56 protein-coding genes, 2 tRNA genes and 1 riboswitch (2 of these 59 only partly in view) are annotated in these 57,671 nt (G+C 61.7%); of the genes, 48 read left to right on the top strand and 10 right to left on the bottom strand.

Features of this window, described 5'->3' with window-relative positions:
• The 24 genes from purM to recO all read left to right on the top strand — a co-directional run.
• Positions 1-512 carry the 3' end of a phosphoribosylformylglycinamidine cyclo-ligase gene (gene purM, locus V4529_09315; GenBank protein ID MES2358527.1) on the top strand. The gene continues 547 nt to the left of window position 1, outside the view, so the window shows 512 of its 1,059 coding nt (coding positions 548-1,059); its start codon lies off the left edge, out of view; its stop codon occupies positions 510-512.
• 18 nt (positions 513-530) lie between these two features.
• Entirely contained in the window at positions 531-1,541 is a 1,011-nt protein-coding gene (locus V4529_09310) for a hypothetical protein (protein MES2358526.1), read from the top strand.
• 4 nt (positions 1,542-1,545) lie between these two features.
• Entirely contained in the window at positions 1,546-2,565 is a 1,020-nt protein-coding gene (gene ribD, locus V4529_09305; protein MES2358525.1) for a bifunctional diaminohydroxyphosphoribosylaminopyrimidine deaminase/5-amino-6-(5-phosphoribosylamino)uracil reductase RibD, read from the top strand.
• A gap of 3 nt (positions 2,566-2,568) precedes the next feature.
• Positions 2,569-3,174, top strand: coding sequence for a riboflavin synthase (locus tag V4529_09300; GenBank protein MES2358524.1), 606 nt, complete (start codon positions 2,569-2,571; stop codon positions 3,172-3,174).
• On the top strand, positions 3,167-4,396 hold the full coding sequence (locus V4529_09295; GenBank protein ID MES2358523.1) for a bifunctional 3,4-dihydroxy-2-butanone-4-phosphate synthase/GTP cyclohydrolase II: 1,230 nt from the start codon (positions 3,167-3,169) through the stop codon (positions 4,394-4,396). Before V4529_09300 ends, V4529_09295 begins: the two co-directional genes overlap by 8 nt.
• Positions 4,397-4,440: 44 nt before the next feature.
• Positions 4,441-4,920, top strand: a complete 480-nt coding sequence (gene ribH, locus V4529_09290; protein ID MES2358522.1) for a 6,7-dimethyl-8-ribityllumazine synthase — start codon at positions 4,441-4,443, stop codon at positions 4,918-4,920.
• Positions 4,910-5,320: a transcription antitermination factor NusB gene (nusB, locus tag V4529_09285; protein MES2358521.1), complete on the top strand. Its 411-nt coding sequence runs from the start codon at positions 4,910-4,912 to the stop codon at positions 5,318-5,320. The genes ribH and nusB overlap by 11 nt, the downstream gene beginning before the upstream one ends.
• A 3-nt stretch (positions 5,321-5,323) precedes the next feature.
• Complete coding sequence (locus V4529_09280; protein ID MES2358520.1) at positions 5,324-6,427, top strand: glycosyltransferase family 4 protein; 1,104 nt, start codon at positions 5,324-5,326, stop codon at positions 6,425-6,427.
• 1 nt (position 6,428) lies between these two features.
• Positions 6,429-6,743, top strand: a complete 315-nt coding sequence (locus tag V4529_09275) for an HPF/RaiA family ribosome-associated protein (protein ID MES2358519.1) — start codon at positions 6,429-6,431, stop codon at positions 6,741-6,743.
• Positions 6,740-7,711 carry an HPr(Ser) kinase/phosphatase gene (hprK, locus tag V4529_09270; GenBank protein MES2358518.1) on the top strand — a complete coding sequence of 324 codons (972 nt, stop codon included), beginning with the start codon at positions 6,740-6,742 and terminating at the stop codon, positions 7,709-7,711. The genes V4529_09275 and hprK overlap by 4 nt, the downstream gene beginning before the upstream one ends.
• Positions 7,712-8,104: a hypothetical protein gene (locus tag V4529_09265; protein ID MES2358517.1), complete on the top strand. Its 393-nt coding sequence runs from the start codon at positions 7,712-7,714 to the stop codon at positions 8,102-8,104.
• On the top strand, positions 8,105-8,596 hold the full coding sequence (locus V4529_09260) for a PTS sugar transporter subunit IIB (protein MES2358516.1): 492 nt from the start codon (positions 8,105-8,107) through the stop codon (positions 8,594-8,596).
• Positions 8,593-9,288 carry a PTS sugar transporter subunit IIC gene (locus V4529_09255; protein MES2358515.1) on the top strand — a complete coding sequence of 232 codons (696 nt, stop codon included), beginning with the start codon at positions 8,593-8,595 and terminating at the stop codon, positions 9,286-9,288. Before V4529_09260 ends, V4529_09255 begins: the two co-directional genes overlap by 4 nt.
• Positions 9,285-10,070: a PTS system mannose/fructose/sorbose family transporter subunit IID gene (locus V4529_09250; GenBank protein ID MES2358514.1), complete on the top strand. Its 786-nt coding sequence runs from the start codon at positions 9,285-9,287 to the stop codon at positions 10,068-10,070. The genes V4529_09255 and V4529_09250 overlap by 4 nt, the downstream gene beginning before the upstream one ends.
• Positions 10,070-10,336: an HPr family phosphocarrier protein gene (locus tag V4529_09245; protein MES2358513.1), complete on the top strand. Its 267-nt coding sequence runs from the start codon at positions 10,070-10,072 to the stop codon at positions 10,334-10,336. The genes V4529_09250 and V4529_09245 overlap by 1 nt, the downstream gene beginning before the upstream one ends.
• Positions 10,337-12,139, top strand: coding sequence for a phosphoenolpyruvate--protein phosphotransferase (gene ptsP / locus V4529_09240; protein ID MES2358512.1), 1,803 nt, complete (start codon positions 10,337-10,339; stop codon positions 12,137-12,139).
• A gap of 91 nt (positions 12,140-12,230) precedes the next feature.
• Positions 12,231-13,403 (top strand): methionine adenosyltransferase, encoded by a 1,173-nt coding sequence (gene metK / locus V4529_09235; protein ID MES2358511.1) that lies wholly within the window; start codon positions 12,231-12,233, stop codon positions 13,401-13,403.
• Positions 13,404-13,482: 79 nt separating this feature from the next.
• A complete protein-coding gene (locus tag V4529_09230; GenBank protein MES2358510.1) occupies positions 13,483-14,001 on the top strand; it encodes a bifunctional nuclease family protein in 519 nt (172 codons plus the stop codon).
• 25 nt (positions 14,002-14,026) lie between these two features.
• Positions 14,027-14,947 (top strand): hypothetical protein, encoded by a 921-nt coding sequence (locus V4529_09225; protein ID MES2358509.1) that lies wholly within the window; start codon positions 14,027-14,029, stop codon positions 14,945-14,947.
• A gap of 37 nt (positions 14,948-14,984) precedes the next feature.
• Positions 14,985-15,100: riboswitch (cobalamin riboswitch) on the top strand.
• A gap of 108 nt (positions 15,101-15,208) precedes the next feature.
• The gene (locus V4529_09220) at positions 15,209-16,186 is read left to right on the top strand and encodes a helical backbone metal receptor (protein MES2358508.1); all 978 of its coding nucleotides are present in this window, start codon (positions 15,209-15,211) and stop codon (positions 16,184-16,186) included.
• The gene (locus V4529_09215) at positions 16,183-17,169 is read left to right on the top strand and encodes an iron ABC transporter permease (GenBank protein ID MES2358507.1); all 987 of its coding nucleotides are present in this window, start codon (positions 16,183-16,185) and stop codon (positions 17,167-17,169) included. Before V4529_09220 ends, V4529_09215 begins: the two co-directional genes overlap by 4 nt.
• Positions 17,166-17,948, top strand: coding sequence for an ABC transporter ATP-binding protein (locus tag V4529_09210; GenBank protein MES2358506.1), 783 nt, complete (start codon positions 17,166-17,168; stop codon positions 17,946-17,948). Before V4529_09215 ends, V4529_09210 begins: the two co-directional genes overlap by 4 nt.
• A gap of 19 nt (positions 17,949-17,967) precedes the next feature.
• Complete coding sequence (locus V4529_09205; GenBank protein MES2358505.1) at positions 17,968-19,956, top strand: TonB-dependent receptor; 1,989 nt, start codon at positions 17,968-17,970, stop codon at positions 19,954-19,956.
• A gap of 63 nt (positions 19,957-20,019) precedes the next feature.
• A complete protein-coding gene (recO, locus tag V4529_09200; GenBank protein ID MES2358504.1) occupies positions 20,020-20,799 on the top strand; it encodes a DNA repair protein RecO in 780 nt (259 codons plus the stop codon).
• Between the two features lie 916 nt (positions 20,800-21,715).
• Here recO and V4529_09195 read toward each other — a convergent pair.
• Entirely contained in the window at positions 21,716-22,090 is a 375-nt protein-coding gene (locus V4529_09195) for a hypothetical protein (GenBank protein ID MES2358503.1), read from the bottom strand.
• Between the two features lie 13 nt (positions 22,091-22,103).
• Entirely contained in the window at positions 22,104-22,334 is a 231-nt protein-coding gene (locus V4529_09190; GenBank protein MES2358502.1) for a hypothetical protein, read from the bottom strand.
• Between the two features lie 155 nt (positions 22,335-22,489).
• Here V4529_09190 and V4529_09185 point away from each other — a divergent pair, with 155 nt between their 5' ends.
• The 3 genes from V4529_09185 (at position 22,490) to tadA (ending at position 26,012) form a co-directional block, all read left to right on the top strand.
• Positions 22,490-22,783, top strand: coding sequence for a hypothetical protein (locus V4529_09185; protein ID MES2358501.1), 294 nt, complete (start codon positions 22,490-22,492; stop codon positions 22,781-22,783).
• 171 nt (positions 22,784-22,954) lie between these two features.
• Positions 22,955-25,561, top strand: a complete 2,607-nt coding sequence (gene clpB / locus V4529_09180) for an ATP-dependent chaperone ClpB (GenBank protein ID MES2358500.1) — start codon at positions 22,955-22,957, stop codon at positions 25,559-25,561.
• Positions 25,545-26,012 carry a tRNA adenosine(34) deaminase TadA gene (tadA, locus tag V4529_09175; protein ID MES2358499.1) on the top strand — a complete coding sequence of 156 codons (468 nt, stop codon included), beginning with the start codon at positions 25,545-25,547 and terminating at the stop codon, positions 26,010-26,012. The genes clpB and tadA overlap by 17 nt, the downstream gene beginning before the upstream one ends.
• Before the next feature lie 93 nt (positions 26,013-26,105).
• Here the strand turns inward: tadA and V4529_09170 are convergent, their stop codons facing one another.
• On the bottom strand, positions 26,106-26,741 hold the full coding sequence (locus V4529_09170; protein MES2358498.1) for a PEP-CTERM sorting domain-containing protein: 636 nt from the start codon (positions 26,739-26,741) through the stop codon (positions 26,106-26,108).
• Between the two features lie 377 nt (positions 26,742-27,118).
• Between V4529_09170 and V4529_09165 the strand changes: the two genes are divergently transcribed.
• The 5 genes from V4529_09165 (at position 27,119) to V4529_09145 (ending at position 31,333) form a co-directional block, all read left to right on the top strand.
• Positions 27,119-27,205, top strand: a tRNA-Ser gene (locus V4529_09165).
• Positions 27,206-27,282: 77 nt separating this feature from the next.
• A tRNA-Ser gene (locus V4529_09160) sits at positions 27,283-27,369 on the top strand.
• A gap of 253 nt (positions 27,370-27,622) precedes the next feature.
• On the top strand, positions 27,623-29,041 hold the full coding sequence (locus V4529_09155; GenBank protein MES2358497.1) for a hypothetical protein: 1,419 nt from the start codon (positions 27,623-27,625) through the stop codon (positions 29,039-29,041).
• A gap of 17 nt (positions 29,042-29,058) precedes the next feature.
• Complete coding sequence (locus tag V4529_09150) at positions 29,059-29,535, top strand: hypothetical protein (protein MES2358496.1); 477 nt, start codon at positions 29,059-29,061, stop codon at positions 29,533-29,535.
• A gap of 1 nt (position 29,536) precedes the next feature.
• Positions 29,537-31,333, top strand: coding sequence for a multicopper oxidase family protein (locus V4529_09145; GenBank protein MES2358495.1), 1,797 nt, complete (start codon positions 29,537-29,539; stop codon positions 31,331-31,333).
• An 86-nt stretch (positions 31,334-31,419) separates the two neighbouring features.
• Here the strand turns inward: V4529_09145 and V4529_09140 are convergent, their stop codons facing one another.
• Entirely contained in the window at positions 31,420-32,091 is a 672-nt protein-coding gene (locus tag V4529_09140; GenBank protein MES2358494.1) for a Tat (twin-arginine translocation) pathway signal sequence containing protein, read from the bottom strand.
• Between the two features lie 265 nt (positions 32,092-32,356).
• Here V4529_09140 and V4529_09135 point away from each other — a divergent pair, with 265 nt between their 5' ends.
• Complete coding sequence (locus V4529_09135; GenBank protein ID MES2358493.1) at positions 32,357-33,619, top strand: PAS domain-containing sensor histidine kinase; 1,263 nt, start codon at positions 32,357-32,359, stop codon at positions 33,617-33,619.
• On the opposite strand, the gene V4529_09130 is transcribed toward V4529_09135, so the two are convergent.
• The 6 genes from V4529_09130 to V4529_09105 form a co-directional block, all read right to left on the bottom strand.
• Positions 33,616-35,226 carry an Ig-like domain-containing protein gene (locus tag V4529_09130; protein MES2358492.1) on the bottom strand — a complete coding sequence of 537 codons (1,611 nt, stop codon included), beginning with the start codon at positions 35,224-35,226 and terminating at the stop codon, positions 33,616-33,618. The two genes, V4529_09135 and V4529_09130, sit on opposite strands and share 4 nt — an antisense overlap.
• A 43-nt stretch (positions 35,227-35,269) precedes the next feature.
• Positions 35,270-37,195, bottom strand: a complete 1,926-nt coding sequence (locus V4529_09125; GenBank protein MES2358491.1) for a nucleoside-diphosphate sugar epimerase/dehydratase — start codon at positions 37,193-37,195, stop codon at positions 35,270-35,272.
• A gap of 86 nt (positions 37,196-37,281) precedes the next feature.
• Entirely contained in the window at positions 37,282-38,376 is a 1,095-nt protein-coding gene (locus tag V4529_09120; GenBank protein ID MES2358490.1) for a glycosyltransferase family 4 protein, read from the bottom strand.
• Positions 38,373-39,344 (bottom strand): NAD-dependent epimerase/dehydratase family protein, encoded by a 972-nt coding sequence (locus tag V4529_09115; protein MES2358489.1) that lies wholly within the window; start codon positions 39,342-39,344, stop codon positions 38,373-38,375. Before V4529_09115 ends, V4529_09120 begins: the two co-directional genes overlap by 4 nt.
• The gene (locus tag V4529_09110) at positions 39,341-40,579 is read right to left on the bottom strand and encodes a glycosyltransferase family 4 protein (GenBank protein MES2358488.1); all 1,239 of its coding nucleotides are present in this window, start codon (positions 40,577-40,579) and stop codon (positions 39,341-39,343) included. The genes V4529_09115 and V4529_09110 overlap by 4 nt, the downstream gene beginning before the upstream one ends.
• Positions 40,580-40,597: 18 nt before the next feature.
• Positions 40,598-41,323, bottom strand: a complete 726-nt coding sequence (locus V4529_09105; GenBank protein ID MES2358487.1) for a methyltransferase domain-containing protein — start codon at positions 41,321-41,323, stop codon at positions 40,598-40,600.
• Between the two features lie 285 nt (positions 41,324-41,608).
• Between V4529_09105 and V4529_09100 the strand changes: the two genes are divergently transcribed.
• The 15 genes from V4529_09100 to V4529_09030 form a co-directional block, all read left to right on the top strand.
• Positions 41,609-42,601, top strand: a complete 993-nt coding sequence (locus V4529_09100; protein ID MES2358486.1) for a GNAT family N-acetyltransferase — start codon at positions 41,609-41,611, stop codon at positions 42,599-42,601.
• A 48-nt stretch (positions 42,602-42,649) separates the two neighbouring features.
• Positions 42,650-43,741 (top strand): GDP-mannose 4,6-dehydratase, encoded by a 1,092-nt coding sequence (gene gmd / locus V4529_09095; GenBank protein ID MES2358485.1) that lies wholly within the window; start codon positions 42,650-42,652, stop codon positions 43,739-43,741.
• 2 nt (positions 43,742-43,743) lie between these two features.
• The gene (locus V4529_09090) at positions 43,744-44,685 is read left to right on the top strand and encodes a GDP-L-fucose synthase (GenBank protein MES2358484.1); all 942 of its coding nucleotides are present in this window, start codon (positions 43,744-43,746) and stop codon (positions 44,683-44,685) included.
• 121 nt (positions 44,686-44,806) lie between these two features.
• Positions 44,807-45,808, top strand: a complete 1,002-nt coding sequence (gene pseB / locus V4529_09085) for a UDP-N-acetylglucosamine 4,6-dehydratase (inverting) (protein MES2358483.1) — start codon at positions 44,807-44,809, stop codon at positions 45,806-45,808.
• 7 nt (positions 45,809-45,815) lie between these two features.
• The gene (gene pseC, locus V4529_09080) at positions 45,816-46,988 is read left to right on the top strand and encodes a UDP-4-amino-4,6-dideoxy-N-acetyl-beta-L-altrosamine transaminase (GenBank protein MES2358482.1); all 1,173 of its coding nucleotides are present in this window, start codon (positions 45,816-45,818) and stop codon (positions 46,986-46,988) included.
• A gap of 55 nt (positions 46,989-47,043) precedes the next feature.
• Positions 47,044-48,072 carry a UDP-2,4-diacetamido-2,4,6-trideoxy-beta-L-altropyranose hydrolase gene (gene pseG / locus V4529_09075; protein MES2358481.1) on the top strand — a complete coding sequence of 343 codons (1,029 nt, stop codon included), beginning with the start codon at positions 47,044-47,046 and terminating at the stop codon, positions 48,070-48,072.
• Positions 48,069-48,590: a GNAT family N-acetyltransferase gene (locus tag V4529_09070; protein MES2358480.1), complete on the top strand. Its 522-nt coding sequence runs from the start codon at positions 48,069-48,071 to the stop codon at positions 48,588-48,590. Before pseG ends, V4529_09070 begins: the two co-directional genes overlap by 4 nt.
• 15 nt (positions 48,591-48,605) lie before the next feature.
• Positions 48,606-49,664 carry a pseudaminic acid synthase gene (gene pseI, locus V4529_09065; GenBank protein ID MES2358479.1) on the top strand — a complete coding sequence of 353 codons (1,059 nt, stop codon included), beginning with the start codon at positions 48,606-48,608 and terminating at the stop codon, positions 49,662-49,664.
• Positions 49,665-49,667: 3 nt separating this feature from the next.
• Positions 49,668-50,543, top strand: coding sequence for an aldo/keto reductase (locus V4529_09060; GenBank protein MES2358478.1), 876 nt, complete (start codon positions 49,668-49,670; stop codon positions 50,541-50,543).
• A complete protein-coding gene (locus tag V4529_09055; protein ID MES2358477.1) occupies positions 50,540-52,600 on the top strand; it encodes an aminotransferase class III-fold pyridoxal phosphate-dependent enzyme in 2,061 nt (686 codons plus the stop codon). Before V4529_09060 ends, V4529_09055 begins: the two co-directional genes overlap by 4 nt.
• A 31-nt stretch (positions 52,601-52,631) precedes the next feature.
• Positions 52,632-53,447, top strand: a complete 816-nt coding sequence (locus tag V4529_09050; GenBank protein ID MES2358476.1) for a hypothetical protein — start codon at positions 52,632-52,634, stop codon at positions 53,445-53,447.
• A 434-nt stretch (positions 53,448-53,881) separates the two neighbouring features.
• The gene (locus tag V4529_09045; protein MES2358475.1) at positions 53,882-54,247 is read left to right on the top strand and encodes a hypothetical protein; all 366 of its coding nucleotides are present in this window, start codon (positions 53,882-53,884) and stop codon (positions 54,245-54,247) included.
• A gap of 34 nt (positions 54,248-54,281) precedes the next feature.
• Positions 54,282-55,682 (top strand): MBOAT family O-acyltransferase, encoded by a 1,401-nt coding sequence (locus V4529_09040; GenBank protein MES2358474.1) that lies wholly within the window; start codon positions 54,282-54,284, stop codon positions 55,680-55,682.
• Positions 55,682-56,851 carry an SGNH/GDSL hydrolase family protein gene (locus V4529_09035; protein MES2358473.1) on the top strand — a complete coding sequence of 390 codons (1,170 nt, stop codon included), beginning with the start codon at positions 55,682-55,684 and terminating at the stop codon, positions 56,849-56,851. The genes V4529_09040 and V4529_09035 overlap by 1 nt, the downstream gene beginning before the upstream one ends.
• Positions 56,852-57,185: 334 nt before the next feature.
• Positions 57,186-57,671: the 5' end (the start) of a hypothetical protein gene (locus V4529_09030; GenBank protein ID MES2358472.1), read on the top strand. The gene runs 1,041 nt beyond the window's last position; only the first 486 of its 1,527 coding nucleotides appear in the window; it begins with the start codon at positions 57,186-57,188; its stop codon lies off the right edge, out of view.

Genomic DNA, 57,671 nt, shown 5'->3' with positions numbered 1-57,671 from the left:
GCGTTCGCGACGGCGACGCACTTGTAGCTCTGGCAAGCACGGGCTTGCATACGAACGGATATTCGCTCGCGCGACGCATCGTTCACGACCGGATGAAGCTTCGGGCCACCGATGCGTTTCCCGGGATGGACGTGACAGTCGCCGATGCGCTGCTCGCCGTGCACGCGTCGTATCTTGCCGCGGTCGGTCCGGTACTGGATCGGGTGCACGCAATGGCACACATAACAGGCGGCGGTATTCCCGGCAATCTGGACCGCGCTCTGCCGCCCACGCTGGACGCGATCGTAAGCCTCGCCAGCTGGGAAGTGCCAGTGCTGTTCCGCGAACTGGGACGTGCGGGAGATGTCCCGGTCAGCGAGATGTTCCGATCGTTCAACATGGGTGTCGGGATGGTCGTGGTGTGTGACGGCAGCGAGGTAGCGCCAGTCATTCAACACGCAGCGCGCGCGGGAATTGCTGCATGGAGACTCGGCGAAGTTCGTCCGGGCTTCGGACGCGTTATTCTCGAATAGGTCCCGTCAGGAGAGTCAATGAAGCTCAAGTCATCGAATATCGGGCCGCTCATCGCGGCATTGTTGCTCGTCCCCTCTGTGCCGATTGCCGCGCAGACAACCGTGAACGCGCAGTGCTCTTCCGTCGTAACCCAGGATGCGTGCCAGAAGGCGATCGACGTCTTCCAGTATCTCGCGCCGCAATTGGGCGTCATCATTTCCGGTGGTAACGCGACGCTCGGCGTAGGCGGCACGCTCGGTGGCCTCGGTCACATCTACATCAGCGGGCGCGCGAACGTGGTCAATTCGAACATCCCGCGCGTCGACCAGGTCACACCTGCGACGACCGGTGCTCGTTCGGATGAATATCCGACACAGTCGCAGATTGCAGGCATCCCACAGGCCGACGTCGCGATCGGACTGTTTCGTGGACTTCCGCTTGGCGTTACGAACGTCGGCGGAATCGACCTGCTCGGCAGCGTCAGCTATCTGCCTTCACTCGATGCGTCCGGCGTGCATATCACCACACCGAACGGATCCGTGAAATTCGGTGGCGGTGTGCGCGTTGGAATCATTCAGGAAAGCATACTGTTCCCTGGGATCTCGGTCACGTATCTGCATCGCGGCCTTCCAACAGTCGACCTTGCAGCCAACGACGGCGGCGGCGACACGCTCAATCTCAAGAACATCGATGTCAACACCGATTCCTACAGGCTGGTTGCGAGCAAGAGTCTCCTCATGCTCGGCCTCGCAGCGGGCGTGGGACAGGACCGCTACAGCTCCAGCGCAACCGGAAGCGGCTACGTTGCTGCACGTGGCGTGGCGGGCGTGGGTACACCTGGCGAATCGCTCGGCCCGATATCCATGAAGCAGAAGCTCACCCGCACGACGTACTTCCTGGACGCGACACTCAACTTCCCAATCATCAAGTTCATAGGCGAGATTGGCCGCACGAACTCGGTAGACGTTCCGACGTACAACTCGTTCGCAGGCGCTGCCCCCGGCTCGGCTCAGACCTACGGCGCACTTGGCGTTCGATTCGGAATCTGAGCGCATGGCCGATGCGCGCGACGAACAGTTCATGCGTCGCGCGCTGGCACTTGCAGAGCGTGGCTGGGGACAGACTGCGCCCAATCCATTGGTCGGCGCAGTCGTGGTGCGCGACGGCGAAATAGTCGGTGAGGGGTGGCACGAGCGGTACGGCGAAGCGCATGCCGAGGTCAACGCGCTCGCGCGCGCTGGAAGTGCCGCACGGGCCGCGACGATGTACGTCACGCTCGAGCCGTGCAATCACACGGGCAAGACGCCGCCATGCTCCGATGCGGTGATTGCAGCGGGGATTGCGCGCGTCGTCATAGCTGCGCGCGATCCCGGCGCGGATTCTGGCGGTGGGGCGGAGAAGCTGCGCGCAGCCGGCATCGACGTCGAGGTCGGTTTGCTGGAGCATGAAGCGCGGGAGTTCAACGCGCCATTCTTTCACTCGTACGTGTCGGATCGTCCGTGGGTGACGCTCAAGCTGGCGCTCTCCATCGACGGCGCGATCGCGGACTCCAAGCGCACCCGAGCCTGGCTCACGAACGAGGAGTCGCGCGCCGAAGTCCATCGTATTCGCGCCAACGTGGACGCAATCGCCGTCGGGGCCACGACCTACGCCACGGACCATCCATCGTTGACGGTGCGTGGCCCGATCCAACCGAGAGTGCCGCCTGTACGCGTGGTCTTCGACCCAGACGCCAGGTTGTCGGCCGGTCGAACGTCCGTTCTAGAAGAAACGGACGCCGTTACGTTCGTTCGCGTGGCTGATCTTGCCGCATCGCTCCGAGCATTACGGGCACGCGGCATCCGCTCGCTGCTCGTCGAGGGCGGCGCATCACTCGCGTCGGCGCTGCTCGACGCGGAGCTGGTGGACAGGCTGGTTATCTTTCAGGCACCAATAGTATTGGGTGGAGGCGCGTTGGCGGCATTCTCTTCGACGTCGCCTCGCCGAGCGGAGAACGTCCGCCGGATCCCGGTACTGCGTCGCCAGGCCTTTGGCGACGACCTGATGACTATTTATGCCCTGCACGCTGTTTGAAGAATGTTTACTGGACTGATTGATGAGGTCGGAACCATCGACCGCGTCGCCGATACGGACGCGGGTCGGGAGTTTCGGATTCGTGCTGGTTACGAAGCCCTTGTCTCTGGTGAGAGCATAGCGGTGAACGGAGCCTGTCTCACGGTGCGAGAATCGGGCGATGGATGGTTCACCGCCGCGGCGATCGTCACCACGCTTGGCCGCACTGCGATCGACGGCTGGACTGTCGGCACACGCGTCAATCTCGAGCGCGCCATGCGGCTCGGCGACCGCCTCGGTGGCCACCTGGTCCAGGGACATGTGGATGAGGTCGGCGTCGTGCGCGAAGTACGGCGTGACGCCGATGCTCTCCTAATCGACATCGATGTGTCGGCTGACATGTTCGCGTCGTTCGTTCCCGTCGGCTCCGTCGCGGTGGATGGCGTCAGCCTCACCGTCAATGCTCTGCCGGCGGATCGCGTTCTTCAGATATCACTCATCGACTTCACGTTGCGCCACACCACTCTTGGCGATCTGCGCCCCGGTGCGCGCGTTCACATTGAAGCTGATATGATCGGGAAGTACGTGCGGCGGCTGTTGACCCCATATACGGAGACGGTCGATGCCTGAGTCCGAATTGCCTGAACCCAGATTTGGAACCATCGAGCAGGCGCTGCGCGACATCGCGGCGGGCAAGATGGTGATTGTAGCTGACGACGACGATCGCGAGAACGAAGGCGATCTGATCTGCGCCGCCGAACACATAACGGCTGAAGGCGTGAACTTCATGATTCGGAAGGCGGGCGGACTCATCTGTCTCGCGTTGACTGGCGAACGAGCCGATCATCTCGACCTTCCGCAGATGAGCGACTTCAATACCGAGGAGCAACGCACTGCGTTCACTGTCAGCATCGATGCTGCGCCTCGCTTTGGCGTCACGACCGGCATCAGCGCGCACGATCGCGCCGCGACGATCAGAGTCGCGGTGGATCCGAGCACGACACGTGGCGATCTCAGACGTCCGGGCCACGTATTTCCGCTGCGTGCACGCGAGGGTGGCGTGCTGCAACGCGTGGGTCACACCGAGGCGGCCATCGATCTTGCGCGGCTTTCCGGCATGCGTCCCGCTGGAGTCATCTGCGAGATACTCAACGAGGACGGAAGCGCGGCTCGGAGGCCACAGCTGGAGCTCTTCGCTCGCAAGCACGGGCTCACGTTCGTCACGGTTGCGCAGCTCGTCGCGTACCGCTTGCGCACCGAGCGACTGGTGCATCGCATCGCGGAGGCACGCCTTCCGACGAATTATGGCGAGTGGCGCATCATCGGCTATCGCAACGACGTCGATCAACACGAGCACGTGGCGCTCGTACATGGACATGTACTGGGCGAGTCGGGCGTGCTCGTCAGAATGCACTCCAAGTGCCTTACCGGCGACGTGTTCCACTCGCAGCGCTGCGATTGCGGCTGGCAGCTCGACACGGCGATGGAGATGATCCAGGCGGAAGGGCGGGGTGTCATCGTATATCTCGATCAGGAAGGGCGCGGCATCGGCCTGCTGAACAAGCTCAAGGCCTACCAGCTACAGGACGAGGGCAAGGACACCGTCGAGGCGAACGAGGCGCTCGGCTTCGGTCCCGACCTGCGCAACTACGGAATTGGCGCGCAGATACTGCTCGATCTCGGCCTGCGCTCGATGCGCGTGATGACGAACAATCCGCGCAAGCTCATCGGACTGGAGGGATACGGGCTCACGGTCGATGACCGAGTGCCGATAGTGCCACCGTCCACCAGCGAAAACGCGCATTATCTGAAGACAAAGCAGGCGAAGCTCGGGCATCTGCTCGCGTCGTAACTGCGACGGCCTGCAACTGCGTGCAACGCACCTAAACGAAATCAATGGCAGAGTTCAACGGAACACCGCGCGGCTCGGGGCGACGTGTAGTGGTCGTCGCGAGTCGCTTCAACGAAACGATCACACGTCCGCTCGTCGACGGTGCCCTGGAGGCGCTGGTCGCGCACGAGGTGGCATTCGACGACATCGATGTGGTCTGGGTGCCCGGCGCGTGGGAGCTGCCGCTCGCCGCGCGCCGCGCGCTCGAGAGCGGACGCTACGATGCGCTCGTCGCACTTGGCGCGGTCATCCGGGGCGATACACCGCACTTCGATTTCGTTGCGGGTGAGGCGTCTCGCGGCCTCGCGCTGGTGTGCATCGATGCCGGAATCCCGATCGGTTTCGGGCTGTTGACCTGCGACACCATGGATCAGGCGCTCGCTCGCGCTGGAGGCGTACACGGAAACAAGGGCTGGGATGCCGCTGTAGCGGCGCTCGAGACGACCGACGTCCTGGATCAGATCGAGCCAGCCGATGAGGGTTGAGTCGCGCGCGCGCTCACGCGCGCTGCAGGCGTTGTATGCGTGGGACATGCGCGATGGCACCGCTTTGGATCGCGTTGCGCAGCAGGTGTGGGACGACCTCGTCGTATCACAGGAAGAGCAACAATTTGCCGGATTCCTCGTTCGCATCCTGATGGCACGCGGCGAGGAGATCGACAGGTCGCTGAGTGCCGTAACGACGAACTGGCGGCTGAGCCGCATCGGCGCGATCGAGCGATCGGTGCTGCGACTCGCGATCGCCGAACTGTTGCAGGGCACCACGCCACCGCGCGTCGTGATCAAGGAATCAGTCCGGCTTGCAGAGCGTTACGGGAGCGAGCAGAGCGCGCGCTTCGTGAACGGAGTGCTCGACGCGTACGCGCGCCAGCAGGGTATGCTCTGACCGTTGCGCATCCTCGTCATCAACTGGCAGGATCGTGAGAACCCGCATGCTGGTGGCGCGGAGCTGCATCTGCACGAAGTATTCGGCCGCATAGTGGACAGCGGTCACGAAGTCGATCTGTTGTGCAGCGGGTTCGCCGGCGCTGCGACCGACGTCATACTGGATGGAATTCACGTCCATCGCGTCGGCTCGCGTTTTTCCTTCCCGCTTCACGCCCACAGTGCATACCAGGCGCTGGTCGCGAAACACGACTACGACATCGTCGTCGAGGATCTGAACAAGATTCCGCTCTATACGCCGCGGTGGAAGCCGCGCAAGCTCGTGGTCATCACGCACCATCTGTTCGGCACGACTGCGTTCCGGGAGGAGTCGCTGCCGGTTGCCGCGGCGACGTGGCTCGCCGAACGCCCCCTGGGCATCGGCTACCGTGGCGTTGCGTTTCAGGCAGTCAGCCAGAGCACCCGCGACGACCTGGTAGTTCGCGGCATCCCCGCCGATCGCATCGAGGTCATATACAACGGAGTCGATGTCGAGACCCTCACGCCTGATCCGAACGTACGTTCGGAAACTCCCTTATTCTCCTATCTGGGCAGGTTGAAGCGCTACAAACGGGTCGATCTCGTTGTGAGAGCCTTCGCCTTGCTCGATGCGCGCGAAGCTCGCCTGGAGATTGCAGGCAAGGGTGATGATCGTGACCGGCTGGAATCACTCGTGACCAAACTCAACATCGAGGACCGGGTTCGGTTCCTGGGGTATATCACGGAAGTGGGAAAGCGGGATCTGTTGCGGCGTTCATGGGCGACTGTTCTTGCCTCTCCCAAAGAGGGCTGGGGAATCAGTAACTTGGAGTCAGCAGCGTGCGGTACACCGGTGATCGCCGCGGACTCGCCTGGCATCAGGGAGTCGGTGGTTGATGGCGATACCGGTTTTCTTGTTCCGGGTTCGGATGTGGCTGCATATGCGGCTGCCATGAGAGGGTTGCTTGATTCACCAGAGCTCGTCACGACCTTAGGAGCCAACGCGCGCCGTTTCGCCGAAACCTTCACATGGGAACGCGCAGCGGCAGAGACGTTGGCACATCTCCAACATGTAGCCAGGGGAGCGTAGCATGGATATCCAATTCCACGGACATCAGGCCGAGATCACGGACGGGCTTCGCATGAAAGCGGAGGAAGGAGTTCAGAAGTTGATGGAGCATCTCGGCAGACCAGTCGACGCCGACGTCTGGGTGAGCGAGGACGGCGTCAAGAAAACCGTGGAACTGGTGCTGCGTGCACCGCACTTCGACAATCTCGTCGCAAAGGGTGAAGGGAAGTATCACGAGCCGGCGTTGACCAACGCGATCGCCAAGCTGGATGCGCAGATTCGCCGCCTCAAGACTGCGAAGAAGAAACAGGTTCACGAGGCCGAGCTGCGCGCGTGACGCGCCATCCCACTGTCGGCGAGCTGTTTGAACGGCTCGCCGACCCGCTGCAACTCGATGATCTGGGCGGCGGCGTGGGACTCCAGCGCCATCTACCGGGACCGGAAATTTCCAGTCCCGGCCTGGCGCTGTCGGGTTACGTCGGACGCTTCGTATCGGATCGGCTTCAGGTACTCGGCGAGACGGAGGTGAGTTATCTCAACTCGCTCGATTCCGCGCGGCGCGAGGAGATCATCAAGCTGTTCTTCTCCTTCCATCTTCCGGCCGTATTCATCACCAAGGGCCAGGAGCCACCGGACGGATTGCGCGAGCAGGCGCGTGATGCCGAAACGGCGCTGATTCGGACGGCACTATCGACGGCACAATTCTACAGTGGCGTGAAACCGGCGCTGGAAGAATTATTTGCTCCGACAACCACGCTGCATGGCTCGCTCGCTGACGTTTACGGAGTGGGCCTCTTCTTTACCGGCGCGAGCGGAATCGGGAAATCGGAGTGCGTGCTGGATCTCGTCGAGCGGGGCCATCGTCTGGTTGCCGACGATCTGGTAATCGTATCGCGGCGCGGCCACGACCTGCTCATCGGCCGCGCGCACGAGATGGCGGCACACCACATGGAAATTCGGGGCGTCGGGCTCATCAACATCCCGTCCATCTTCGGCATTCGCTCGGTGCGGCAGCAGAAGCGCATCGAAGTTGTGGTGCATCTCGAGACCTGGGATCGCAACGCGCCGGTGGAACGCACCGGTCTCGACACCTCCACGGCGAGCATCCTGGGCGTCGAGATTCCCAAGATCACCATACCGCTGAATCCCGGAAAGAACATCACGGTCATAGCGGAGGTGATTGCAATGAACCATCTTCTGCACTACTCCGGAATAAATCCGGCGGAACAGTTCAACGAGCGCCTGATTCAACGGATGCAGAAGGCATCAGCGATCCGGCGCTACCTGCAGGAGGATGTCGAGTAGATGGATCCTGACGTCGCGCCGCGCGCGATTGTCGCCGGACACGGCGCACTTCCAGGCGGTCTGGTCTCGGCGGTCGAACAGATAACCGGACGCGGCAATGCTCTCATTCCTTTCTCCAACGTCGGGTTGGGACGCGCGGAGATCGAGAGCGGGCTGCGCGATCTGCTGGCATTGCACGGCGTGAACGTGGTGTTCACTGACCTGCCCGGCGGCAGCGCGACATTTGCCGCGCGCCGCGTGCAGCACGATACCCCGGGCCTCATCGTCGTAACCGGCGTCAGCCTTGCCGCGCTGATGGACTTCGTTTTCTGCGACGCGCAGATGCCCGCGGGTGAATCGACCGCACGTGCGGTCGAGAAGGGGCGCGCAGCCATTGCCTCCGTCGGGATCTGAATGCCGATAGCGCTCTACCGAATCGACGACCGATTGATACACGGACAGGTCGTCGTTGGCTGGGGGCAGCCACTGGATCTTGGCTTCATCCTTCTGGTCGACGACGCGGTCGCAGAATCCGACTGGGAACAGGAGCTCTACCGCCTCGGTGTTCCGCCGAGCATGGATGTGTATTTCGCGTCAACGAGCGACGCGGCGCGCGAGATCGCGAAATACGCGTCCGATCGGCGCACGGGAATGGTGCTCACGGGAACCGTGGAAGCGATGTTGCAGCTTGCGCGCACTGCGGCGCTGCCGATCACGTCGGTCAACGTTGGCGGCATTCATCACCGTGAGGATCGCACGCAGAAGATGCGCTACGTGTTCCTCACCAAAGGCGAAGAGCAGGATCTGCGCAGCATGGCCGAGCTGGGCGTGGTCGTCACCGCGCAGGACGTTCCATCTGCGCCCAGTCACTCGCTGGAAGAGTTGCTGCGCGGATGCATGACGTGACAGTCGAATCCATCCTCTTCAGCATAGTGCCTGTATCGCTGCTGGGAGCTGTGACGGGGTTGGACATGGTAAGCTTTCCGCAGATGATGTTGTCGCGCCCTCTTGTATCAGCCACGCTTGGCGGCGCGTTCGTCGGACGGCCGGCGGCGGGACTCCTGATCGGTGCGGTGCTCGAGCTGATCGCGCTCGAGACCCTCCCATTCGGCGCATCGCGTTACGCAGAGTGGGGAACCGCTGGTGTCGTGGGCGGAGTGGTGATGGCTGGCCAGCCGGCAGGCGCGGCGGGCGCACTTCCAGTCGCGATGTTCACGGCGCTCGCGACCGCGGTATTCAGCAGCCGAAGCATGGTGTGGGTGCGAACCTGGAATGCACATCAGGCGCGCCAACTGCGCACCGCGATCGATGCCGGCTCGGCATTGGCCGTTGACAATCTGCAATTGCGCGGCCTCACGATGGACCTGGTGCGCGGCTTCGTCGTGACGTTCGTCGCGCTCATTGTGCTATTTCCGCTGTCGGAGGAGATCGTCGCGATCTGGGGCGTCGATGCGATTCATTCGCGCGCTGTTGTGACAGCGCTCGCGGCCACAGTTGCCGCCGGCGCGATCTGGACGCTCACACACCGTGCGGCGCGCGCGGGTTGGCTCTTCGTGCTCGGGCTCGGCGCCGGCACCGCACTGTTGCTGCTGCAATGACGGCACCACAGCTGCACAAATGGGCGCGTCGCGATCCTGGAACTCCGGCGCCGGTCGGTAAGGCGGCCATCGCCGCGGCGTTCATCCGGCTCTTCGCGGTGCAGGGCTCGTGGAACTACGAGACGATGGTCGGCAACGGGATCGCGTTCAGCATGAAACCCTTGCTCAAGGATCTACCCGAAGATCGATACCACTCCGCGATGGCCCGCCAGGCGCGCTACTTCAACGCGCATCCGTACCTCGCAGGTGTGGCCGTGGGATCGCTCGCGCGGGCGGAGCTGGATGGCGAGAACCCCGCCCGCATCGAGCGATTCAGGACCGCTCTCTGTGGTCCGCTTGGCAGCGTAGGTGACCAGCTTGTCTGGGCCGGCTGGCTCCCGCTGTGCTCGCTCATCGCTCTGGCAGCGTTCGCGCTCGGAGCCGGCCCGCTGGCGGTGGTGTGTATCTTTCTTGGCGTCTACAATGTTGGCCATGTCGCGCTGAGGGCGTGGGGGCTTCGTGTCGGACTCAGAAGCGGAATGCGTGTCGCGCCCGCGCTTGCCAATCCGGTTTTCAGAGAGTGGCCCGCCGCGCTGGCACGAATTTCGGCGGTGCTTGCCGGACTGATCCTGCCACTCGCATTGCAGCGCATCATTGGACCGGGGCGCGTTCTCGCCGGTGGTGTTGCAGTCGTCGCGGTGATTGGCGCCGTCATTCTTGCTCGTTTCGGCGCACGTGCAACGGGTTGGCGCGCCGCGCTCGGAGTGCTGGCGATCTTTGTCCTCTACTCGGTGGCACGTTGATGGCGGAGCGAACGGTTACGATCGTGAACAAGAACGGAGTCCACGCGCGACCTGCCGCCGAGATCGTCAAGACGGCCGGAAAGTTCGCCAGCAATGTTACAATCGTACGCGACGATCTCGAGGTGAACGGCAAGAGCATCATGGGAGTGATGATGCTGGCCGCCGAGTGCGGCTCGGAGATAATTCTGCGCGCTACGGGACCGGATGCGGACGCCGCGATCGATGCGCTGGCGGAACTCGTGGCGACAAAGTTCGGGGAACGGTAGGTGCCGCGCGCCATTGTCGGTCTGCCTGCCTCGCCAGGGATCGTCGTAGGACCGGTACATCTTCTCCGCTGGGAAGTACCACAGGTGCGGCAGCGCATCATCCCGGACGAGCAGGTCGGTCCCGAAATCGCTCGATTCGAAGACGTGGTCGCGCGGGCGCGGACGCGCCTTGGCCAGATCCGGGACCGCGTCAGCGCGCACGCAGGCGAGGAGGAGGCTGCCATCTTCGATGTGCAGCTCGCAATGCTCGCCGACGTCGAACTGCTGGACAACGTGCGCGCTCTGATTCAACAGAATCTCGGAGCGGAGAAGGCGTTCGACCTTGTAATGGCGGACTGGCGCCAGAGCTTCGCGCGACACACGCATCAGATGCTGCGTGAGCGCGTCGCCGACCTCACCGATGTGCACATCCGCGTGTTGTCGATGCTGCTCGGTCTTGCGGACCGCGATCCGGTGGACCTGCCGAAGGGCTCCAATGCGATACTCGTCACGCACGATCTGACGCCCAGTCTCACCGTGCAGCTGGATCGCGACGCGATAGCCGCGATCGCGACCGACGCCGGTACGCGAACCTCGCACGTTGCAATTCTCGCGCGGTCTCTGGGTCTCCCCGCGGTGGTTGGCCTCCGCGACGCCACAACGCAGTTGCATCCGGGAGATCGCGTAATTCTCGACGGCTCGCTGGGCGTCGTCGTTCCGAATCCAACCGAAGCGCAGATTGCGGCGTACGCCGAGCGTGCGGTGAGGGATGCGTCGGATGACGCGGCGATGCGCGCGATCGCGACCGCGGAACCGGTCACGCTGGACGGAGTGCGAATCATACTGCGCGCGAACGTCGACCTGCCGGACGAGGCGGCCGCCGCTGCCGGGAGTGGTGCGGAAGGTGTGGGATTGATGCGCACCGAATTCCTCGCCGTCGGTCGCGCAACGATGCCGGACGAGGAAGAGCAGTTCCGCGCGTATCAGGGCGTCGTGCGCGCATTCGGAAACCATCCCGTCGTCATTCGCACATTCGACGTGGGCGGTGACAAGCTGCCGATTCGCGGATATGCCACCGAGGCGAATCCCTTCCTCGGCTGGCGCGCGATTCGTGTCTGTCTGGACGAGCCCGAGCTGTTCAAGACTCAGCTGCGTGCGCTGTTGCGGGCAGCAATGTTCGGCGACGTGCGCATCATGCTGCCGTTGATCGTCACGCTGGATGAAGTGCGCGCCGCGCGGCGACTGCTCATGGAAGCATCCGATGAGCTCACCGCGCGCGGTGTCGAGCATCGGAGCGACGTACCGCTGGGTGTTATGGTGGAGACGCCGGCTGCGGCGATCGGCGCTGACATCCTGGCACCCGAAGTCGCGTTCTTCAGCATCGGTACGAACGATCTCGTTCAGTACACGCTCGCCGTCGACCGCGGCAACGTGAATCTGGCCGCCCGCTTCACGCCGTTGCATCCGTCGGTGTTGAGGCTGATCCGGCGTACCGTCCAGGCCGGCACTGCCGCAGGTCTGGAGGTGGCTGTCTGCGGCGAAATGGCATCACAGCCCCTGATGGCGTTCGCGCTCATCGGGCTGGGAGTTCGCCAGCTGAGCGTTGGCGCCCAGTCGGTGGCGCTCGTGAAACGGGTCATCCGTGGGATAAGCGTGGACGTGGCCCGGGCGGCGGCTGACTCGGCGATGCTGGCCGGTACGGCCGAGGAAGTGGAGCAGGTGCTCCGCAGCGCAGTCCGGTCCGCCTTTGGCGACGCCCCGTTTCTGCGGTACGGATTGCCCGTCAAGGGTGATCTGGATATGTTTGGAGACGCCGGCGCTTGATCCATCCGTTCATCCGGCTTGACGGAAATAGTCGGCCCTCCCGCCCATCGGGCTGGTAGCAGGTCATCCCCGTCTCGCCCCTATCAATGATATTGTGTCCGAACGCCATCTTTTCACGTCCGAATCCGTAACCGAAGGCCACCCCGACAAGATCGCCGATCAGATTTCCGACGCGATCCTGGATGCGATCCTCACCGATGATGCGACCGCCCGCGTAGCGTGCGAGACGCTCGTGACGACTGGTCTTGCGGTTGTCGCTGGCGAGATCACGACCGACACGTACGTGCCAGTGCCGGACATCGTTCGCGAGACGATCGCGCGCATCGGCTACACTGATGCGACGTTCGGTTTCGACTGCAAGACGTGCGCGGTCATGAGCACGATCGACCGTCAGTCGCCCGATATCGCGCAGGGCGTCGATACAGGTGGCGCCGGCGATCAGGGAATGATGTTCGGCTACGCCAGCGACGAAACGCCGGAGTTGATGCCGCTTCCCATCCAGCTGGCGCACCGCATCACGCACGCGCTTGCGAACTACCGTCGCGCGGGCGGAAAGAAGTGGCTGCGTCCGGACGGCAAGGCGCAGGTCACGGTCGTGTACGAAGATCACATCCCCGTAGCGGTCGATACGGTGGTCGTGTCGACGCAGCACAGCGACGACATATCGACGCGTCGGCTGCGCCAGGCGATCATGTCGGAGGTGATCGAGCCGAACATCCCGAAGGAGATGCGCGGACGCGGCATCAAGTATCACATCAATCCGACAGGTCGTTTCGTGATCGGCGGCCCGCAGGGCGACGCTGGTCTCACGGGACGCAAGATCATCGTGGACACGTACGGCGGAATGGGCCGGCACGGCGGCGGTGCGTTCTCGGGCAAGGATCCGTCCAAGGTCGATCGGTCAGCGTGCTACGCTGCGCGCTGGGTTGCGAAGAACGTCGTCGCCGCAAAGCTGGCGCGCCGCTGCGAGGTGCAGCTCGCCTACGCGATCGGCGTTGCGCGGCCGGTGTCGGTGGCGATCGACACTTTCGGGACGGGCACGGTGCCTGATTCGGCGATCACTCGTGCAGTGAGCGAGGTATTCGACCTCACGCCGCGTGGGATCATCACTGCGCTGGATCTGCGCAAGCCGATCTACACCCCCACGGCATCGTACGGTCACTTTGGCCGGACGCCGGAAAAGATCGGACGCGGACGGAACGCTGCTACGTTGTTCACGTGGGAGCGCACGGATCGCGCGGCGGCGTTGAAGAAGGCAGTCTAGCTAAAGCCGGGCGCGTGGAGGTCGTCATCCGGCTTTCGGCGGGATGACGACACACGATCCCGGCCATTATCTTCCAGCCATGGCACTGCTCGAAGTCGAGGTAATGCGCCTCGGGCTGGATCGTACTTCCAATGCGTACGTCGTGATCCTCCGGGAGAAGGGCGGCGAGCGGTTGTTGCCGATCTGGATAGGCCAGCCTGAAGCGGAGTCGATCGTGATCGAGATGCATCAGATGCATCGCGAGCGGCCGCTCACACACGATCTGTGCAAGAACATCATCACGCAGCTGGGTGCGACTCTGATGCGCGTGAGCGTGACGCGCATAGTCGCGCGCACTTACCACGCCGAGCTGCAACTGGCCAGTCGCGATGGAAGCGTCGTGGTGGACGCGCGCCCGTCCGATGGCATCGCGCTCGCCCTGCGATTCAACGCGCCGATTTTCGTCAGTGATGATCTACTCACCACGGCAGTGCTGGATGAATCGGAAACGATTGCGGAGCTTCAGGTGGATCCGGAATTCAGGCCGATGTCGCCGGAACAGCTCAAGGCATATCTCGAAAACCTCAGGCCGGAAGATTTTGGCAAGTTCCGGCTCTAGGATTCTCAGCGCGCTTTTCGCGCTAATGTTTGCGGCAGTGTGCGGCGCTCAGGAAAGCTCGAGCGTTTCTGGCCGCGTCGTCAAACCGGGCGGCGATTCCGTCGTTGCGGTGGCCGGCGCGTGGGTCACGCTGCATCGCGTCGGCACCGATCACGCGGGCCCGGTGGACTCCACGCACACCAACGGATCGGGTCATTACACGTTCAGGTACAAGCGCACCGGCGTCACCGATGCGATCTACTTTGTCTCCTCATCGCACGATGGTGTCGCGTATTTTTCGCACCCGCTGAATGCAGGCGACGAAAGCGGGGGCGACGCGGAGATAGTCGTGTTCGACACGACTTCGCATCGCGTGCCGATGACGATCCGTGGGCGGCACATCATAGTGAGTCGCGCAGCACCCGATGGTTTGCGTACAGTCACCGAAGTGTTCGAGCTTTCCAACGATACCTCGGTAACGCGTGTCGCGCCGAACGAGTCGGACGCAGGCGCGGTATGGTCGTCGGGACTTCCGTCTGGGGCACGCACGCCGGTGGTGGCGGACGGTGACATTCCGGCGGCGGCGGTACGCTTCGCGAATTCGCGCGCACTCGTGTACGCGCCGTTCGCACCCGGCATGAAGCAGCTGGCATTTCACTATGATCTGCCGGCGGATGCATTTCCGCTCAAGATTCCGTTCGAGCAGAGTGCGGTCGTGTTCGAGGTTCTCGTCGAGGATTCGACCGGCGTCGCGAGCGGTGCGCGACTGGCCACAGTCGCTCCAGTCGCGATAGAAGGCCATCAGTTCCGACGATATCTCGCGTCGGACGTTCCGGCAAATGCGGTCGCGGTCGTGAACCTTCCCGAAGTGAAACAACCACCGGCGCTCCTGTTCGTCGCCGGACTGACGCTCCTGATCGGGGGCGCAATGACGGTGACGCTTGCGCGCGCGCTCAGGCGCAGGTAGCTTCACCACATAATTGATTTTCGCGGTCGGGGGACACGGAAGCCGGTGAAATGCCGGCGCGGCCCCGCCACTGTAACGGGCAGTAAGCGTATCTGAGGTCCCACTGGCTGAGCTGGCCGGGAAGGGAGATGCGACGGCCCGGAGCCAGGAGACGACCTTCGTCCGCGCCACATCTTACAGACCCTCGGGGGAGGGCTGGTGGCGTTGTACGTCGTCGCCTGTCGATCTCGTGCATACGTTGCGGGCTTCCTTCGAAAAAGGATGCCCGTTTTGCGTTTCAGGACCGTCAGTCTCGGCGCGACAGCGAAGTCATTGTACAGATCCGCAATCGGGATCTCCGCGTGCGCCGCGCTTGCGATTCTCTCCGCCTCCTGCACGCGAGACTCGACACGCAACGCTGCCGCGTCACGCAGTCCGGCGAGCGGCGTTGCGCCGACCGTTCGCGATGACTTCGGGCGTCCAATTTCGTTCGCAACGCATCCCCGCCGCGTCGTCTCACTCAATCCGACGACGACGGAGACGATCTTTGCAATCGGCGCGGGATCGCTGCTCATAGGCAGATCACACTGGGACGAATGGCCGGACTCGGCCAGGACTATCCCCGACATGGGAAATGGAATCGGGCCCAACGTCGAGAAGATAGTTGCCGCACATCCCGACCTCGTGCTGCTGTACGCTAGCGAGGACAACCGCGCGGCCGCAGAGCGGCTGGAAAGCGCGGGCATACGCACGATTTCTCTCCGAATCGATCGGATCGCCGACTTCGATCGCTCTGTACGACTGCTGGGTCGAGTCCTCGGCGACAGCGCGCGCGCAGCCGTCGTCTTGGACACTGTGGCTGCGTCGCTTCGGCGAGTGGCGAGCGCAACGCGTGCGCTGCGCAAACCGACCGTCGTGTGGCCGATGATAGACACGTCGCCGATGGTGGTCGGCGGTGGAAGCTTCATGAACGAGCTGCTGACCATCGCCGGTGCGCACAACGTGTACGCATATCTGCCGCAGCCGTCGCCAATCGTCTCGATCGAAGACGTGATAGCGCGCAATCCGGATTTTGTGATTCGCGGCGGCGAAGGCGGAAGCGACTCGCCACTCGGCGGTGTCTGGCAGGCCGTTCCGGCGATCGCGCAGGGACATGTGATCCGGATTCCGCTCACCATGATTCTCAGGCCGTCAGTGCAGATGGGATCTGCTGCGACGGTGCTCGCGCGTGCTCTGCATCCGGGGATCGTCCTGCCATGATCGTCCATCGCGCATGGCACTGGTGGATCGGCACGCTGCTGTTCGGCGCGGTTTGCGTGCTCGGCGTCGCGCTCGGTACCGTATCGCTTTCGCCAATGCAGGTGCTCGCGGCGCTCGCCAATCATGCACCGGCGGCGGTGCACTCCATCGTCGTGACGCTCAGGTTGCCACGGGTCGTGCTCGCAGCGCTCGTTGGTGTCGCGCTCGGCACCAGTGGCACGACTCTGCAGGCGACGCTTCGCAATCCGCTCGCTGAGCCGTATCTGCTCGGCGTGTCGGGCGGCGCAGCGGTCGGCGCCGTGGCCGCGATGATGCTGGGCGTATCGTCGGCGCTGTGGCCACTGCTCGCGTTCGTCGGTGCAGGCGTTGCCGTGCTGCTCGCCATCGGCGTTGCGCGCGGGGCTGGACGATCCGGTCACACAGACGTTCGCGTGTTGCTGATGGCTGGCGTGGTCGTGGGTGCATTCGCGAACGCGTTGATCATGATCCTGCTCGCAAACGTTTCGCCGAATACGATTCGTGGCGCGCTGTGGTGGATGATGGGCTCCGTCGCAGACGCAACGTGGTACACGGTCGCATGGCTGGGATTGTACGTCGCGGCCGGTGTCGCCTACCTCGTTGCCTACGCACCCGAGATCGACGTGCTTACGCTGGGCGAGGACTCGGCCGCAGGGCTTGGCGTGGACGTGCACCGCGCCACCCGACGCGCGTTTCTGGCGAGCGCGCTACTGGCGGCGGCAACGGTTGCGGCCGCTGGCCTGATTGGATTCGTGGGACTCGTAGTACCGCACATGGCACGCGCGTTCGGCCTGTCGCGGCAGCGCGCGATGCTCGCCGGTTGCGCGATAATCGGCGCAACGCTCGTCGTCGCCTCCGACCTCCTCGCGCGCGTCGTAATCCCGCCGTCGGAGCTTCCGCTCGGCGCCGTGACGGCGGTCCTCGGCGTTCCATTCTTTCTGATTCAGCTCAGGAGGATGCGGTGATCGCGTATGAGAACGTCACCATCGCGTACGATTCGAGCGCAAACCCCGTTGTGACGGGCGTATCGCTGCGTGCGGAACGTGGCGCGGTCACGGCCATCGTCGGTCCCAACGGCAGCGGGAAGAGTACTCTCGTCCGGGCACTGCTCGGTCGTGTTCCGCTCGTGTCCGGCCGCATCACGATCGATGGGACAGACGTGGCGGAGATCCCCCGTCGCGCGCTTGCGCGACGATGTGCCGTCGTGACTCAGCGTGAGGACACCACGTTCGCGCGGAACGTCGCCGAATACATCGCGCTCGGCCGCTATCCCCACACTGGTGCGTGGGGATCAGCGGCGGCCGGTGATTCCGACGCGGTGTCAGCCGCTGCGCGACGCGCCGGCGTGGAGCCGTTGCTGGGAAGAGTCACCGACGAGCTCTCTGGTGGCGAGTGGCAGAGAGTGCGGGTTGCTCGCGCGCTTGCGCAGGGCGGCGACGCGCTCGTTCTGGACGAGCCTACGTCGTTTCTCGATGTCGGCCACGAGATGCAGATCTTTCAGTTGGCGTCGTCTCTCGCGGAATCCGGCACTGCCGTGCTCCTCGTGAGCCATCAATTGAATCTCGTCGCGCGCTTCGCGACATCGATGGTCCTGTTGCACCACGGCGCCGTGGTCGCGACAGGAGCGCCGGACGCGGTGATGCGCGGTGAGTTGCTGGAGCGCGTGTACGACTGGCCGCTGGTCGTCACTCGCGATCCGGCGGTCAACGCTCCGATGCTGGTCCCGTTACGCCGATCAACATGACAACACACATATAAATACAATGAACAAATTGACACTGTCGTTACTTGCGCTGCTGCCCGCAACGGCGCTGGCGCAGCGCGCGGATACAACCGCCGCGCTCGAACCCGTGATCGTAACTGCCACGAAGCTCCCGACGCCATCGTCGGCGCTCAGCCAGCCGGTTACCGTGCTCAGGGGCGACGAGCTGCGCGCGCGCGGCGTGGTCACCGTCGCCGAGGCGTTGCGTGAAGCGCCGGGTGCGACAATGGTCCAGAGCGGATCCTATGGTGGCGTAACGTCGCTCTTTCTTCGTGGAGGAGAGAGCAGGTATACCAAGGTGCTCATCGACGGAACGCCGATCAATTCGGTGGGCGGAGCTCAATTCTTCGAGAATCTCTCGATGGACAACGTCGACAGGATCGAGATTGTTTACGGGCCGTCGAGCGCGCTGTACGGAGCCGACGCAGTGAGTGGAGTGATTCAGATATTCACCAGGCGTGGTGCGGGGCCCGCAACGCTCGACGCCGACGCGCGTGCCGGGACATACGGCTCGCACGATGAATCCGTATCGCTTCGGGGAGGCGTGCCTGCAGCGGGATACTCCATCGGTGGCGGGTGGCATGCCACTGATGGAGTGTACGCGTTCAACAACGCATATCGGAACGGCGATCTGAACGGCTCGCTGCAGCTTCGTCCCGACGAAAAGTCGGAAATATCCCTGACCACGCGATACACCGGGTCCGTATATCACTTCCCAACGGATTTCACGGGTGCAGCAACCGATACGAGCTCGTACACCAGGGAGCACAGGCTCGTAACTGGTTTCGACGCATCACGCCGAGTAGCGCCGAGCGTGCGGTTGCGTCTCATTGGCGGCGACAACGAGATTCATGGATTGTCCGAGGATACCAAGGCGTCGGGCGTGCCGGCGGCGCCGCTCTCGAAGACATCCTCGCCATCAGCCGGCTATCGCCGGTTCGCGGAAGGCCGTGTCGAAGCAGCGCTGGGCAGGCTTGGCACCGCAACGGTTGGCGCACAGTATCAGGTCGAGGGGCAGCGGTCACGGTTGGTGACCATCGACTACGCGACGGTTCCCGCCGCCGGAACCAACGTCGTGACGCCCGGTTCCGACGACCATCGCATCACACGCGGGTACTACATCGCACTGCAGGGGGATCCGCTGTCGCTCTTCTCCTACGATCTGAGCGCGCGCCACGACGACCATTCGGATTTTCACGGCGTCAACACCTATCATGCTGGCGCGACCCTGGCGCTGTGGGCCGGCGCACGCCTCCGCGGAGCATACGGCACCGGTTTCAACGCGCCGTCGTTCGACGAGACGCAGGGATCGGCTTTCAATATCGGAAATCCGTTGCTGCAGCCGGAGCAATCGCACTCGCTCGACGTAGGACTGGTGCAGACGTTGTTCGGTGGCCGACTGCGCGCGAGCGTCGGTGGGTTCGACCAGCGATTCAGCAATCAGATTCAATACGTATCCGGAACGTTCGGCGGTCCGCCGGACCTCGTACAGCTCACGCCGTCGTATTACAGCAACCTGACGCAGGCGCGATCGAAGGGCTATCAGGGTGAGGTGGACGCCACGTTACCGTTCGGTTTCACCGGCTCGGCGAGTTACACGCAGACCATCGCACAGGTGTTCGCAGTTCCGCCGGGTTATGCAGGCTCGCAGATGCCGAGCGACGCGCTTCTGCGTCGGCCCAGCCATTCCGGGACCGCGTCGGTATTCTATGCGCGCTCGGCCGAATGGAGTGTCGGGGCGTCGGCCAACTACGTGGGCAAGCGTCCTGACATGGACTTCTCGCAGTTTCCGTCACCGACCGTGACTCTTGCGTCATATGTGAAGCTGGGCCTGTCCGGCAGCATGCGCGTCTTTCAGACCGACGGGACGACTGTGTCGTTGACGGGGCGCGTCGACAACCTTCTGGATCGGCGGTACCAGGACGTATTCAACTTCCCTGCGCCAGGTCGCGCGATCCTGATCGGCGCGAAGCTGTCCGCCACGCGGTGAATCACGGGGTGATTGCAGGTTGACGCGACGGGTCGGCGAGCGGCGCCGGATTAGATTTCGACGATGCCGCTCGTCGTCACGCAGGCGATAGTTCTTCACGCTTTCGACTATCTGGAAACATCGCGCGTGTTGCGACTCATCACGCGCGAGGCAGGCGTGCAGTCGGTGCTTGCAAAGGGTGCGCGGCGCACTCGGGGGCGCGTCGGAACTGGCGTCGATCTCTTCGCCGAGGGTGAGGCGCAGATCTACATCAAGCCCACGCGCGATCTTCACACACTTGGTGCGTTCGACGTGACGTCGTCGCGCGCCGGACTCGCACTGGAGATGTCGCGCTTCACAGCCGCGTCGGCGCTGGCCGAGCTGGCGCTTCGCGTTGCCGGAGACGAAGCGAATGCGGTCATGTTCGATGATCTGTCGGCGACGCTGGACGCGCTCGCTGGTGCGTCCGGTGATGCCGTGCTGGAGCGTGCGCTGGCGGGCGCGTGGCAGATGATCGCCGACGCTGGCTTCACTCCGTCGCTGGATGTGTGCGCAAGTTGCCACGCTGAGATATCGCGCGACGCGACCGTGACGTTTTCGCATCCAGCCGGTGGCGCGCTGTGCGACGATTGTGCGCGACTCGCCGCCGTGGTGCGCAAGCTTCCGCCGTCCGCACGCGACACGCTGCGGCGGTGGCAGGCGGGAGAGGTCGTCACGGGGCTCGGTGCGGCGGAAGGAAGGGCGCACCAGCGTCTGCTGCGCGAATTCGTGCGCGAGCACGTCGTCTCCGACGACAGACCGCTACGCGCGTTTGCTGCGTGGGAGAGCGACTTTGGCGCCCAGCCTTCCGCGCAGCGTGGATAGCCCAGTGCGCGCCCGCGGATAGTGCGGTGCGCCAAAGCCTGACTTGGTGGCGTGACACGTGCATCACATCTGTGTGTCGCGAGTCGGGCAGCCGTCTCGTTGAAACCCCGGATGGTCGGAGAGCGTCTGAATAGCGGGCCGTCGCCAGCTGGCGTTCGAAGGTAGCCAGTCAGCGTGCGGGATCGGAACATCGGACCGTCCGGGGGTGTTTGGTAGGCTCTGGTTACAGCTTCGCGGTTTGTCGCGTCGCAGGTTCCGGACAGGGCCGGTGGTCCGGCGCATGGAAATCATTACGTTCGGTCGAAACGGCTCTGGCGCTCCGGATTATTGGGCAGTATCTTCGCGCTTGAGCAGGATGTACGCGGTCGAACAATCGTTCAGGAGTCAGTTCAAGGACACTTTCTAGTCAGCCTGGAGTTAAGAAATGGAGTTGCGTTGGGCAGCACTCATCGGGGTGCTTGCATTCAGCGCGCTCGCGCCGCGATCGGCGGCCGGCCAGGCGAATTTGCCCGGGACCGGACGGGATCGCGGGTCTGGATCGGAGTTGGGGCAGAATAGTCCCAATCCTTTCGTTTCAGAGACGCGGATGCCTTTCACGGTGGGAGATTATCCCACGTGTTCGGACCCGAGTCGCGTTTACCGGGTCACCTTGCGGGTGTACAATATCTTGTCGCAGGTTGTGGCAGTACCCGTTTTGCAAGGTGGAACCGGGAGCGTCGCTGGTGGGGCGCCATTGGAGAACGTGGAGTTGTCGTGCGGACAGTACACAGGTTACTGGGACGCGAAAAACTCCCGGACAGGGCAGGATGCGCCACCCGGCATCTATCTCTATCGATTGGAGATAGACGGAAGGCCGGTGACGAAAAAAATGATTCATGGGAGATAGGGGCACGCGAATGATTACATTCGGCGGCCCCTATTTTTCATGCGACATCAGCGCGACGTATGTGAACCGCGACGTGGCGATGCCGGATTCCATTGCCTTCTCATCTTCAAAGATGACGGCGATCGCGCGGTCGGCGTAGCGCCTGCGCTGGCGCTTGCTGTGCTGTCTCAGCAGCGGCCGGGCAGCATCGGTAATCTGCTGCGCGGTGGCGATACGGTCTGAGAGCGGTGCGTCGCTCATGCCGGTCCCACGAAGCAGTATCTCCAGTCGCCCGCGCTCTCCGCGCACCGCCGGTGGCCGCTCGAGTTGAAAGATCGACTGGAGCTGTCTGGACAGAGCCGTGAACGGTGCGAACACGGCCACGACACGGTCGATCACCCCGTTGGCTGATCGTTCGCGCCGCACCGCCTCTTGGCCGTTACTTCGCAACTTCGCGAGGGCCGGACGGTTCGACGCGATAGACCCGGCCGTCCGGCAATCGGGCGATGCTGCCCATCGTCGCAATATCACCGGCCCAGTCCAGCGCGACGCCAGCGTGGATGCGCGCGAGCGCCATCGCCGCGTCCAGATAGTGAGCCCGCCCGATCTCCTGATCGTTACATAGCGCACGCCACTGCGGCACCGCGGCTCCGCCACCACCCGTTTCCATGTCCAGAAGATACAGAGCGAACGGCGGATCGCGAGAGCGCTTCAGAGCACTTCCACCCTGTATGCGTTCCCGCGAACGTACCCGTCGGGACGCGCTTCGCCTCCTGGTTGAATCTTTTCACTGGCGCAAAATTCAACTTGGTGCAACCATGTTGCATGGCCAGCGAAAGCCCGGAAGTGATTGCCTTGGTCGCGACGCTCCGCCGGCACTTGGAGCACGACGCCACACGGGACGAGGTTTCCTCCGCTGTGAAGGAGGCGTGCATGGCCATGCTCGCCGCCGGCGTGCCCCCGCAAACGATGCTGGTTACGCTCAAGGCCGCCGTTCAGACTGCCGCATTCGAGGCTCGCACGCCGGTGAGTCGCGATGCGATCCGGGCCGTGACGTCGGACCTGACGCCCTGGATGATCGACGTGTGCTTCCGCCCTCACGACCGGGCGCGACACTAGCGCGGAATCACCGCAAGCAATCTTCTCCCCCGGGCCCGGCATCCACGCGAAAGCGCGCGACGCCGGATGTTGCGGCGGTCCCGATGCGGCAGGCAGGGATGACGGGGTGCGACCCACGCCTCTGCCGTTTCGGCAGATATCCGAGGCATCGCGATTGCACATTATTCGGGCATGATCAGCCAAGACAAACTCACCGTCAAGTCTGGAGAGGCGCTGAACGACGCGGTTACGCGCGCTCGGCAGGCCGGCAACCCGCTGGTTTACGATCTCCATCTTCTTCTCGCCCTGCTGGACCAGGACGAGAGTATCGTTGTGCCCGTCCTTCAGAAGGTGGGTGCAAGCGTTCAGGCGCTTCGCCAGGCCGCGCTCGGCGAGGCCGGCCGATACCCCAAGCAGAGCGACGCCCAGCCTTCGGTGTCGCGAGAGTTGAACCAGGTGCTCGACCGCGCCGAAGCGATCGCCAAGGAACTGGGCGACGAATACGTATCGACCGAGCACATGCTGCTCGCGCTCGCCGACGTCAAGGGAACGGAGAGCCGCACGCTCCTTCAGACCGCGGGCGCGAGCTACGCGACGTTGCGCGACGCACTCGCGGCCGTGCGCGGCAGTCACCGCGTAACGGACCAGACGCCCGAGAATCAGTACCAGGCGCTTCAGAAATACACGCGCGATCTCACGGAGGCTGCGCGCAAGGGAAAGCTCGATCCCGTCATCGGCCGCGACGAGGAGATTCGCCGAGTGGTGCAGGTGCTTTCGCGCAGGACAAAGAACAATCCTGTGTTGATCGGAGAGCCGGGTGTCGGCAAGACGGCAATCGCCGAAGGCCTCGCGACGCGCATCATCAACGGCGACGTTCCCGAGAGCCTCCGCAACAAGCGACTCATCGCACTCGACCTCGGCGCGCTCATAGCTGGTGCGAAATACCGGGGTGAGTTCGAGGAGCGACTCAAAGCAGTGCTCAAGGAGATCACGGAGAGCGAAGGTCTGTTCGTCGTATTCATCGATGAGATGCACACGCTCGTTGGTGCGGGCAAGGCTGAAGGATCGATGGACGCCGGCAACATGCTCAAGCCGATGCTCGCACGCGGAGAGCTGCGCGTCGTCGGCGCAACGACGCTGGACGAGTATCGCAAGTATATCGAGAAGGATGCAGCGCTCGAGCGTCGCTTCCAGCCGGTGTTCGTCGGTGAGCCCACTGTCGAGAGCACCGTCGCGATTCTGCGCGGGCTCAAGGAGCGCTACGAATCGCACCACGGCGTGCGCATCACCGATGGTGCGGTCGTCGCTGCCGCGACGCTGTCGAATCGCTACATCGGCGACCGTTTCCTGCCGGACAAGGCGATCGACCTGATCGACGAGGCTGCTTCGCGCCTGCGCATCGAGATCGATTCGATGCCGCAGGAGATCGACGAAGTGGAGCGTCGCGTCACGCAGCTAGAGATCGAGCGCCAGGCACTGCAGAAGGAGAAGGATCCCGCGTCGGTCGAGCGGCTGCACACAATCGAGAAGGACCTGTCCGATCTGCGCGAGAAATCCAGCGCGATGAAGGCTCAGTGGCAGCAGGAAAAGGAATCACTCGGCGCCGTCGGCAGGATCAAGCAGCAGATCGAGCAGGCGCGTATGGAAGCCGAGCAGGCTACGCGTAACGGCGATCTGGGCAAGGCCGCGGAGATTACGTACGGACGCATTCCGCAGTTGGAGCAGCAGATGGCGACCGCCGAGAAATCTCTGTCGAGCAATACCGGCGGCGCGCGCTTTCTCAAGGAAGAAGTTGGTGCCGACGACGTTGCCGAGATCGTGGCGAAGTGGACCGGCATTCCAGTGTCACGGATGATGGAAGGCGAGCGTGAACGGCTCACCAAGCTGGAATCCGTGCTCGCGAGTCGCGTGATAGGTCAGGTGGAAGCGGTCGAAGCGGTGGCGAACGCCGTGCGGCGCTCACGCGCAGGATTGCAGGACCCGAATCGTCCAATCGGCTCGTTCATTTTTCTCGGACCGACGGGGGTGGGAAAGACCGAGACTGCGCGTGCACTTGCGGAGTTTCTGTTCGACGACGAGCAGGCGATGACGCGCATCGACATGTCGGAGTACATGGAGAAGCATGCCGTCGCGCGACTGATCGGCGCGCCTCCCGGCTACGTTGGGTTCGAGGAAGGCGGACAGCTCACCGAAGCGATTCGGCGGCGTCCGTATTCTGTCGTGCTGTTCGACGAGATTGAAAAGGCGCATCCGGATGTGTTCAACATATTGTTGCAGATCCTGGATGACGGGCGCCTCACGGATTCGCAGGGTCGCACGGTGGATTTCAAGAACACCGTCATCATCATGACGTCGAATGTCGGAAGCCAGTACATCCTCGAGAATACCGGCGGCGATTTCGATCGCGTGGAAGAGCAGGTGATCTCGGTGCTGCGCCAGCAGTTCCGACCCGAGTTTCTGAATCGCGTGGATGACATAATCGTGTTCCGACCGCTGGGCGAGGAGCAGATCACGCGCATCGTGGATCTTCAGCTCAACCGTCTGGATCAACTGCTGGCCGATCGCAAGTTGACGATCGATCTCACTCCCGAGGCGAAGCACTATCTCGCGCACGAGGGTTACGATGCGGCGTTTGGTGCGCGGCCGCTCAAGCGGGCGATTCAGCGTCTGCTGCAGAACCCGCTCGCGATGGCCGTGCTGGAAGGTCGCTTCGTCGAGGGCGACACCATTCGTGTTGGAGTTGACGGCGCGCGCGGATTGACGTTCGAGTCGGAGCGCGAAGCTGCCGCAAACAAGTAGTCGCGACGTCGAGTACCTGCGTCAGGCGCTCGAGCTCGCGCGCGTGGCCGCGGCGGCCGGAGAAGTTCCGGTCGGCGCGGTCGTCGTGCGTGGCGACGAGATCGTCGGGCGTGGTGCCAACAGAACGCAGCGTGACAGCGACGCAACGGCGCATGCGGAGATGATTGCGATCCGTGATGCGTCGCGTGCGCTGGGAAGTTGGCGACTGGAAGGCTGTACGCTGTATGTGACGCTGGAGCCGTGCGCGATGTGCGCCGGTGCGATGGTGCTTGCGCGCGTGGACCGTGTCGTCTTCGGCGCGTGGGATGCAAAGGCGGGCATGGCTGGATCCGTGGGCGATCTATTGAGGCATCCGAAGCTGAATCACCGGCCCGAAGTGCTGGCCGGCGCGCTCGAGAACGAGTGCGGCGCCGTTCTCACCGAATTCTTCGAGATGCGGCGCAGCGATTGAACATCGCGGGACATGCGTGTGATCAAAACAGCAAAGGGAGCCGCGTGTGAGCGACTCCCTTTGCTGTGTGCGATCAACCGAAGCGTCGGAGATTCAGATCTTACGCTTGCGACGGATCATCGGAACCAGACCGACGAGGCCCGTGCCGAGGAGGGCCATCGAGCTTGGCTCCGGGGTCGAAGTGAAGCTCACGTTGATGGCGTCCGTCTGTCCATCGCCGGTGGTGCTCAACGAGAGCGTGTTGGCGCCGGCGGTTGGATCGAGAGTGAAGACGCGTGGCGTCGGCTGGCTGAAGTCACCGGGCGACGGGTCAGGAGTCACGGTCGTCGTGACGCCGTTGAACGTGAAGCTGTGGAAGAAGTTGTCGGTCCACACCGTCATCTGCAGCGGTGAAGTCGATGCGCTGGTGAAGTCGCCGGTCCAGGTGTAACTGTAGCGCTGCACGTTGTCGCCCGCACCGCCGGGAAGGCTGGCGGACGAGTTGGTGCTGATCCAGAACGAGGTCGGCGACGTGTTTGCCCAGGCGCCTGGAGGTGAGACGACTTCCACGGCCTGGCCGCTACCAGTGGAGAGGCCGGCCGTTGCGCCAGCCCAGCTGACGCTCCAGTTGGGATCCGAAGCACCGGGCGCGATACCGGCACCGGTGTTCGATTGCGCGAAGAGCGGGGACGCGGCGAGGAAGCAGCCGAGCGTTAGGGAGGTGGTGCGGATGATACGGGACGTACGCATTAACGTTCTCCGGAGATGTTAAGAAGCGTCGAAGGAGGTGCGGGGCTCGGTGAAGCGTGCCGACAGTTGGCAACTCGCGTACCGATCCCGGGCCGGTCCTGGGCGCCGTCACCGGGCGGGTGGCTCAAAACGTTTGGTGGCAAACAGTTACAGGCGCGAGCGCCGACGTTCTCCATGCGTTTGCTCGCCAGGACCATCGAACTTCCCGCCAGATGTTCCTGGGCACTTTGCGGGACAGTCTCGACAACCTGTTGCGCCGAGTCCACGGTAACGGGCCGTCCTTACATGTGGATAAGTGGGTACTGGCTTCGTTGACTGGCCCGTGCTGGCTGGCTATGTTGCTAGGCTGTGGAATCGGCGGCTCACCACCCCGATCTGGACAGGTGGCAGAGCGGTTGAATGCACCGGTCTCGAAAACCGGCATACCTGCAAGGGTATCGAGAGTTCGAATCTCTCCCTGTCCGTTTTTTCGAGCCGCCGTCACGCACCGGGACGGCGGCTTCGTTTTTTGTCGGTGGTTTTGTAGTTGAGACTTGCAGTTGGACAGGTGGCCGAGCGGTTGAAGGCGCACGCCTGGAAAGCGTGTATACGTGAAAGCGTATCGAGGGTTCGAATCCCTCTCTGTCCGTGGTTCCCTCCGTCCCGTCCGCAGTGTCATGCTACGGACGGGATTTCGTTCGCCTGCCAGCCGTGTTTTCCGATTCGCGGGCAGCGGCTTGCGACCTGCGATGCCGCCTCGCACATTTGCCGCGAAGGCTGGTTCCGAAACAGTCGTCGTCGCGCGCCCCCTGTCATCAGGCAGCAATGTGTTGCGACCCCGGCTGCCTCGGGTTGCCAGCCGCGACACCAGCTCTGTCCAATTCATCACGAGGCAACAATAGATGCGTCGACTTCTCGCTGTGGCCACTCTCGCCGGACTCGCTACTACCGCGCTAGCCGCGCAGGATCCCGGTCAGACCGTCCATCCATTCGATCAGAAGAAGGGCGGAAGTGCGAGCATGCACATGATCGGACACGTTGTCACGCATCCTGGCGCGTGGAAGCTTTCCGACGTCGAGATGGAACAGGATCCGTCGCGTCCATACGTGTACGCGTCCGGCTTCACCAACTTCGACATGCAGATCTACGACGTGCGTGATCCGTCACAGCCAAAGAAGATCTACAGCTGGACCATCGAGAATCCCGAGCTGCACCGCGGGATCGGTGCAATGGACGGGAAGTACTTCAAGATCGGCAACAAGTACTACTTCGCGCAGTCGTATCAATTCATGCAGGGAAGCCCTGACAAGGACCTCGGCGCGGTCATATTCGACGTAACGGGGTTGCCGGACGCGTCGAAGGTGAAAGTCGTCGCGCGCATTCGTTATCCGCAATCACCTGGTGGATTTCACAACACCTTTGCGTACAAGCATTCCGATGGACGCGTGTTGTATTTCGCGACAGTGAACGAGCCGTACGCACTCGTGTACGACCTGGACAAGGTCGTGAGCGGCGCCGATTCGAGCACCTGGCTCGTCGGAAAGGTTCCCAACCCGACGCCGTTCAAGCAGATCGGCACCGGTGGCTATCACGATTTCTACGTCGGCTACGATCCCGCCACGCATCAGGACAAGTTCTACGGCGCAGGCCTCGGCGGCTATTCCACGTGGGACGTGACGCACCCGGAAGCACCGAAGCAGATCTTCACGATCACAGGACTCGGGCTGGACATCGCGCACACGTTCACGCCATCTCCGGATGGACACTACGCCGTAACCGAAACCGAATATCAGTACACGCCGCTCAAGATCTGGGATCTTTCCGAAGGGCAGTCCGGCAAGACGAAGAATCTCGATCTCCCCATCAGCGGATGGACGGCGGACTGGCGCGATCTGTCGCACAATCACGAGGTTCGATGGCCGTACGTATTCGTCTCCGCGTATGAAGACGGCATGCAGGTGTTCGATCTCAAGGATCCGAAGAACCCAAAGACTGATGGCTATTACTTCACGTGCGGATGCGTGCACGAGCATGGCTTCGGCGGGACGCCGGACAACGGCTGGGAGAGCACTGTAAGCGTGGAGCAGGGTGCGTTCGGTGTCGACGTTCGGAACTATGACGGGCTGATCGCGCTCTCCGACATGCGCACCGGTCTCTGGTTGTTCCGCATGGATGGATTCAAGGGCTGGAACGGTCACGATTTCGGGATGCCGAACATCTCGAGCGTGCAGGACTACGATCACGGTCCGGAAGGCGCGCCGGCACGATCGGCGTCATCTGCTTCGGCGGCCAGCACGCACCAGACGCACGGGAATCAGTGATTCTTGAGAAGGTGGGGATGTCTATCGGGAGGCGGCTGTCTGTCGCAGTCGTAGTGACGATGCTCGCGGGGCCCACAGGGCCGTTCGACATCCCGTTGTTCGCCACACCGTCCGTGCCTGCCGCGCGCGGTGTGGCACGACTGGTGTATGCGTCGTCGCCATTCGGAGTCGCAGTCACGGCAGACGGCCGCGCCCGTTACGACGTTCAGGTTACGGCGTCGGGATTGCCGGCGCCGGCGAAACTCGGCGCATTCAACAGTTACGTCGCGTGGGAGGTTACGCCCGAACTCGACAAGTGGGTTCGGCTTGGCACTGTCACGAACGGAAAGAGCACCGTCGGTCAGGCCGAGCTGAACAAATTCCTGTTCGTGGTTACGGCTGAGGCAGATTCCACCGCGCTCAAACACGCGGGCCCGACTGTGCTGCACGGTACGTCGCCGAGCGGATGGCTGCAATCGTTTCTGACGCATCCGTTGTTTCGCGGAGTGTACTAGCGTGCGGATCCCGATCGCGTTCGCGACGGTGCTGTGCGCAGCGCTGACCGTCGCGGGGGCACAGCAGCCCGTCGCCCCCGTGCCGAAGAACGTCCCTCCATCCGGCATGCAGGGGATGCCAGGAATGCAGGCCGACACTGGCAAGCCCGCGCCGGTTGCGAAAACGCCGAGCGACACCAATTCGATGGCGGGAATGCAGATGTCCGGCATGGGGCACGGTGGAATGGCGATGCCGATCCCGATGCCACCGGGAATGCCAATGATGCCCGGACTGGTCGGGCTCGTTCCGAACGTGTCATCGTTTCTGCCCGGCGCGGGTGTGGATCCGATGAGCCTTCCCGCGGTCAAGCCTTCCAGCGTCGCGAGACTCAAGGATGGTGACACGCTGGATCTCACTGCGATGCTCGTGCGGCGCACGGTCCGTGGTCATGCGTTCGTGATGTACGGCTTCAACGGAGAAGTCCCGGGTCCCTTGATTCGAGTTCCGCAGAACGCCACGATAACGGTGCGGTTCCACAACCGGATCGACCTGCCCAGCACCGTCCACTGGCACGGATTGCGCCTGGACAACAAGTACGACGGTGTGCCGGGCATAACGCAGGCCGAGGTACCGCCCGGCGGAAGCTATGTGTACAAGGTGCATTTTCCCGATGCCGGAGTGTACTGGTATCATCCGCACGTGCGCGAGGACATCGAGCAGCCCATGGGGCTGTTCGGCAACATGCTGGTGGATTCACCGGATCGTAACTACTACTCGCCTGTGAATCAGGAGCAGGCACTGATGTTCGACGACTTGCTCGTGAACGCAGACTCGTTGATTCCGTTCGGCAAGGAATCGCCAGATTTCGCGTTGATGGGACGCGTCGGAAACGTCTTGCTCGTCAATGGCGAAACGCGTTACGCGCTGAGTGCGCACGCCGGTGACGTGGTGCGCTTCTATCTCACGAACGTTGCGAACTCCCGCACGTACAACATCTCGTTCGGGGGGGCCCAGATAAAGGTCGTCGCTTCGGATCAGAGCCGCTTCGAGCATGAGGCGTGGGTGCCGAGTGTGGTACTCGCGCCGGCGGAGCGGTACGTCGTGGAAGTACGATTCGATCATCCCGGTAGTTACGCGCTGGTGAACGCGGTGCAGGCAATCAACCACTACAAGGGTGAGTTCGAGCAGGAGGTGGATACGCTCGGTACGGTAACCGTGTCGAGTTCGGCAGCGGCGCCCGACTACAGGCGCCAGTTCGCGACGCTCAGGTCGAACGCAGCCGTGTCGCGCGACATCGCTCCGTACCGGAAGTATTTCAACAAGGCGCCCGACAAGAAGCTAACGCTCACGATGCAGAGTACAGCGCTGCCACTTGCGACGGTTCAGTTCATGAGCATCGACACCGCGTACTTCGCGCCGGTCGAATGGGTGGATGGAATGCCCGACATGAACTGGCTCTCGACGGCTAAGGAGGTGCGCTGGATTCTGCGCGACGATGCGACGGGGAAGGAGAACATGGACATCGACTGGCACGTGCGGCAGGGGTCGGTGGTCAAGCTGAGGATATTCAACGACCCCAAGTCATTCCATCCGATGCAGCATCCCATACATCTTCACGGGCAGCGGATGCTGGTCGTGTCGCGCGATGGTGTGCCGAACACGAATCTCGTGTGGAAGGACACGGCTCTCATACCGGTTGGCTCGACTGTCGATCTGCTCATCGACGCGTCGAATCCGGGTGCGTGGCTTTTGCACTGTCACATAGCCGAGCACATGGGGGCGGGGATGATGGCGGTCATGCATGTGGATCCGCGCTGAGGCGGATACACCAGGCGCGTGTCTGCATGAGAAAGTGAGGGCGTGATTCCGTTGATGACGGAATCACGCCCTCACTTCGTACGAACTCATCCCGCGTAGCAGTAGGTGCAGCGGTTCTCCTGCGCGCGATTGACCGCCAGCACACCAGCGGGGACGACGACCACGCCAGGAATGAGATTGGCGGTCCACTCGTCTTTCGCATTCTCCGGCGGCAATCCAGCTGCCGTCGCAGCCATGCCGCTCAATACGGTAATCGCCAGATTGCAGACCGTGACGACTGCACCGCGCGCGAGCAGCTCCTGGACACCCGCGCCGGCCATGGGCATGTCGCCGGCCTTCACGTTCGAGAAGACGTTGCGTGTTGCTGGCGCGTGTGTGCTCTTGTCGTCGATCTTGAGCATCTCGCCGATCTTGTACTTAAACCACATCGCATCATTCAGTGCGAGTGGCGCGGCCATGTGACGCAGCCCGATCACGGCCGTTACGTCGGATTGCTTGAGCCCGTACGCCTTCATGTTCATGTCGATGAAGTTCGACGCGAAGACCAGCGCCCATCCGTCGTTCGGGTTGACGGCGTCGAACACCTGCCGGTGTTTGCCTGTGAGCCGCTTGAGCCATGCCTCGTCTTCCGGGCTTCCGGTCAGTATCGGCTCGGCGCCGGCTCGCAGCCCGACTGCAGATACCGCAATCGCCGCTGCGCCGACACCCACGTTACGCATGAACTCGCGCCTTGGCGTTACCCTCTCCGTGCCGCCCATTGGTGCCTCCTTGGGGTTCGAAGACTGTATCACTCCCGTTGGGATTTTCTGCCGCCGGCCCCGCTCATTAACGCGCGTGATGAATCGGCTCGGGCGTAAATGCTGTGGGCCGGGAGTGCGCGGCGGAAGCAAAATAGCGGAAGCTATTTAATGGAGGGCGCGCGGCCGCCGCAAGCGCGCCATGCGATTACTCGACGTCGGCCTTTGAACTGGGGTTGGATCAAGGCTTGCATCGCTGGCCGCTCAGATGGACCTTACCCGGAACATGGCGGCCCAAAACAGCGATCGGCGTCAACTGGGCGAAGATGACCTACGCGAGAGCGAGGAGCGATTCCGGCTCCTGGTTCACACCGTCAAGGACTATGCCATCTTCATGCTCGATCCCGATGGGTATGTGACCACCTGGAACGCGGGCGCCGAACGGATCAAGGGTTATACCGCTGCCGAGATCATCGGCAAGCACTTTTCCGTCTTCTACCCCGAGTCCGAAAAGCACACCAAGCCGCCGCGCGAGCTTGCTATCGCGGTCGAGACCGGCGCCTACGAGGAGGAAGGGTGGCGGATCCGGAAGGATGGCTCGAGGTTCTGGGCAAGCGTCGTCATAACTGCCGTGCGCACCGCGGACGGACGGCTGACGGGTTTCGCCAAGGTCACCCGGGATCTCACCGAGCGCCGCCTGGCGCAGGAGAGAGAGCTCGAAGGGGCGCGGCGGATTGCCCGCGAAGAGGCCGCCCGGGCGGACGCCGAGGTGCGCGCCGGCGAGATGCGGACTCTGGCGGAGCAGCTTCAGCTCCGGACTGAACAGCTGGAGGAGCAGCGGCGGGCGGTGGCAGCGGCGAGTCGTGCGAAGAGCGAGTTCCTCGCGGCGATGTCGCACGAGCTGCGCACTCCACTCAACGCCATCGGCGGGTATGCGCAACTGCTGCAGATGGGCGTGAGCGGGCCTGTGACTGAGGAACAGCAGGTGTATCTCGAGCGCATTCAACGAAGTCAGGCACACCTTCTCGGGGTCATCAACGACATTCTGAATTTCAGCCGTCTGGAGGCGGGTCAGGTCGAATTCCGAAGTGCCACGGTGTCGGTGTGCGAAATGGTCGAGTCGGTCGTGACGATGATAACGCCTCAGGCCGACGCCAAGCAGCTTACGGTCAAGTTTGACGTGCACGACGCAGCGCCCCTGGCGCAGGGGGATCCGCTCAAGATCGAACAGATTCTTCTCAATCTGCTGTCGAACGCGGTGAAGTTCACGGCGGAGGGGGGAACGATCTCGTTCGCGTGCGGCTCGGAAGGAGATCACGCCTGGGTGGAGGTGCGCGACACAGGGATCGGCATGCCGGAAGACGAGCTGGAGCTGATCTTTGCGCCGTTCAAACAGGTGGGCCGCAGCCTCGCGAATCCCAAGGAAGGCACGGGATTGGGGCTCGCGATAAGTCGAGATCTTGCGCGCCGGATGCACGGAGATCTGACGGTGGAGAGCGAGGAAGGGGTGGGGTCGACGTTCAGACTGACGCTGCCGCGGGGGCGTTAGGGCGGAGTTCCCTCCACGGTAGACGTCAGTGACGACGTGCCCGTCGCCGTAGCGGTTATCGCGTTTGTGCCCGGCGTCGATCCCAAGGTCCAATTCGTGGTTGTTATGCCTTCAACGCCGGAAATGACCGTTGCGCTACCGATCGATCCACCCCCTGTAACCGTGAAAGTGACCGGTATGTTTGCTATTCCGTGTCGATTGGCGTCGACCACTTGAACGGACAGTTGCACGACGGTGCCTGCCGGCGCGGAAGGTGGCGGACTCGACCAGAATACAATCGCGACGGGGCCGGGCTTGTAGATCACTGACGTGCTCACGCTCGCGCTATCGCCAGCGGTGTCCACAGCAGTTACCGTGATTGGGATCACTGCACCTGCCGTCACAGCTCCGAGCGGGAGGACACCAACCCACCGGTTCGAGCCGCACGTTAGCGGACCGGGAAGTTCCCAGACGAGGCTGGCATGGAGTCCGTTGCCGTACGATGCCTGCACCGAGCGAACGCCGGCGCCTGTGTACCAACTTCCAATCAGTGAGCCAGTGACGCATACCACCACGCCCGCCGTGTCCGTGCTAAATGTATTAGCTGGAGGGCCCACGAGTTCGATCTTTAGCGGTGCATACGGAGTAGCCGTGACGGTGAATGTGATCGGCTGAATGCCGGCGACTGTTGCGTTGACGGAGTTCACGCCTGGATCTGGACCGAGAGTCCAGCTTGGTGACGTCGCCACCCCCGACGGTCCCGTAGTCACCGTGGCACTGGTACTGGCTCCGATGCCCCCGGACGGAACCAATTTTCCACCGCCCGCTGTCACGGCGAAGACAACAGGCACGTTCGCGACAGGCTGCCCCAGCCCGTCCAGTACGACAACCCTCGGCGCGGAAGGCAGTGCGATGGCAGCTGGCGCAGAAATAATTGACCAGGATTGTGCCGCAAGGCGTGAAGGGACGCCGGCGATCGGGGTTACCACTTGTAATTGTGCTGTGCCGGATACGCCTTCGCTCGTCGCGGTAATCGTCGCGCCACCCGGTTTCACCGCAGTCAAAAGTCCAGTTGCCGCAATAGTGGCGACCGTAGTATCACTGGATGCAAACGTGACCGGTCGATCGGTTAGCACATTTCCTCTCCCATCGCTTATCGACGCCGTCGCCTGATCTGTTTGCCCAACGGCAATGCTGGCGCTCCCCAGCGTAAGGGCAACCTTTGCAACCGGCGGAACGATTACGGTTACGACGACTGAGGTCGACATGGTGTCGATTCTCGCAGTGACGCTCGTCGTTCCGTTGTGCACGCCGCGCAGTAACCCGTCGAGCGCGATCGATGCAATGGAGGTATCGGCTACAGACCATTGTACATTCTTGCCGGCGATCACGTTCCCGCTCGCGTTGCGTGGCGTGCCGGTGAGGCGTGCCGAGTCTCCAACGATTAGAGACATACTTCCACCCGCGATCTGCGCGCCAGTAGCGGTGACGGTGATCGAATCCACTACTTGGGCGCGCGTATCTGGAGCCGTTCCGGAATCGTTGGAGCCGCAGCCGCTGAGCGCGATGAGCAGTGGCGCCAGCACGACGATTACCGCACTTGACGACCTCAGGCGTGGAGCGCTCATCTGATCACTCGCATCAGCAGAGGACGTCTTGTTTCACCCCGTCCTACGACGCGTTGTTTGCGCGAAAGTCGCCCGTACGGCGCAGCTGGATGACGTCGCGCGCCGTGTAATCGCTGCCCGTTGCCTCGCGCTGAAAATCTGGCACCAGCGCTACAAGCATCTCTCGGAGCTCCTCTTCGTCCGACGTGTCGGTCGCCGCGACCAACCGGTCGATACGACGCATGAGGCCATCGGGAATTCCGGCCTTCTTGGCGCGTAGCAGCTTGGGATGGTTCGTTGGAACCGCGTGCTCCTCGTGAAAGAACATCTCCTCGTACAGCTTCTCGCCCGGCCTGATGCCGGTGAACTGAACGTCGATGTCCTTGCCTGGCTCGAAACCGCAGAGCCTGATGAGATCCGTGGCCAGGTCGACGATCTTGACCGGCTCGCCCATGTCCAGCACGAAGACCTCGCCGCCAAGTCCCAGCGTGCCAGCCTGGAGGACCAGCTGTACCGACTCCGGGATCGTCATGAAGTAGCGGCGCATCTCGGGGTGGGTGACCGTTACGGGCCCGCCAGCACGTATCTGACGGAAGAACGTCGGCACGACGCTCCCTCGGCTTCCCAGCACGTTTCCGAAGCGCACAGAGACGAAATTGCGCCCGTGCGCCACAGCTGCGTGCTGCACCACACGCTCGGCTAATCTTTTCGTTGCGCCCATGACACTTGTTGGGCGAACCGCCTTGTCGGTCGAGATGAGGACGAAGTGCTCCACCCCCGCGTCGATCGCGGCGTTCACGACGTTGGTGGTGCCGTGAATGTTGTTGGTGATCGCCTCCACGACATTCTCTTCCATGAGCGGCACGTGCTTGTGGGCGGCCGCGTGGAAAACTGCGTACGGACGACAGTCGTCGAAGATCGCGTGCATGCGTTGAGCGTCGCGGATGTCCGCGATCACGGGCACGACAGGCACACCCGGGTGGGACGTGCGGAGCTCCGCCTGGATGTCGAAGATCGAGTTCTCGCCGTGGCCAAGTATGACCAGCATCGCGGGCTCGAGCTGCGCCAGCTGCCGGCAGAGCTCGCTCCCGATCGACCCGCCGGCGCCGGTAACCAGAACAGTGCGGCCCTTGCCAAGGTTCCGGACAGCGGCGAGGTCGGTCTGGACCGGCTCGCGCCGGAGGAGGTCCTCGATCTGGACGTCGCGCAGGGAAGATGGCGATGCGCGGCCGGACAGAACGTCCGAAAGCGGCGGGAGAGTGCGTGTCTTGAGGCCGGCGTCCGAGGCCGCCTGGACCACGCGGCGGGTAAGGGAGCCGGGGGCTGACGGGATCGCGATTACCAGAGCGCCGGCATCGCGCTCGTGTGCGACCTTGCCGATGTCCGCTATCGTACCAAGAACTGGGATGTCATTCAGCCGATGGTTTGCCTTCCGCTCGTCGTCGTCGACGAAGGCGACGGGATACAGACCCATCTTCGGGTTCGTCAGCAGCTCCTTGGCGATCATCTGGCCGGCGGCGCCGGCGCCAACGATGATGGCGCGGACGTCGTCATTTCTGCGTCGCTGCTGGCCGTGCCAGGTACGGATGCGAAAGAAGAGGCGCGGCGTGATGATGAAGGCGCCGGTGAGGAGACTGTCGATCGCGAGGATCGGAAGGGGGACGCCGTGGGAGCCGAGTTTGAGAAATGGGATTACAAGCTCGCCGACGACGGCGGCGCAGAGGGTGGCGATGACGAGGCCGCCGATAATACGCTCTAGTTCGGCGACGCTGGCATAACTCCAAATCCGGCGGTAGAGGCCCGTAACGGCGAATACAAGCAGCTTTATGGGTATTGCAAGAAGCGCGAAGACCAAGACCACCTTGTAACTTTCGAGCCCGACGCCGAGCGACCCCATGCAGAGTGCATAAGCCAGGGCCGCAGCCAGGACGAGCCCGACGGCGTCAATGCTGATCAGGTAGCGATTTCGGACTAAAGGGTAATGGCGCATCAGGTCTCTGGTCTGTTCAACGAGCGAATTCGACGGCGGTGCGGCCGACTCAGGCGAAAACTATCAGGTTCGAGCCGACAAAGATGTTAAGTCGAACCACTGCCATCAGATGTGACCTTTCCGTCGTCGGCTCGCGTCACAACCCACATGCCGAGCCGATGCTCGACGGCGAGGTACGCCGCGCATGTCGCTAGAACCGCCAACGGCAGTATCGTCCACGTAAGCACCGGTCGCACGAACACGACGATGGCGACCGCTGTAAGCAACAGATTGAGCAGGGTCACTCGAATCACGACCTGCGAGTGACTCAGGCCCGACTGAACCAGCCTCTGGTACGCGTGAAGCCTGTGCGCCGTGTGCCAGGAATCACCATGAGCGACCCGACGGATGAGCGTTACCGTAGCGTCGCCTGCGAAGGCTAAGAGGAGGACAAACCAGACGTACCAAGGCACGCCGCCAGCCCGCTCCGATATCACTGCCAGCCCCCCGAAAAGGAATCCGAGAAAGCCGCTTCCTACATCCCCCATGAAAATGCGTGCTGGGGTCCAGTTCCACGCTAGAAACCCCGCGGCCGCTCCGGCGACAGTCGTGACCAGCAGGGCCAACCCGTAGGACCCGGCCAGCGTTAACAGTACGGCACCGGCGACCCCCACGGCGACAGCTTCTGCGGATGCCAGGCCGTCGATTCCATCCATGAAATTGTAAAAGTTGGTTGCCCAGACAATCGCGATGACCGCTAGCACACTTCCGACGAGGCCTACGTGGACGGCGTGTTCGCCCCATGTAAGGGTCGGGATCCCGCCAATCCACGCGACGGTCCATACAGCAGCCACCGAGTGTACGAAAGCGCGAGCTCCAGCTCCAATGCTGTGGCGGTCGTCCAGCCAGCCTACTGTTGCAATCATGCATCCGCCGCCAACAACGGCAATAGTTATCGGTCCGGCGAGAACCCCAGTGAAGCCGAGGAGCAATGCGAAGGCAAGTACAACGAATGCGATTGCGGCTCCCCCGCCGCGCGGAGTCGGGGTGGTGTGCAAGCTGCGTTCGTTCGGAATGTCGAGTATGGACTTCCTTAACGCATGAGCAAGGATGTAACGTGTCGCAATCCAGGTTGCGCACATCGCGGCTGTTCCGATTGCTACATCTCCGACAATAGCAACGGCGCCGATGGCGGATCTCATTGCGAACGAAACCATCGGGCGGTTTCGGCCAACCCACTCTCACGCGTGAACGGCGGGGTGTAGGCGAAGGCGTTCCCGAACTCCTGTTCGTCAACTTCCAGCGATCCTCCGAGACGATTGATGATCGCGCCGAGGCGAGTGGATCCCGATGATGCAGATTGGTGCCGACTTACAACTCGACGGAGCAGTTCAGTTGGCAGGTGCAGAGTATGGCCTTGCGTCCCGAGCGCATCGCCGATTTCACGCACCAGGGAGGCCGTCGACGTCGCAGGCCCATCGGCGAGGAAGAACGGACCACCCTGCAGCAAACGGCCTGATGCCGAAGCCACTTCGAGTACACGTGTTATCGCTGCCGTTGCGTTGCCCACAAATAGTATGCTTCGAGAATTGTTCGTTCCCACCGGTATAGGCCATCCGTGGTCAATGAGATCGAACAGCCTTAGCATGTTCCCACGCATCCCAGGGCCATAGACGAGAGGGAAGCGCAAAATGCACGTCGATACTGCGCCGCCGCGCTCTCGCAGGAGCGCCTCAGCTTCGAGCTTGCTGATGCCGTAAGGATCGAGCGGGTGGGGAATCGTAGCACCGTTCCACGCGCCGTCGGACATCTCGCCGACCGCCTTTACGGAGCTCGCAAGTACGAAGTATAAAACGCCTGACAGACTGGCCGCGTCCAATACCGCACGCGTACCGTCAACATTCACACGACGGTATTCGGCGAGCGGATTGGCAGCGCGATCCTTCATCACGTGCGCGCGCCCAGCGAGATGAACGACAGCTTCCACACCTTTCGTCGCAGCAGCGGCGATTGCGGGATCGGTGATGTCGCCAGTAATAATCTCCGTCGCATTAACGCCAGCGCTATCTGATTTGTGTACGAGGGCGCGGACAACGTGGCCGGCACCGCCCAAGTCCCGGCAGAGGCGGCGCCCGACAAAACCAGCTGCCCCGGTAACGAGAACCTTCACAATCCTGCGCCGCGGTTGATTGCAAACGCGCGATCTATGGCGTTGGCGACGGCGTTGACCAGTGCGGCCGGCTGGAAGCGCGTATTCATGACCATGCGCCCCCGAGCACCCATCTCATCGAGCTCGGCGTAGCGGCTCGCCGCAATCCTATTAAGAATGGTGACGGCGCCACCGACGTTTCCATGCTGTACGTTCCACCCGTTGCCGCACTCGTCGATAATCGCGGAGACGTGCGACGGTGAAGGGCCGAAGTACAGGATCGGCCGTGCAACAGCCATTGCGCCGTATACCTTGCACGGATGTATGACGCCTGCCATTTGCGCGCCGAGCGACACGACGTGCACGTCGGCGGCACTGAGCGATGCGGCAAGGTCTGACTTAGGTTGGTACGGCAAGGACAAGCTATTAGGCAGTTCGCCGCGGCTTATCAGTTCTTCGATCTCGTGTTTTGCGTTACCGCCTCCAACGAACACGAATTTGAGATGCGAAACATCCCGTAGCGCCTCGGCGGCCGCCAGAAGCGTCGTCAGCGGATTGGACCCCGTATGGTTACCGCTGTACATGACCACGATGCAGTCGCTCAAACCGTATCGGGCACGGAATGCATTTTCCGCGCGAGGGACAGCGTGGAGTCGTTCGTCGGGGGACCACGGAGGAATTACTACCAACGTGTCGGTCTCGGCACCCTGGGCTGCGAGTCGAGCGGCCATGAGCCGGTCAAGCGCCACCACAACAGCCGCGCGCTGAAGCGTAAATCGATTCACTGCTCGCATCATGCGTGTGAGCACACCTCTCGGCGTTAGCTTGCCGAGCGCGACCAACTGGTCTGGGTTGAGGTCCATTGCCCAAAAAGCGGTCGGCACTCCTCGCAGCTTGCCAATGACAGTTGCGATCACACCTATGAACGGCGGCGACGTACTGTAGACGATTCCCCGGAGATTCTGCATACGCGCGACGGCCACGGTTGACTGCGCCATGAACGACGCAATAGCAACCGCGCGATGGAATAGTGTCGCCTTGCCGAAGGATGTCTGGGCCAGTCGATGTATCTGGACACCATCAGGTGTCGTCTCGTTGCGCGTAAACCGAATGCTCGCGTCGTCGTATCCCCTGTCGGAAGTTATCACCACGACTCGGTGCCCTTTCTTCGCGAGTACGCCTGCAAGGTCAGCCATATGCTGGCCAACGGCGGCGGGGTCCGGCGGAAAGGCATGAGTGAGCAGGACGATCGTCATCTGACGCACGTCTGCCAGCTATCGGCGTTCATCGGACCCATCGCCAGCGACTGCGTGAATTCGGTCGAGAATGGCAACTGGAAAGCAAAATCGCTTCAGCGTGCCGCGATCCAGCATTCCATTAAGCTGGACGACGCGGCGGGCCCAGCGGTCGGTTCGAAAAACTTCCAGGAAATTTGGATTATAGTAGATGACACGAATCTGGCCCCGGAAGGGCAATGCAGCGATGCGACTCTCGAATTCGACGACCTTCTCCTCCGTGAACGGATTGTACAAATAGAAGAAGGTGCCATCATCGGGAATGTTAATGATCGCATCGCCGGCGATAATTTCTACGTTCGGGAAGCGGCGAAATTGGCGGGCCGTACGTGCGGCGATGTCAGGGTCTATCTCGAGCCCTACAATTCGTCGGCCGTAGTTCCTGTGTAGCCAGTAAATGACCACGCGGCCCTTGCCGCAGCCAACGTCGACGAGAACATCGTTCGTACGCGGCTCTGCCACTGCGAAGATCAAGTCGAGAATCGCATAACTGGTATGATGGACAGCCTGGGCACCCAACCGACCGAACCGGGACGGCAAGTCTCCACCGAGCAACCGCCGCGCGTACCTGACATCGAGCGCGACCGTGTAGGCTGCGGTGGCAGGGTGCACTCGAATTCGGTCCAGATAATAGCTTGCAAGGTAGCGGAACTTACCGGACCTAACCAGACTTACGAAGTTGCGTATACGTAGGCTTATTTGCATGCTCACAGAGGGACGACGGGCCGCTCGTCGGTATGCAGGCCGAAGTTGCGGCGCTAACTTTGATCGGTGAAACGACGACCCAAGACCCGCTCTTCCGACGACTGCCAGACGGTCCGCGTGGGCGCCGCCCGCCTTTTAATACCTGCAGAATTCGACGGGCGCTTGGTGAGCGCTTCTGACTGCCCAGCCAACTGTTCTGAATTCGTTGCGCGTAGTCCGGAGAGCACAATATACCATTCGCCCCCTTATATCGGCTTCGCGCGGCGCGAAAATGGCGCTGCTGACATGCTCGTGGTTCGCTCCCAGGGAACCCCCGTCTTCGGCATCCCCATTCATCCAGATTCACGCGGAGGATGGATATCGACCGGATATAGTGGTGCGCTCTTTCCGGATAGCAATCGCGAGTCAGTCTTACGGGCTTCGGTAACTGCATTCCAGCAGTTGGTCAACGTGAATCGTGGGCTTGGATTTCGTATAGAGCAGAGCGTTCAGGCATCAGGATATGCGACACCAGGGCGAACAACGCTTCTTGCCCAACTGCTTTGGGACGACCGAAATCAGCAACGCCCTGCATACGCACGTATCCTGCCAGTTTCTACAGGGCTCGTGAATCCGGGGGCGGGCGCGCCTGTGGTGGATGGCGCCTCACTCGACAACAAGCTGTTGGCACAGTACGACGGTGACATCCGCAATCAAATACGTCAGGCGCTGCGCCGCGGACTGAGCGTGCAGGTAAGGATCCTGGACAATAACGCGACGCACGCCGCGATCGTGGATGCATATCGCCGCTACATGCCGGTGCAGGTGGAGTCTTACGCCAGGACGGGGATGACGGCCCACACGCTCGATTACTGGGTCGGCCTGAGCGAGGCGGTGCAGCGCGGCGGGGGCACCGACGTCGTGGTCCTTGTCACCGATGAATCCGGCCGGGATGTCGCTGGCGTGACATGCCATGCGTTCCGTGGTCGGGCGATCTACTGGAGCGGCGCCAGCACTGCCTCGGGCAAGTCCGCGCGAGCAAACCCTCTTGCGCTGCACGCAGCGATAACCGTCTGCGCGTCAATCGGTGTTACCACCTTTGAACTGGGGCGGTTCGATGCGAGCGAGCGATCCGAAAAGGAACGCGCAATTACTCACTACAAAGCGCAGTTTCGCGGACAACTTCTGCCGGTGCTCAATTTCGTGCGTCCGCCGCAGACACCGCGTGGTCAATGGGGTGCCCTTGCGCGAAGCATCCGGTCCGGCCTTGGGCGGATTGGAGCCGCTTCGCGACCGTAGTAGCGATCCCCCATTGGTAATGCGATTCCGTGATATATTGGACTCCTAATGAAAACGGCACTAATCACTGGCGTTACCGGGCAGGACGGCGCGTATCTCGCCAGGCTCCTGCTTGCGAAGGGATACACCGTCCACGGCGTCAAGCGCCGCTCGTCGCTGTTCAATACCCAACGAGTCGACGGTATTTACGCCGACCCCCACGACGTGCGCTCCAGGTTTCACCTTCACTATGGCGATCTCACCGACGCGACCAATCTGATTCGCATCGTTCAGGAGACACAGCCGGACGAGATCTACAACCTCGCCGCGCAGAGTCATGTGCAGGTATCATTCGAAACGCCCGAGTACACGGCGAATTCGGACGCGGTGGGTACGTTACGCCTGCTGGAAGCAATACGGATATTGGGGATGGTGGATCGTGTTCGATTTTACCAGGCTTCCACATCGGAGCTTTATGGTAAGGTTCAAGCAATCCCGCAGGACGAAAATACCCCGTTCTATCCGCGTTCCCCCTACGGCGTGGCAAAACTCTACGCGTATTGGATTACGGTGAACTACCGTGAGGCATACGGCATCCATGCGTCCAATGGGATTCTCTTCAACCACGAGTCACCCGTTCGCGGCGAGACATTCGTTACGCGCAAGATTACCATGGCTGCCGCTCGGATATATGAGGGGCTGCAGGACAGACTCTATCTAGGCAATCTCAGCGCGCAGCGCGACTGGGGTTTCGCCGGTGATTACGTCGAAGGCATGTGGCGCATCGTCCAGGATGCGGCCGCCGACGATTACGTACTTGCCACCGGCGAAACTCACACGGTTCGGGAGTTCTGTGAATGTGCATTTCGGCGTTTGGGAATTTCCTTGGAATTTAGAGGATCGGGCGAAGACGAAGTGGGGGTGGATGCGTCAACGGGAAGAGAAATAATCGCGGTTGACCGACGCTATTTTCGCCCCACCGAAGTGGACCTGTTGATCGGGGACGCGACGAAGGCCGAGCGCAGGCTGGATTGGAAGCCGAGAGTCGGATTTCGTCAGCTCGTTGAAATGATGGTGGACGCTGATCACGCTGCGTTGAAGGCGGGCACGCCGTTCACGTTGGATCCGTCTCTTGAAGTGCTAGCAAGCATTGTGGCGTAGAAATGCCTAGCCAGCGGATCTTCGTTGCTGGGCACAGGGGACTGGTCGGCTCTGCAATCGTTCGGGCATTGGGCAGGGCCGGTGCCGGTGGCCTCATCTTACGTCGACGAGATGAGCTGGATCTGCGTGACCAGCGCCGCGTTCACGAGTTCTTCGCGAGCGAGAAGCCAGACTGCGTTTTTTTGGCCGCCGCCAAGGTCGGCGGGATTCTCGCCAACGATACCTTCAGGTGGGACTTCCTTTACGAGAACCTCCTCATCGAGGCCAATGTCCTCGGTGCAGCGCTAGAGCATGGCGTCGAGCGCGTTGTGTTCCTCGGTAGTTCCTGCATCTACCCCAAGCTGGCAGCACAGCCGATTCGCGAGTCGGAATTGCTGACCGGCTCTCTCGAGCCGACAAACGAGCCCTACGCGATTGCGAAGATTGCCGGCGTGGAACTCGTGGACGCCGCAAATCGTCAACATGGCCGACGCTGGGTATCGCTGATGCCCACCAACCTGTATGGGCCAGGCGACAATTTCGACCTCCAGAGCAGCCACGTGTTGCCGGCCATGATTCGGAAGTTTCACGAGGCGAAGATGCTGGCCGCGGACGGGAATATTACCACGGTGAGGCTGTGGGGTAGCGGCAACGCCATGCGGGAGTTTCTACACGTAGACGACCTGGCTGCGGCCGCGTTGCACATGTTGTCCAGCGATGCGACTGGCCTGTTCAACGTCGGGTCGGGGTCGGATCTGACGATTCGAGAGCTTGCGGAGCTGGTGGCGTCTGTGATCGGATACGACGGCCCCGTTAGCTGGGATGCCGACAAGCCTGACGGAACGCCCCGGAAACTGCTCGATTCCTCCAGGATCCGTGCCACCGGCTGGGCGCCGACGATTGATCTTCGATCGGGAATCGCAGATACCTACCGGTGGTATCTCGCGGCCGCTCAGCGCTGCTAGGCCACGTTTCAGGGGTCGGTCCATGCGGGGCCGTCAAGTGGATAAGTTTAGCCAGGAAGATTGAGACTCAACCGGCCAGTTCACAATCCGGCTCGGGAAACACCGTAACGAATGGGTGGAAATGCTGAATAACAAGGTGATTTTGATCACGGGCGGGACTGGCTCGTTCGGCCAGAGATTTGTCCAGACAGTGCTCGATCGATACAAGCCCACCCGGTTGATCGTGTTCAGTCGCGATGAGCTGAAACAGTTCCAGATGCGGGAACGCTTCTCAGAAGCGAAATACCCCTGTCTCCGGTATTTCATCGGGGATGTGCGAGATCGAGATCGCCTGTATCGAGCGTTCGACGGAGTCGATGTAGTGGTGCATGCGGCAGCACTCAAGCAGGTGCCGGCCTGCGAGTACAATCCAATCGAAGCGATTCGTACGAATGTCATGGGTGCCGCCAACGTCGTTGACGCCGCGATTGATCGGGGTGTGAGCAAAGTTGTGGCGCTCAGTACTGACAAGGCCGCAGGACCGGTAAACCTCTATGGGGCGACCAAGCTTTGCTCGGACAAGCTGTTTACGGCAGCAAATAGCTACGCCGGCGCGCATGCAACCCGGTTCTCTGTGGTTAGATACGGAAACGTTGTTGGAAGCCGCGGGAGCGTGATTCCATTCTTTCTCCGAGCTCGCGACACCGGAAAGCTTCAGATCACGGATCCAAGAATGACACGGTTCTGGATCACTCTGGAGCAAGGTGTGGAGTTCGTGCTCGCCAGTCTGAAGCGGATGCACGGCGGCGAGGTATTCGTTCCGAAGATTCCGAGCATGAACATCATGGACGTCGCCCGTGCCATCGCACCCGAATGCGAGACAAGTGTCATTGGTATCCGGCCCGGCGAGAAACTGCATGAATTGATGGTAGGCGAAGATGACAGCCGGAATACGGTCGAGTATGATGACTATTTCGCGATTCTCCCATCCTTCCATCAATGGACCGCAGATGATTGCGCTGCCAACGGCGGACGACTCTGTTCCGAAGGCTTTCGTTACAGCAGCGACCGAAATGATCGTTGGCTCTCCGCGGAAGAGTTGAGGGCCATGGTGGGCTTGGCCGAACCGGCCGGGGTCGCGTAGCGTGGCGATGCAGCCGCCTGGCAACGTACCAATCCCGTACGGACATCAGTGCATCGGGGATGACGACATCGAAGCGGTGGTGAAGGTGCTGCGCGGTGACTGGCTGACGCAGGGGCCTTCAGTCACCGACTTCGAGGGAGCACTGTCGCGTACACTTGGTGCTTCCCATGCGCTTGCAATGAACTCGGGAACGGCCGTGCTGCACGCTGGAATGGCGGCGCTTGGTATCACTGAAGGTGACGTTGTGGTGGTTCCTCCGATCACCTTTGTGGCGAGCGCGAATGCCGCACTCTACTGCGGTGCGGACGTGGCATTCGTCGATGTCGAGGCCGACACCGGGCTCATTTCCGTAGAGGCCCTTGGGGCGTTTCTTCGGTCCGATCCGCGTCGCGCGAAGGTTCGCGCAGTCGTCGCCGTGCACTATGCTGGAATGCCATGTGATGTCGGCGGACTTGCGGCGCTTTGCGCGCAAAACGGAATCGCGTTGATCGAGGATGCATGTCACGCTCCCGGCGCAACGTGGACCGACTCCGCGCAAACGACGCACACGATCGGTGATGGCTCGGTCTCGGCATTCACGGCCCTCAGCTTTCACCCGGTGAAGCACGTGACAACCGCCGAGGGTGGCGCACTGCTTACCAATGACGCGGCGCTCGCCGATCGCGCGGCGGTGTTCCGCTCGCACGGGATTACCAAGCGGAATGACCTGCTGCATGAGCATGACGGCCCCTGGTACTACGAACAGCAAGCTCTGGGCTTCAACTATCGGATGCCGGATGTGCTGGCCGCGCTCGGCACAAGCCAGCTCACAAAGCACCGTGGGTGGCTGGAGCGTCGTCGTGAGGTTGCCCGTGTTTATCGGGAGCAACTTGCCGGCATCTCAACATTGGAATTGCAGGGGGAGCGCGCGGGGCGCAACCATGCGTACCATCTCTTTCCAGTGCTGGTTCAGAATCGTGCAGCGGTCTTCGATGAGCTGGTACGACGCGGCATACGACCCCAGGTGCACTATATCCCCGTTCATCGGCAGCCGTACTACAGAGCTCGATATGGCGACATATCGATGCCGGCCGCGGAATCATGGTACGCCCGGGAACTGAGCATCCCGATGTTCCAGGGGATTACGGACGATCAGGTCGCATACGTGTGCGATACCGTCAGGGCGGTGGTGTGTGGATGAATCGCGGTGCGAGGCGGTTTTCGGCTGACGGCGCTGGTAAATCATGCGAGTGCTGATGCGCGCGGATTCCTCGGCGGATATCGGCGCGGGCCATATCAGTCGTTGCGGTGCACTTGCAGAGGCGCTGTTTGCGCGCGGAGTTCGCGCCACGCTCCTCACGCGGGACCTCCCCGGCTCGGTGGCGCGGTCAACCGACGCAATGGAGGTGCTTTCATTGCCGCCGACGCTGCGCGAAGATCGACTATGTGATTGCCATGCCGCAGAGATCGCGCGCCGGTGGTTCGAAATGGACCACGAGCCGTCGTGGCTCGTTGTTGATCATTACGACCTGGACGCAGGGTGGGAACGTGCCGCCCGTGGCGACCGGACAAGAGTATTCGCGATTGACGACCTTGCGGACCGTCCGCACGCATGCGAGTTGCTGCTCGATCAGAATCTCTCCGACGACGGTGCGCGGCGATATGCCTCACGCGTGCCACCCGACTGTCGTCTGCTTTTCGGTCCGCGATTCGCGTTGTTGCGTCCGGCGTTCGCCGAGGCTCATGCAAGTGCGCTCGTACGCCAGCGGGTGAAACGAGTACTGTTGTTTTTCGGTGGTGGCGATGTCTTTGACCTGACGACCGAGGCGATTAAAGCGATCGGACTGCTGGAGCCTACGGATGCGCAGTTTGACGTTGTCGTTGGCGGTGGCAACTCGAGAGCCGGTGCCATCCGCACCCTCGTATCCGGAATGCCTTCGGTAACATTTCACTTTCAGACGGACAGAATGGCTGAGCTGATGGCGACCGCGGATATCAGCGTAGGCGCTGGAGGGACGGCGACCTGGGAGCGTTGCTGCGTAGGCTTGCCCGCCCTTGTGGTCGTGACAGCGGAAAATCAGCGGCGGGTTGTAAAGGACGTGTCCGAACATGGCGCATGTCGGGATCTGGGATACGCCGGCGATGTAACATCCTCCACGATTGCGGCGGCGCTTGATGATGCGTTGTCCGGGCGTCTTGACCTCAGCGGAATGTCGCGTGCAGCATTTAGCATCGCGGATGGCAAGGGCGCTGCACGTGTCGCCGAAATCATGCTTTCCGCATGACGGTATCACCAAGCGTAATCACGCCGTCCTTGAGGCTGGCGACAGCGACAGACGTCCTCTTGTATTTTGAATGGGCGAACGACCCGGACGTGCGGAAGATGTCGTTCGATGGTAACTCAATCCCGATCGATGCGCACCGCGTCTGGTTCACGAGGAAATTGGAATCCCCAGACGTGCTCATGCTTGTTCTCGAGGCTCCCACTCCCGTCGGCCAGATTCGATTCGACGTTGCGAACGACGTTGCTCTGATAGGGTTCTCGCTTGCAGGGCACGCGCGTGGGCGAGGGCTCGGCTCCTATCTTCTGCGTCAGGGATGTCAGCATCTTCACGCGCGATTCCCCGATGTGAGAACTGCTCGCGGTCTGGTAAAGGCGGCTAACATCGCGTCGCGTCGTGCGTTCGAAGCCGCAGGATTCCACGTCGCGGCGGAAACGCGCGAGTCCGGTGTCCCCGCGCTCATCTACGACATCGATCTCGCCCGGTTTACCGCAGCTACCCCCTCTACCGCGTCAAGCTGAAATGCCATTATGTCACTGCCATTCATAACAATCGGGGAGCGGCGTATAGGCGCTGACTTCCCGGCCTACATTGTCGCCGAGCTGTCCGGTAATCACAACGGTGACCTGGGGCGGGCGATTGAAACCGTCCATGCGGCTGCCGATGCAGGCGCTGATGCGTTGAAGCTCCAGACGTACACTGCGGACACAATTACAATCAAGTGCGACCGACCGGATTTCATCGTGGGAGGTACTGGACCGTGGGGTGGCATGTCTCTCCACGAGCTATATGACGTAGCTCATACCCCATGGGACTGGCATGAGCGACTCTTCGATGTCGCGGCGTCGCGTGGCTTGCAGATATTTTCCACGCCGTTCGACGCGACTGCTGTCGACTTTCTCTCCCAACTTGGCGCTCCTGCATTCAAGATCGCATCGTTTGAGATAGTTGACGACGCGCTGCTTGTGGCCGTCGCCGCAACCGGAAAGCCGATCATTTTATCGACAGGTATGGCGAGCCTCGAAGAGGTGGCACACGCGATCAGCGTGCTCCGAACCGCGGGTGCCGTCGAGACGCTCGTGCTTCGTTGTACTAGCAGCTATCCTGCGCCTGACGACTCGATGCATCTATCGACGCTTGGCCGCCTGGCGGAGATCACTGAAGGTCCGGTTGGGCTGTCCGACCATAGTCTCGGTTCAACAGCCGCAGTTGTCGCGGTGACATTGGGAGCATGTTTCATAGAAAAACACTTCACGCTCTCGCGTGCTGACGGCGGCGTGGACAGTCATTTTTCGCTCGAGCCAAGCGAATTCAGGGAGATGGTCGATGACGTGCGGAGAGCAGAGGCGATGATCGGGCGACCAACATTCGGTCCCGGCGTCGCGGAGGAGGGAAGCGCGGTATTCCGCCGGTCGCTGTACGTGGTAGAAGACATAGCAGCGGGCATGCCATTGACGCCGCTAAATGTACGGTCGATTCGCCCGGGCTTTGGGATGTCGCCACGGTACCTCGATGCTGTACTGGGACGGCGTGTCGTGCGCGACGTCGTGCGTGGCACACCTCTGTCCTGGGACACCATTTCGGACGCGAGCTGATTGGTGGCTCCTGAGTTCAAGCTTGATCGCATCGTACTCGGTACGGTGCAGATCGGACTTCCCTATGGCAAGAGACGAGGGTCGGGCCTGATGTCGGAAGACGCTGCGGAGGAAATCCTCGACGCAGCGTGGGACATGGGGATCAGGAACTTCGACACTGCGGAAGCCTACGGCGTATCGGCCGCTCGTTTGTCGGACTGGCTTGGCAAGTCCGGTCGTCTGCAGTTTGCTCATGTGATCACGAAAATCGCGGCGACGTTACCAACTGAGAGGATCGGTTTGGCGGCGTCAGATGCGATCGGGAGGTTCCACGGTGCCAGGAAGGTTACGCTCCTGTCGCATGGTCCTATCAGCGCGCGCAACTGGAGTGCCATGCACGCGGCGTCGGTTATGGAGGATGCTCTCGCAGGCCAGAGTGTGTACGAACGCCAAGAGGCGCTGGATGCCTGGTCACGGGATGGCGTCAGTGTGGTGCAGGCGCCAGCCAACGTTTTTGATTCGCGTGCGATGATCGCACTCTCGGACGACTCGCGAGAGATGCATTACCGTTCGGTGTTTTTACAGGGCTTGCTGCTCGATGCGCCATCTGTCGCGGACGCTCGCGTCGCAGGTAGCGGCAGACTGGCTGAAGCGGTGGGCCAAGCCGCGGCCGCGATCGGAACCCCTGCGGCCGCGCTGCTCGCAGCGGCGGTCCTCCGCGCTTCCAGGCCAGTCGACAAAATTGTCTTGGGCGCGGACAAGCCAGAAGACTTGATGCCGATCCCAGCGGCTTTGGAAGCGCCGGAGCGTAGCGTCGACGAATTTCTGGACCACATCGCACGTGTGCCGGCACCCGCTGAGACGGTGTTGGACCCTCGTACCTGGGATTCGAAGCGATGACGCGCGTCGTAGCCCTTATCCAGGCCCGCACAAGCTCATCCAGGCTGCCGGGCAAGGTGCTTCTGCCGATCGGTGACCGGCCAATGATCGCGCGTGTGGTTGATCAGGTCTCCGCTGCGCGAAGGGTGGATCGATGTGTCGTCGTAACATCGGTGGACGTGTCGGACGATCCGCTCGCGGCGTGGCTGTCAGAGAATGAGATTCCATTCTTCCGCGGAAGCCTTGACGACGTTCTCTCACGTTTCGTCGAGGCGGCGAGGGAAAACGACGCGGACGTCGTCGTGAGGCTGACAGGTGACTGCCCGCTCCACAGCGGCGACACGATCGATGACGTTGTCGAGGCATTTCAGGCAGGCGACTTCGATTACGCCTGCAACGTCGACCCGTATTCGCGTCCGGACGGGCAGGACGTCGAAGTGATGACGAGAGCGGTGCTCGAGACTGCGCTACTGCGTGGGACGTCGGGTCCCGATCGTGAGCACGTCACACCGTACGTGCGTCGGGCGCCGGAAGTCAGGCGTTTATATTTCCAGCACCTGTCCGGTCCGCCAGGTGCACACTTGCGCTGGACGGTGGATAATCCCGCCGACCTGGAATATGTTCGAACTATCTGGTCAGAGCTCGACCGACTCGGGCCAGGTCCACATACTTATGAGGCAATCATGGGCGTAGTCGCAGAGCTTGCGCCGACAGCCGCTACAGCAATCGCTAACGAAGGGTATTACAAGTCTCTTTTTGACGCGGCGACGGGTGACAAGGCCAAACCTCGCCCTCTGGCGAATAGCGAGGCCTGGCTCACACGTAGCTCGCGGGTCATACCCGGCGGTGCGCAGACATACTCCAAGAGCTGGCGCCAGCACATTCGTGGTGTTTCGCCCGTTTTTCTTGACCATGGGGCCGGTGCTCGCGTATGGGACGTCGACGGCAACGAATACATTGACCTCATTCAGGGCTTGCTGCCAAACATCCTTGGGTATGCCCACCCGGATGTAGATCGCGCCGCCTATGAGCAGGCGTCCAAGGGGCATAGCTTTTCGCTCGCACATCCGCTCGAGGTTGAACTCGCGGAGCGCCTTACGCGCATCATCCCGTGCGCCGAGATGGTGAAGTATGGCAAGAACGGGTCGGATGCCACGGCAGGAGCGGTGCGTGCTGCACGCGCATTTACCAAGCGTGAGCGAGTCGCCGTTTGCGGGTACCATGGCTGGCAGGACTGGTACATTGGAAGCACGTCCCGTACTGCGGGCGTTCCGGCAGCGGTCCGCGAGCTGACGCACACATTTCCATATAACAACCTTGAGGCGCTGGATCAGCTTCTGTCCGCGCACAAAGGCGAGTTCGCCGCAGTGGTCATGGAGCCGTTCAACTTCTTCTGGCCGGCTGATGGTTATCTCAAGGGCGTTCTCGATATTACGCATCGCCACGGTGCGCTACTGGTATTCGACGAGATCTGCACGGGCTTCCATCTTGGCCTCGGCGGTGCGCAGCAGATGTTCGGCGTAACACCGGATCTCGCCACGTTCGGCAAGGCGATGGGCAACGGCTATCCAATCAGCTGCATTGTCGGACGTGCGGATGTGATGCGCACTTTCGATGATGTATTCGTGAGCTTCACATTTGCGGGCGATACGTCAGCGATGGCAGCATCGATGACAGTGCTCGACATCCTCGAGAACACCGACGCGTATCTGCGCATGGAGTCCGCCGGAAAGCGGCTTTCCGACGGTGCACGATCACTCGCAGCACAAGCCGGTCTGAGTGATAGGTTCCAGATGCTGGGACATCACAACTGGTCGCTGATGCGTTTCCTGAGCGCTGAAGGCACTGACGACCCGGTCTTGAAGACTGCATGGACGCAGGAAGTAACGCGGCGCGGCGTGCTGGTGTTGGCGACGCACAATATTTGCGCTGCGCTCGACAACGCGGCCGTCGAAGCTGTACTGGGCGCGTACGCTGAGGGATTCAAGCGGGTTGGGGCGTTGATCGCCGAGGGTGCGGATCTGGCCGCGGAGTTGGACGGTCCGATTCCGACGCCGGCATTCCGCGCTCGGGGCTGACCATCACGAGAATACCTCCGACGGCGACTCGATGATCGGTCAGTTCATCTTTCCGACCTGCGAGGTTGCGGGGTTGCGGGTCGCCGCGTATCTCCGAAACACACCGCGTGCTGCGGGAAGTCAGTCCGGCGATATCGGGGTCGAGCTGCAGGTGTTCCAGCGCGGCGAGTTGGTCGCGCACGAGCCCGAATTCGGCACGATACCGTTCGGGGGTGTGTTGGAGGTGTCGGAGAGAACCTGCGCGGCGCTGGCTCCCGTTGGCGCCGATCGGCTCGTCGTCGCGCGCTGTCGTACAGCAGATGGATCGGATGCCTACTTTGCGCAGGAACACCATCTCTCGTATGAGAATCATCGTACGGGCGTGTTCGATTCACTGCTGTATGATCAGCTCCCGCTAGTCAAGCCGGGCCGTCGGGCGTCACCAATCATTTTGCTCGCTCCCAAGGCTTGGATCAGTGTGGATGTAAACTCGTTCGTTGCGTTCGCCAACGTTGGCGCATTCGCGGCAGCTGAACCGCAAGCAGTGCCATTGGTTGTTTCGGTCCTGTCTACGGCCGGCGAGGTCTTGTCCACGGATACGTATGACGAGCCGCAGAACAGCGCGCTGCTCTTCGACGTTCGTGCCGCGCTGCGAGGGAAGCTCGGGAATTCTGATGTTCCTCAGCTTGTCAACGTCGTCGCTCGCGGCGGCGCTAGTATGTACGCAATTATGACGTTCGTCGTAAATCAAGTCACCGGAAATTTCGCGCTCGAGCATTCACTTTCTCCACACTACTACGTGACCGAAGGACTTGCCCGCGTTCGAACAGAAGCACTGTCCACGCTGCATACTGCTGGAGCACGATAGTGTCGCTTCCCTCGTTGTCGACGGCACCCGGCTCGTTTGTGCGTCGCGTAATGGGGTCCCGGAAAATTCTCCGCTGGCTGCCCCGGAACCTGAAGCTTGGCGATCCCGTTCTGCAATTCTTCCTCAACGGCTTCGGAAAGACGACGCGATACACTTTTGTGAATTTTCCGTCTTTGTATGCCCCCGGGACCGCGCACCCCTGCATTTATGACCTCGTTTTGCACGACGCTCTCGGATCGATCGCCGGACGCGCCACGATCGAGGTCCCCGTGGCTGGAACGGCGGATGTGGTATTGGGAGACGTTATGCGTACTCCATTACCAGAGCTAGGAATTCTCTCGGCTCGAATCCGCTCCCCGAGACATTTTGATTACAGCGATCGACATTTGGGAACTGTACGATCCTTCTTTTACGCCGCGTATCATGATCAGGCGATGCGCTCGATTTCGGTAATCCATCCGCAAACAGCGAAGTACAGCGCGCTTCCGGATCGGCCCACTTGGCAGTCGAACATGCTCCTGTGGCCGTTACGCGTGAATTCCTTCGAACTGCTGTTGATGAATCCAACGACCGTGGACTCCGTCACGGATCTACGACTCGTTACAGGAAACGGAGAAATAGTGGCGTCGAGCGCTGCGACGATTCCGCCCTTCGGTGCCCGTCGAGTGGTGTGGGAATCGGCGCCGCTACAACAGTATCCCTATGTCAGCGTGTCGGCCGATATGCTCGCCGCCCCCAACGCCAAGCCACTTGTCTTTCTCAACTTTGACAACGGTGCATTCAGCGCAGCCCATAGCTAGTATTGGCGGGTTAGTCCGCTGACGCTCTAGCGCCGTGCTGTTCAACTCATTCGAGTTTCTGCTTCTTTTCCTTCCGGTAGTGCTGGGCGTTGCCCTGCTGCTCCGCGGGAATGCGTTGCTATTCTGGATTGCGCTGGCGAGCTGCGTGTTTTACGCGTTCGCCGGGCATTCGTGGTTCCTAATACCAATGGGAATCTCGACGACCCTCGATTTCTGGGTCGGCGGTCGTATCGGCGCGTCGTCCAATCCGCGCGTTCGCCGAGCCTATCTGATTCTGTCCCTTACGGCGAATCTGGGGCTGCTCGCATACTTCAAGTACTCCGGGCTGATTGCGCGAACCATCGAATCGGCGCTCAATGTCGTTTCACCGCACGCTGGTAATGCTGCATGGGTGGACCTGTTCAGGGTCGTGCTTCCCGCAGGAATATCGTTCTACACGTTTCAGACGATATCGTACGTTATTGACATCTACCGACGTCAGAGCCCGCCAGAAAGAAATTTTCTCAAATACCTGTCATTCGTCGCCTTCTTCCCCCATCTCGTCGCGGGTCCGCTGACGCGCCACCACCAGTTGATCCCCCAATTGAGTCGTATCGCCGAGCGTGGAATTACACCACGTTGGCGAGCTGCGTTGATACTGTTTGCAGTGGGGCTGGCAAAAAAAGTGCTGATTGCTGATCGAGTCGGCAATGCAATCGATCCCGTAATCGCAACCATCGGATCGCAAGGGTTTGTCGCGTCGTGGCTGGTCCTGCTGGGTTACTCGGTACAGATATACTTCGATTTTAGTGGGTACTCCGATATGGCGATCGGTCTGGGGCGGCTCTTCGCGATCGAACTCCCTCAAAACTTCAATAGCCCCTACCAGGCGACTAGCCCGAGCGATTTCTGGACGCGATGGCACATAACGTTGAGTCGGTGGCTGCGCGACTACCTCTACATCCCGTTAGGCGGTAATCGGAAAGGCGACATGAGAACGAAGGTAAATCTCATGATCACGATGGTTCTCGGCGGGCTGTGGCACGGCGCCAACTGGACTTTTGCAATGTGGGGCTTATTCCACGGTCTGTTGCTCTGGGGCTATCACGCAACCTCGGAGAGTTGGGACGTGTGGCCGGAATGGTGGCGCCGCGTCGCGACGTATCTCTTAATGACACTTGCGTGGGTGTTTTTCAGAGCGCCGACGCTGTCACTGGCTGGTCGATGGTTCGGAGGCCTCGCTGGCATGCGCGGGTTGGGTGCATTAGAGGCCGTATCGCCGCACATGGCGCTTCTGATCCTGGCCGCCGTTGTCGGCTCGATGACGATGCGGAACGTGTATCAGCGCGACATGTCGACACTTTCGCTAACGCAGGCCGGTTTCATTGGCGCTGTCGCTGGTGTCGCGCTCGTGATGATGAACTATTCGTCGAAGTTCCTGTACTTCCAGTTCTGATGGAAGGAACGCCGGCAAGTGTCCCTGGGGTGCCGAGACGTTCATTCGCGTTGTTCGTAGCGGCTGTCTGCGCCGTTTGCGTGGTAACGTACACGATCAATGCGCATTACGATGTCTCGGCTCTGGACCAGGGTGCATTGATAACGCGACTGGCGACGGCCCAAACGGGCTCCGACTTGCTAGTTTGGCAAGACGCCTTCGACCAACGCGCCTGGCTCAAGGAACGATTACTCGATCCGCGCGCAGACGAGCAGTTGCTGATCCTGAGCAGTAGCACATTGGGTGGCCTGAGCCAGGCGATGTTTCCACGACGTACTGTACTGAATGGCTGGCTGTCTGCTCCGACGATAGAGGATTTCGAAGCCAGTACAGTATTGCTGGACCATGCGCCCCATAAACCGCCAATCGTCGTGCTCGGAATCGATGCCTGGTTTCTTAATCCGGTGATTGACGATCAGCGATGGCGTAGTCTGACGGCGGAATACATTGCGTACCACCGGGCTGAGGGCGAAGGTGTCCAGGTCTACGCTCAAAGACCTCTACGATGGTGGGCGACATTCAAGGAGCGTTTGACATTTGCGACACTGCGCGAGACGCTTCTGTTCGTTCGCCGAGCTCATCGTGCGTCGGAGCCCATAAGTCCCTGGCTTGTTAGAGCGACACCTGCGGAGTATTGCAGCCGGATTTCCGCCGAGGAGTACATCAGAACCGCCGTTGGCGACTACGTGAGTTGCCCGGGGCTTCGGAATCCTCAGGCGGTCGTCGATAGCGAGGCGACGACATATCTATCGCTCAATACTCATTCGATGGCGGAGTGGCGCGTCGTCGATCGCTCGCGGGCGTTCCGCCTGGAGGCTGCTATCGAACACATCCGGAACGATGGAGAATCGGTGGTCGTAGTGGCTCCTCCATATCACCCCGTTACATACGCCGCGCTTCGCTCAAATCCCAACACCGCGCGCAATCTCGATGAAGTGGATAAAATCTTGGGCGAAATGGCTCACCGTACAGGGGCGGAGTATATAAATCTCCGAGACCCATCTGATCTCGGCTGCGTCGCCGAAGATTTTTTGGATAGCCACCACACCAAGGCGAGCTGCGGGCGCAAGATCGCAGAGCGTATAGCGGCTGCGGCAGATGCGTCGGCGGGGAGCCGCCAGCCCAGGTGAGTTGCAGTGCCCTCTATGAGCGCGGGGTGCGCCGGCCAGCTTTCCCCTGGCGGTACATCGCGGATATATTTCACGGTTGCATGGCAAGCAGTGGCGTAGATTCCGGAATGTGCACTGTTGACCTATCGCGGGTCGGACGCGCCCCAGACTTTCGCCTCACCCGGCGCCCGGGCGCTCGATTTTTGGCGCCTCCGGTCGCCTGGCGAGTGCAGCGAGATGCTTCGCCGAGCCATCAGCACGTCCGCGGCGATTGCGACCGTACTCAGGGCACGCGACCGGCGGTCGCACGAACGACCTCACGAAACACCGACGTTCGAAGCGTGGTGGTCGCAGGGTGAAGGTATTGATCCTGGATCACCACTTCAAGCAGGACATCGACGCGCTTGCGCGGGTCGCTTCCGACGACGATATCGTAAGACTCGTTCCGGCAGAATTTTTTGCGTCGCGCGCACGGGAGATATTTCCCCGGGACGTATTCGATGCTGATCTCTCGCGATATCATGCACCGGAATTCGCCAACCAGCGCGCAATGTATCGAAAGCTGGCCATGCATCTGACTTCCGAGCTCTACCTGACGTTTCCTTTCGACGTACTCGTCTTGCCGTCGGATACGTTCTTCTATATAAGAGACGTCATCGACACCGTTCGCGAAATGGGGATAGCAATCGTTGTCGTTCAAAAGGAGTCTGGTGTGTCCGCCAAATCGCTGGAGCACCACGCCATGGAGATGCGGCGTTGGTTTCCATTCACTGGCGATGTAATGACCGTCTGCAGTGAGAAGTCGAAAGACTTCTGGGTTGCGTGCGGTGCGCGACCGGAG

The sequence above is a fragment of the Gemmatimonadota bacterium genome, from assembly GCA_040388625.1.
Taxonomy (GTDB): domain Bacteria; phylum Gemmatimonadota; class Gemmatimonadetes; order Gemmatimonadales; family Gemmatimonadaceae; genus Fen-1247.
Note: the sequence above shows the minus strand (reverse complement) of the source record. Positions and strands in the feature narration are given on the sequence as shown.

Bases quoted from the DNA above. Each gene is read 5' to 3' on its own strand.
- V4529_09225 (MES2358509.1), top strand. From the start codon at position 14,027: ATGTTTGCGGCAGTGTGCGGCGCTCAGGAAAGCTCGAGCGTTTCTGGC.
- V4529_09230 (MES2358510.1), top strand. From the start codon at position 13,483: ATGGCACTGCTCGAAGTCGAGGTAATGCGCCTCGGGCTGGATCGTACT.
- V4529_09100 (MES2358486.1), top strand. From the start codon at position 41,609: ATGCTCGTGGTTCGCTCCCAGGGAACCCCCGTCTTCGGCATCCCCATT.
- V4529_09215 (MES2358507.1), top strand. From the start codon at position 16,183: ATGATCGTCCATCGCGCATGGCACTGGTGGATCGGCACGCTGCTGTTC.
- V4529_09295 (MES2358523.1), top strand. From the start codon at position 3,167: ATGCCTGAGTCCGAATTGCCTGAACCCAGATTTGGAACCATCGAGCAG.
- pseB (MES2358483.1), top strand. From the start codon at position 44,807: ATGCTGAATAACAAGGTGATTTTGATCACGGGCGGGACTGGCTCGTTC.
- V4529_09205 (MES2358505.1), top strand. From the start codon at position 17,968: ATGAACAAATTGACACTGTCGTTACTTGCGCTGCTGCCCGCAACGGCG.
- pseG (MES2358481.1), top strand. From the start codon at position 47,044: ATGCGCGCGGATTCCTCGGCGGATATCGGCGCGGGCCATATCAGTCGT.
- V4529_09070 (MES2358480.1), top strand. From the start codon at position 48,069: ATGACGGTATCACCAAGCGTAATCACGCCGTCCTTGAGGCTGGCGACA.
- V4529_09260 (MES2358516.1), top strand. From the start codon at position 8,105: ATGCCGATAGCGCTCTACCGAATCGACGACCGATTGATACACGGACAG.
- clpB (MES2358500.1), top strand. From the start codon at position 22,955: ATGATCAGCCAAGACAAACTCACCGTCAAGTCTGGAGAGGCGCTGAAC.
- V4529_09300 (MES2358524.1), top strand. From the start codon at position 2,569: ATGTTTACTGGACTGATTGATGAGGTCGGAACCATCGACCGCGTCGCC.
- V4529_09105 (MES2358487.1), bottom strand. From the start codon at position 41,323: ATGCAAATAAGCCTACGTATACGCAACTTCGTAAGTCTGGTTAGGTCC.
- ribH (MES2358522.1), top strand. From the start codon at position 4,441: ATGGCAGAGTTCAACGGAACACCGCGCGGCTCGGGGCGACGTGTAGTG.
- V4529_09045 (MES2358475.1), top strand. From the start codon at position 53,882: ATGCGCTCGATTTCGGTAATCCATCCGCAAACAGCGAAGTACAGCGCG.
- V4529_09190 (MES2358502.1), bottom strand. From the start codon at position 22,334: ATGGAAACGGGTGGTGGCGGAGCCGCGGTGCCGCAGTGGCGTGCGCTA.
- V4529_09150 (MES2358496.1), top strand. From the start codon at position 29,059: ATGTCTATCGGGAGGCGGCTGTCTGTCGCAGTCGTAGTGACGATGCTC.
- V4529_09035 (MES2358473.1), top strand. From the start codon at position 55,682: ATGGAAGGAACGCCGGCAAGTGTCCCTGGGGTGCCGAGACGTTCATTC.
- V4529_09125 (MES2358491.1), bottom strand. From the start codon at position 37,195: ATGCGCCATTACCCTTTAGTCCGAAATCGCTACCTGATCAGCATTGAC.
- V4529_09120 (MES2358490.1), bottom strand. From the start codon at position 38,376: ATGAGATCCGCCATCGGCGCCGTTGCTATTGTCGGAGATGTAGCAATC.
- ribD (MES2358525.1), top strand. From the start codon at position 1,546: ATGGCCGATGCGCGCGACGAACAGTTCATGCGTCGCGCGCTGGCACTT.
- V4529_09135 (MES2358493.1), top strand. From the start codon at position 32,357: ATGGCGGCCCAAAACAGCGATCGGCGTCAACTGGGCGAAGATGACCTA.
- recO (MES2358504.1), top strand. From the start codon at position 20,020: ATGCCGCTCGTCGTCACGCAGGCGATAGTTCTTCACGCTTTCGACTAT.
- V4529_09140 (MES2358494.1), bottom strand. From the start codon at position 32,091: ATGGGCGGCACGGAGAGGGTAACGCCAAGGCGCGAGTTCATGCGTAAC.
- V4529_09310 (MES2358526.1), top strand. From the start codon at position 531: ATGAAGCTCAAGTCATCGAATATCGGGCCGCTCATCGCGGCATTGTTG.
- nusB (MES2358521.1), top strand. From the start codon at position 4,910: ATGAGGGTTGAGTCGCGCGCGCGCTCACGCGCGCTGCAGGCGTTGTAT.
- V4529_09220 (MES2358508.1), top strand. From the start codon at position 15,209: ATGCCCGTTTTGCGTTTCAGGACCGTCAGTCTCGGCGCGACAGCGAAG.
- V4529_09170 (MES2358498.1), bottom strand. From the start codon at position 26,741: ATGCGTACGTCCCGTATCATCCGCACCACCTCCCTAACGCTCGGCTGC.
- V4529_09250 (MES2358514.1), top strand. From the start codon at position 9,285: ATGACGGCACCACAGCTGCACAAATGGGCGCGTCGCGATCCTGGAACT.
- V4529_09185 (MES2358501.1), top strand. From the start codon at position 22,490: ATGGCCAGCGAAAGCCCGGAAGTGATTGCCTTGGTCGCGACGCTCCGC.
- V4529_09245 (MES2358513.1), top strand. From the start codon at position 10,070: ATGGCGGAGCGAACGGTTACGATCGTGAACAAGAACGGAGTCCACGCG.
- V4529_09265 (MES2358517.1), top strand. From the start codon at position 7,712: ATGGATCCTGACGTCGCGCCGCGCGCGATTGTCGCCGGACACGGCGCA.
- V4529_09155 (MES2358497.1), top strand. From the start codon at position 27,623: ATGCGTCGACTTCTCGCTGTGGCCACTCTCGCCGGACTCGCTACTACC.
- V4529_09110 (MES2358488.1), bottom strand. From the start codon at position 40,579: ATGACGATCGTCCTGCTCACTCATGCCTTTCCGCCGGACCCCGCCGCC.
- V4529_09130 (MES2358492.1), bottom strand. From the start codon at position 35,226: ATGAGCGCTCCACGCCTGAGGTCGTCAAGTGCGGTAATCGTCGTGCTG.
- V4529_09055 (MES2358477.1), top strand. From the start codon at position 50,540: ATGACGCGCGTCGTAGCCCTTATCCAGGCCCGCACAAGCTCATCCAGG.
- gmd (MES2358485.1), top strand. From the start codon at position 42,650: ATGAAAACGGCACTAATCACTGGCGTTACCGGGCAGGACGGCGCGTAT.
- V4529_09050 (MES2358476.1), top strand. From the start codon at position 52,632: ATGATCGGTCAGTTCATCTTTCCGACCTGCGAGGTTGCGGGGTTGCGG.
- V4529_09090 (MES2358484.1), top strand. From the start codon at position 43,744: ATGCCTAGCCAGCGGATCTTCGTTGCTGGGCACAGGGGACTGGTCGGC.
- pseC (MES2358482.1), top strand. From the start codon at position 45,816: ATGCAGCCGCCTGGCAACGTACCAATCCCGTACGGACATCAGTGCATC.
- V4529_09275 (MES2358519.1), top strand. From the start codon at position 6,429: ATGGATATCCAATTCCACGGACATCAGGCCGAGATCACGGACGGGCTT.